The following is a 50,717-nucleotide window of genomic DNA, read 5'->3' as shown; positions in this document are numbered from 1 at the left end:
ACGGATCGTCATCATGTCGGAAACCTGCTCGACGAGCAGTCCGACCAGCTTTCCTGCGATGTCGGTGACGATGATGGCGGAGCGCTCGGAGGGCTCGGTCATCTTCATGCCGAGCCGGCAGGCCATGTCGATGACCGGGATCACCGCGCCGCGCAGGTTGATGAGGCCGAGCACATAGGAAGGCGTATGGGGCATCGGGGTTACGGGCGCCCAGCCGCGGATTTCGCGGATCGCCATGATGTCGATGCAGAATTCCTGATCGCCGAGATGGAAGGAGACGATCTCGAGGTGGGCTCCGGACTGTTTGATGGCGTTGCTCATGTCAAAACTCTTCCCGTTGTCTTTGTCTATACGCATGTCTTTGCCGGCAACCGCTGCGCGCCTTGCGCGACACCCGCCAGGGATTCCGCGTTTGCAGCCAGACACGAATGTTGGAGAAGGTTCATCCGGCCTTTTCATGAGGCCTGGTGGGGAGGGCACGGAAAGCGGCTTAACATGGGCCGCCCGACCGCAGCATCGCGGCCATGTCCGAAGAATATGCTGCCAACCCCGCGAACCACTTCGTGAAAACAGGCTCTCAGAGAGAGATTAATCTTGTGCTAATCGACGTTGCGTTTCCGGGCTTTTCTCACCCGTTGCGTAGGGTTAGAATGGTTTCATGGAACAGGAACTGACATCCCAATCGCGCCTGCCGCTCTTCCTTCTGGGGGCTGCTCTGTTCCTCGGTCTGTCCAGCGCTGTTTTCTACGGCTGGATTCAGCACGGTTCCTCCATTTTCCTGACGCTTGCCGAAAGCGGGCTTTCCTGGTGCATGTAGGCCGCTGGGACAAATTGGCGCGTTCCATATGAAGGCGTCTTATTGATTTGCGCCTTCGCCGGCCGGAGAGTATCGCTCTGCGAACTGTCTTTGATATCTCCTGTTGCAGGATTTCGAGAGAAACGGCATGAAAACCTTCCGCATGATCCTCTGGGCTGCTGTCGTCGTGCTTGCGGGCGTGCTCGCTTGGCTCACCCTGGAGGTGACGCGCTCGAAGGAGCAATTGACGGAGGCGCCGTTCGGCGTTCCGTTCCAGCTTGTGGCACAGAACGGACAGCCGATTTCGGAAGAGGCGTTTCGCGGCAAGCCGACAGCGCTCTTTTTCGGCTTCACGCATTGTCCGGAAGTTTGCCCGACGACGCTCTTCGAGCTTAACGGCTGGATGAGGCAGGTCGATCCGGATGGCACCCGTTTGCAGGGCTATTTCGTCAGCGTCGATCCGGAACGGGATACGCCGGAAATTCTCGGACAATACATTTCCAACGTCACCGATCGGGTCACCGGCATTTCCGGTCCGCCGGAAAAGGTCGCCGAGATGGTCAAAGGCTTCAAGGTCTATGCCAAGAAGGTGCCGGTGGACGAGAAAGAGCCCAATGGCGACTACACCATGGACCACACGGCTTCCGTTTTCTTGCTGGATGGAGGCGGGCGTTTCGCCGGCACTATCGCATACGGGGAAAATTCCGAGATTGCGGTCAAGAAGCTCGAGAACCTGATCAAGGGTTGATCTTGAAGGCGGGCGGGGTTCTGTGGCAATGCTCCGGCGTGCCCGAATAAAGAAAGACCACCTCCTTGAGCGAAATCCGCCTGTACGTCACCGCCACCGAAAAGGGCGCGGCCGAAATCCTCGATATTCTTTCCGGCGTGTTCGGCGAGGAAGACTATGCGATCGCCACCACCGAGGTGGATGAGAAGAAGGATATATGGGAAGCCTCCGTCTACCTGATGGCAGACGAGGAGGAAATCGTACGCGGGCGTATGGCCGAAGGCCTTCAGCCTGCCTTCCCGGATGTGGCGATCGAACGCGAGGTCATCCCCGATGTCGACTGGATCGCCAGGTCGCTGGAGGGGTTGAAGCCCGTAAGGGCAGGGCGCTTCCTCGTCCACGGGTCTCATGATCGGGACAAGGTCGCGCCGAACGATATTTCCATCGAGATCGATGCGGGCCAGGCTTTCGGCACCGGCCACCACGGCACGACGGCCGGATGCCTGGAAATGATCGAGGAGGTGGTGCGCGGGCGCAAGGTGCGCAACGCGCTCGACCTCGGCACCGGCAGTGGCGTTCTGGCGATCGCGCTGAGAAAGATCAGGGACATACCGATTCTCGCGACCGACATAGATCCCCTGGCGGTGCGCGTCGCGCGCGAGAATGTCCGGCGGAACGGTATCGCCAGCGGTCTTCGGCTCGAAACCGCGGCGGGCTTTCATTCCCCGGCCTTCCGCCGCGAAGGTCCGTTCGACCTCATTATCGCCAATATCCTGGCGCGCCCGCTGATGAAGATGGCGCCGCAGCTTGCCTCGCATCTGGCGCCCGGCGGTTCTGTAATTCTTTCCGGCATCCTGGCAGGGCAGCGCTGGAAGGTGCTCGCCGCCTATAACGGCGTCCGGCTTCGCCATGTGAGGACTATCTGGCGCAACGGCTGGGTGACTATCCATCTGCGTCACGGCTGATCGGATACCGTTTCGCAATGCAGCATTGCGAACGATGCATATCGATGGACTTCCGAGAAGAAAAAAGGCGGCACCCGAAGGTACCGCCTTGCGACCAGTTCTGGACTGATCGGTGCCCGCGAGCCAGGGAGGAGACGCTCAAGCGGGCTCTCGTATTCTGACGTCGGAAAGAGGTTGGGAGGAGAGCTTCTTTCCGGGGAGGAGATCAGAACACGTAGCTGGATACGCCCTTGCGGCGCAGTTCTTCACGGCTGGTGCCGAGGCCCTTCAACGTCTCGTCGTCGAGGCTGAGAAGAGCGCCGTTGACGTAGCGGCTGGCCTGACGTTCACGTGCCTCGACAACGCGCTGGAAGGCATTGCGGAAGAAAGAGTTGGCCATCGGGTTGTTCCTTTGATGACGGGCCTTGTTCGGCGCCCGTTCGATGATGTGAATATATGAGTTTCCGAGGCGCTCAGTGAGGGGGCTGATATCAAAGGTGTTATGCATTCAGCGCATAGGCTGCCGATCAACGCATCACCTGTTGTTAGCACTTGCACAAACCGGCGGCATTTCAGGCGGCTGGCCTCCGGGCCGGGAAATAGGCTAACGTGAGGATCATCCCTCCTGCGGAATCGTCATCTCTTTTCGGATAAAGCCATGTTCCAGTCTTTCGAAACGAAATCCTCCCCGCAATTCGGCCGCGAACGGGTCACGGCTTTGCGTGGGCGGTTTGCCGATCTCGGCATCGATGGTTTCCTCGTGCCGCGCGCCGACGAATATCAGGGCGAATACGTACCGGCCTCGGCCGAGCGGCTCTCGTGGCTCACCGGCTTTACAGGTTCGGCCGGCGTGGCGCTGATCACCCATAGCCAGGCGATCGTCTTCGTCGATGGACGTTACGTGACCCAGCTTGCCGAGCAGGTGGACGGAACGGTCTTCACCGGCGGCGACCTCGTCAACGAGCCACCGCATATCTGGCTGCCGAAGAACGCCGCGAAGGGTTTCCGGCTCGGTATCGATCCCTGGCTGCATTCGCCGGCCGAGGTGCGCAAGCTGGAAAAGGCGCTGGTCGGGATCGGCGGCTCGCTCGTCCTCCTTCCCGCCAATCCGGTCGACCAGCTCTGGAGCGATCGTCCGGCCGAACCGCTTGGCCCGGTCGCTATCCAGAAGGAAGAGCATGCGGGCAAGCTCGCCAAGGACAAGATCGCCGAAATCGTCTCGCTGGTGAGGGAGAAGGAGGCTTCGGCCGTTCTGATCACCGATCCCTCGTCTGTGGCTTGGATATTCAATATCCGTGGCGATGACGTGCCGCACACGCCTCACCCCTTGTCGCGCGCCATCATTCCGGCGGAAGGCAAGCCGGAAATCTTCCTCGACCAGCTGAAAACGGGCATCGAGAGCGCCGCCTATCTGGCTCAGCTCGCGGTGCAGCGCCAGCCGGAGGAGTTTGCCGCGCGGCTTTCTCGCGTCGCGGCGGATGGCGGTCGGATAATGGTCGATCCCGATCTCGCACCGTTTGCGCTGATCACGGCAATCAAATCGGCCGGCGGCGAAGTCATTGAGACGAGCGATCCCGCCAAGCTGGCGCGAGCCTGCAAGAACAAGACGGAGCTCGAGGGATCGAGCCAGGCGCATCTGCAGGATGGTGCCGCCATGGTCGAATTCCTCTGCTGGCTCGACCAGCAGCAGCCCGGAAAGGTGACGGAAATCCAGGCGGTGAAGGCGCTGGAGGCCACGCGCGTGCGCGTCGGTCAGAGCATGCAGAACCCGCTGCGCGACATTTCCTTCGATACGATTTCCGGCGCCGGCGAGCATGCCGCCATCATGCATTATCGGGTAACGACGGAGACGGACCGGCTGATCAATGCCGGCGAGCTTTTCCTCATCGATTCGGGCGCCCAATATATCAACGGCACCACCGACATCACGCGCACCGTGGCGATCGGCGCGGTGCCGCCCGAGCGCAAACGCTTCTTCACCCTGGTTCTGAAGGGCATGATCGCCATAAGCACGGCACGCTTCCCGAAGGGTACGCGAGGCTGCGATCTCGATCCGCTTGCCCGCATCGCGCTCTGGAAGGCGGGTGGCGATTTTGCACACGGAACCGGCCACGGGGTGGGCTCCTATCTTTCCGTCCACGAGGGGCCGCAGCGCATTTCGCGGCTTTCCACGCAGGAACTGCTGCCCGGCATGATTCTTTCCAACGAGCCGGGCTATTATCGTCCGGGCGCCTACGGCATCCGGATCGAAAACCTCGTCTATGTACGTGAAACGGAGGAGATCGAGGGCGGCGACCAGCCGATGCGCTCCTTCGAGACGCTGACCTGGTGCCCGATCGACCGGCGCCTCGTGCTGCCGGAACTGCTGACCGACGAGGAGCTTTCCTGGTTCGATGACTATCACGCCCAGACGCGCGAAAAGCTGTTGCCGCTGATCGAGAACGAGGCCGTTCGCGAATGGCTCATCCAGGCGACCGAGCCGCTTGGAGCATGACGCTAACACGCTGTGGGCAACTGTCTGCGGCGAGCTGTCCTGGGACTGCGTAAGGAAAACCCCGTCATCTGCTGGCGGGGTTTCTTTTTGCGCCAATATCCGAAGTGCAGGCGGAAAAAATTAAGGAGCTGGATCGGTGATCCAACTCCTGCAACAATATCAGCTATCTGGCTGGAAAAACTGGCTCCCCGGGTCGGATTCGAACCGACGACCTATCGATTAACAGTCGAGTGCTCTACCGCTGAGCTACCAGGGACCATCCGCGTCTGCCGCGGCGTGTGCGGGGGGTAATACTTATGCTTTTGGGTTTTGCCAAGCGGTTTTTGCAAAAAAAATGCCGTCGCTTGTTTTATCCACTTTTGAGCCCCATCTCCACGGCAGACATGATGACCAGACACCCGAAAGGATAACTGTTGGCCGCAAATGACCAGAATGCCCGCAGATTCGGCGTGGACCCGAAAACGCGCGAACTGGCTTTCGGAACCTGGCGGATTCCACTTCCCCGTTCACGCGCCGGCCGGATCGGTACCGGTCTCCTGCTGATTTTCGGAGGGGCGCTGGGTTTTCTGCCGGTGCTGGGATTCTGGATGCTGCCGCTCGGCTTCATCATACTCTCGCATGATCTGCCCATGGTTCGCCGGATGCGCCGCCGCGTCGGGCTCTGGTGGGCAAGGCGCCGTCAGAGAAAGAACTGACGGCGCACAGGTGGCCGGAGAGGGTGGCCGGCTCAGCCCATCAGGCCCATGAGCCCCTGGCCGGCGCTGTAGGCCATGTAGCCGAGCACCGCGAAATAGATCACCGTAATGGCGATGAAGACATAGCCGCCCAGCACGATCAGCCCATCGCGCTGGATCATGCCGGTCGATAGAAGCAGGATAGCTATTCCCGGAAGGGTATTGGAAAAAGGCACCAGTCCGAGCGGAAACATCAGGAGCACGCCGGCCGCGGCGATCGCCAATCCGTTGATGCGGTTCGTAACGCCACCGGCCGTCAATGCCGAAAGGCGCGGCTTCAGAAAACGGTCGAGCCGCGAAACGATGCCGAGGCCTTTTTCCAGCGCCGGCACGAGCTTGTTCGTGTCGAGCTTCCTGTCGAGAATCCGGGTCGGAAGCCAGGGCAGGCGGTTCAGGGTGATCGCCACGCTGATCAGGATGATAGCGGCGCCGAAAACCGTGCTGACGCCGGGGATCGAAACGGGGATGAGAAAGGGCAGGGAGGCGATGGCGCAGACGAGCAGCAGCCCCTGTTCGCCGACCGCCTCCATCAAATCTCTCAAGGTAACCGATTGTCCCCTGATCCCGTCGATCAGCCGCCGAAGCGTGCCGCTCAGCGAAGAAGAGGTGTCCTGGAAGTGAAAGGCATTATTCAAAGGCTCGCTCCGCATTATTTTGCCGTCGCGGGGCTGGTGAAACTCAGGATGGTTTCCATGCCCGCATGCTGATTCGAGACCGGCCACTCTTCTTGCCTCGCAAGGTGCGGCGCGGAAGGGATGCTTAACAGCATTCAGCGGATGAGCAAAGGAAAATGGCCCCACCGGAAGGTAGGCTGTCTTCTCAATCGATGCAGCTCGACCTTTCGGCTACTTGGGCTGCATCCAATGGTCATAGACGCCACAAGCCAGCACCACCAGCAATATGGCGAGCACGAACGGATTGAGCGCGGTCAGAAAATCCAAGTAATGCTGCATGACGGTCTCCTCTTGACCTCATGAAACGTTGAGTGGCGACTCCTCTCGCCTACAACGCAACCAAGGTAACACAGTTCCGCCACAATTTCAAAATGGGCACGGCCTTCCGGCCGTACAGCGCTGGCAGGGCCGGCCGAGAATCACTACATTTCCCCCGGTAATGAGGGCGGATATGAAGTTCACAGTGATTCAGGGTGGGTTGGCCGAGGATACGGCGCCTGCCGAAAGAGAGAACGGCTCCCTGCCGGGCCTGCAAGACGTGCTGAGGGAAGCCGAGCGTCGGATAGGCGCGACCGGATACCAGAAATGGCGCAATCGCGAGACCGCGACGGGCCTGCCGGTGCCGCGTGACGTGCAATATGTCGTCATGCAGATCCGCTATGTTGCCGAGGCGATTTCTAGGCTGTCGCGCATTCCCGCCGATTTCCGGTCCGACATCTACTGGCCCGCTGAGCCGCCTGCACTCACGCGGGTTGGTCGGGAGTAGCGGCGCAAGAGGGCCGCTTCTTGATCTTACCCCAGCATCCTGGCCTCTATGCTTGCCAGGACAAAGGTCCGCCGCACCCGTTCCAGGGGCATCCGCCTCTGCAGCGAGGCGGCGCATTCCTTCAATGCCTTGAGATAATAGGTGCCTTCGCGTACCGGCCATCGATGGGTCAGGTAGTCGAGCGCCTCCCTCGGCCCATGCACTTTTTCCGGAAATCCATAGCCGACCTGCACGCGAACCGGCCGGCTCCAGCGGATTTCATGATTGTCTTGGATGATGTTCATATCGCTACCCTGTCGGCGTCGAGAACATCCAGCAGAGCGTTTGGTTCCGATGGCGCGGGGATATTTTTCTGAGGCGGGCAGGAAAGGATCGCTGCGTCTCGTCAAAGGGAAATATTCCAGCGCTGCAGAATGCAACTAGCGCAGGGATATGGATGTGCTATCGGATAGGTTGTGATCCCGCCTGATTCCCGGAAGCCACATGAGAAAGCTGATTTTTCCGCTTGTTCTTGCTCTTCTGCAGCCCGCTCCTGTCTTTGCGAATTTCGATGATCCGCGCACACATGGCGCAGATTCCCGTCAAGTTGGTGAAAATCCGGCCTGCGAAGAGGTCAACCGCGCTTATATGCGAACGGCCAACTCCGGGAGATACATAAGAAGGTTCTACGAGCTGAGATCTAACGGCGTGGAAACATATATCGGCTTGGAAAAATTCGCGGATGAACGCATCTATTCTCGCTTCTTTGATAAGCCGTGGAGGGAGGCACCGCGTCCTTTCCTTACGACCATGACCGCTGCCGGCCCTGTCATTTGGGATTGCCGACAGTTGGAAGACGAGGTCGTCTACCGCATCCCGTCGAAACATTTCCGAGGACATTGGAGGCGCGGCAAAAAATCGGCATACACGGAGATATGGATAGGCAAGGAAGACGGCCGCTTTACCAGAACGCTTCGCCGATTTGATGCGAGTACCCCTGGTCCATGGGGCTTACAGAACGTTATTGAGGAATTCGACTACGGCAGGGATTTTCCCATTCCATTTCCGCCTTTCGAGCTCCCATAATTCGAGCGGCTGTTCACAAAAAAGATCGGGTTCCGGACGAAGGGTATTGCGCACATTGTAGATTCGTTCTAATGCCCGGCCACCACTCGCTTTTTACAGCATCGGACGGCCTCGTGGCGGAGTGGTGACGCAGAGGACTGCAAATCCAAACATCTTTGAATGTTTTCAATGGCCGTTCTGAATTTCGGCCTGCAAATTAGCCGTTTTTCTCTGTTTTTTGACCATTGTTTTTGCTGAACAATTCGGGCTGTTCAGAATGTCCAAATCGGCGCTTTGTGGCCTCCAGGACGCGCTTTTCGGTCTCCTTCGCATATCCGCGATAGGCGGTCGCGGTCTTGTGCTTCGACAGCACCCTGCCTTGACCTTCCGTCAGGCCTTGCTCTTCCAGCTCCGTCAATCCGCCGTGGCGCGCAGCGTCCAAGGTGAACCCTGGCTCAAGCGCCCCTTCTTCGGTCAGCTTGTCGGCAATATCTCGAACGTCCTGCGATAGCCGCGTTCCGTCCCCGAAAAGCTTTCCGCTCTTCTGGCATACGATCGAGAGACCGTATTTGGGCACTTGCTTCAAAATCGCCTCAGCTTGGGCGTAGAGCGCGATCAGCGCTCCATCCTCGTCCACGTACTCAAGAGGGTGCTCCGCGCGCTCTCCGGTCTTCCTGTGGGTGAATACGATCTTGTCGGGAGCGCTCTCACCTCTGTAACCGGTCCATGCCGCGTATCCCGCGCCTATGTTAGACGGGCGTAGGAAGAACTCGAAGGCCAGCACGGCGGCCGCTGCCAGTTCGGGGCGTTCGAGCCTGATCGCGCCTTCCGCAAACTTGTATGTCGTCTCGCGATCGACGTGGCCCTTTGTCTTCTTCGTTCTCTTCTTGAGCGTCACGCCTTCCCATGGGTTCGGCGTGTCCGTGCGGAAGAGTTCCGGATAATGCGGCTTCATCCGCTTCCACATGGCCTTGCAATAGGTGACCACCTTCTCCGATGTGCGGTTGGCGCCGTCGGTCTGAAAGCTCTTGTAGATCTTCTCGGCGGTCGTGACGGCTATGTTGTTGACCTTTGCGTCTCCGATGCGGCCCTTCATCCCGTTTGGCCGGTCAATCTCGGTTGCGCAGACGCGATCGAATACGCGGCGGTAATCCGGGCGGCTGAATTCGGATACATGCTCGAGGAAGCTGTCGTGGCGCAGATAGGTGTTCACCAGCCACTCCACCGTTCCGAAGCGCGATGTGTCGGGCGCGGCGGCGCTGTTGCGCTCTGCGCGCCAAGCGTCGAGCCGATCATTCCAAACCTTCGCGGCAGCATATAGCTCTGCCTGGGGGAGATTGGTGCCGAGCGCTGCAGCCCTGAAAGGGCAGCCGGCTTTCCGGTACCGCGCCGGGCAGGTCCAGTAATAACCGGTCGAGCCGTCGGCAAGTGTCTTGAAAGACGTGTATTTTGGCATGGCGACAGGGATCATCACCACGCCTCCGGGCTTCCTCCGACGCTTTCGGGATCGATCACCCTGTCCAGATCGCTCTTCCGCCAAGCTCGGAATTTCCCTTTGCCGGTGCCCGTTTCGATGAACGGCCGCGGCCATATCGTGCCAACTCGGCTCATGAAGGCGTCAACCGTCTTCTCGCCGGCATAGGCAGCCGCAAGCTCGTCTCGAAGGACAGCAGGCCAGCATCCGGTCGGGATTACAGCTTCCTTCGCCATCAATCCCCGCTTTCCCCGTAATTATCCACAGGCTGATTGTCCGAAGACCTCCGTTCGTTCCAGCTTTCTACCGCTTCCGTTTCCGTCTTGCCGTAGGTGTGCAGGAACCGCTTTCCTTCGCAGGTGCATCTCACTCCATATGCGCCGGTTCTGCGGATGATGGTCGGCTCGCCGCCGCAGAACGGGCAGGGCAAAGGCTTAGCGGTCATCGCTTCACCTCGACGGGCTTGAGCTTGAAAAAGTCGTCGGCTGCGACGGTGGCATTGCCGAGAGCACTGGCGAGCGTCATCAGGTTTTGCTCCGCCGGCTTGCGGGAATACGTCATCGTCAGATGAGCGGCGGCGGTCAGCAGCATCATGACGCCCTCCGCCGGGTCTTGGCCGGTTTGTTGGCATATGGCTTTCGTGACAGCCTCTATCGCGAGAACACGGTCGCGCGGATCGGCGGAGATTTTTCCTTTGATCTCAATCTGCACCGGCCGAGCCCTCCGTGGTGGCGAGGGCATCACGGGCAGATGCAAAGTTCTCCGGAGAGAAATGCTGCCGAATGCGATCCTCGTAGGTGCCGACTTGGCCTGGGCTACGGAACTTGGCGAAAGGCTCAAGAGCAGCCTTCATCTTCGCATTTGCTTCGCGCAGCTCGTCCAGGTCGTTGACCAAATCGAAAACGATCTCTGCCGGATCGTCGGCAGGAGACCATCGGTGGTAAGGGCCTGGCATGGAAACGAGGCTGTCGATCCGCTCCATGAGCGAGTTGCCGACGTTCGCCATGTCGATCAGGTTTTCCTCGTTTTGGCAGCCGGTCATTTCCAGCGCGATCTTGAGACTGCCGTCACCGCTCACATGTGCCTCGGGTGGTGGGGAGGTATAGAGCGGCTTGGCGCCGGCCGGCACGTCCGGCTTGCGATCGTCGCCAGTGATGAAAAGGCAGCCGGTGGCATCGTACCAGTACCAGGCGAAGGGTTTCGTTTCGGTGCTCATGGCTTTGCCTCGAAGAGCGGGCGCGGGGGAAGCTGTGGCTTCGCCTGCCGGCGTTCTGATTTTTCGGATTTGGGGAACCCGCCGGTTTTGATCTTGCCGGCCGGTCGGATCACGCCGCGGGCTTTGTCTCGCTGACGATCGGACTTCCTGATCTGGCGAACATCGTTGCGGGTCTTGAACTTGTGGCACTGTACGCAGACCGCCATGCAATTCTCGAGGCTATTATCGCCTCCGAGCTGGTCGGGAACGTTGTGGTCGAACTGGACGCCAAGCGAGAGGTCGCAATTGCAGCGCTGGCCTTCGTTGAAGCCGTACCGAGGGCCGGAGGCTTCGCAACGGTAACCGGAGCGCTGCAGGGCTTCCTGTTTCGTCTTCCGGGAGAATTCCGTGCGGCTCATCCTCGCCTCCCGAACAGGCGCCGGAACCAAGAGCCCTTCGCGCGCTTCGCGGCTTCGACTTCCTTCCGGAGGCGTTCCGTCGTCTCTTCCCGGCGGGCGAGATAGGCGAGGGTGGATGGTCGGGCGTTGGGATAGCGCTTGAGGTGATCGTTGATGGTGGTCATGCTGCCCTCCGATAAGCGAGTGTGAAGGGTAGGCGGCTCGACAGAACCCACATGTGATACATGTCGGCCTCATCGATCAGCTCGGATGCGGGCGGCATCACCTGGACGGCTGTGGCCTCTTCCCCGCAGATTTCGTTCTTGATGCGCTGCATGTCCCGCCACGGCGGCTCAAGCTGCGAGGCGGTACGGATGGCAAGGTGGATGACCTCATTGCCCTGCTCGTCGAGGAATGGTCGGATCAGGACGACATAGATGTTGTTGGCGCGGGCCTCGCGGACTTCCTTGCACCAGCCATTGCCGCCGGGAATGCCATCGGGCAGGCTGGTGATACGCCAGTGACCCCAGCCACCTTTCAGGCCTTTGCGCTCGAATGCGCGTGCAGCGAGACGTTGCAGACGATTGCTCATGCTGCGGCCCTCGCTTCGGCGAGGCACTTCTGCCAAATGTCGGTTGGGATAAGGTCGGGATCGAAGTCTTTCGACATCTGCTTGCGCACAGACTGTTCGTCGCAGTCGTGGCCAAGAAACCACTCCGTCAGGCGCTCCTCTGCCATCTCGACATCGTCTTCATCGCCGCCGAGTAAATCGGGAATGGTTGTGCAGTCTTCGCAGACGACTTCCGCGCCGAATACGCGGCCACCGTCGCCGCCGTAGCACTCACTGTCGCAACGCTGACAGAAAGCGCCCATTCCCGCGTCAATCCAGTGATGCGGCTTAATCTCTTCCGGCTGCAGGCCATCCATTGATGGCACTCGGTCAATTCCAAACCAAGCGGCATCAAGCTTCTTTTTTAGCTCAGCCTCGGGCAACGCAAGAAGTTCATCGACTTCCGACATGGTGCCGAAGTTGTGGTGGTAAAGCGCTTGGCGAAGGGCATCGATCCGGCTTTCGGCGTGAAACGGGTGCCAATCGAAATCCCCGGCGTGACCAGCTACCCAGATCGTGGTTGTGGGCTTCACGGCCTCGACCGCGGCGACGGAAGCCGGAAATGCCATTTTGAGCAAGGCCGGTACGATCGCGGCGGCAGATGCGCTCACAAGAAGGGTGCGGCGGCTAATCATCATGCTTGCGCTCCCTTTGCCTTGGCGATCATTCGCTCAAGCGGTGAGAGGTGGTTTTCGATAGACTTCGCCTTGAGCGGCGGCAGGCCGAATTTTTCGAGGTAGGTGCGGGAGTGCTTCGCCCAGACCTTCCGGCCCCAGCTCGTCGAGCCGAACTCCCAAGGGCGCGCAGCGCGGAGCGCCTTCTTTCGCGCGGCGAGGTCGGCATCGGCCGGCAGGTTTCGGTGAACTTCGCCGATGACGTGAGAGGCGGTTTTCTGCCAGTCAATCATCTGCAGTACCTCGCCTCAACATCCTTCACATCTTGGCCGGTAAGGGCGGCGTGCGCATCAGTCAGGAGGCGGAAAGCCTCGGTGCCAAAGCCGATCTGGTAATAGAGCTTGTCGTCGCGCTGAGACCGGTCGAGCAGATATTTGATTGCTGCGCCGGCTTTGTCGATCTTGGCTTGCAAGCCGGCGACGTGCCGATCAGGAGCGGTATCGTCCGGCACTTCGTCCTGATGGACGGCTTTCATGTGCCATGGCTCGATCGCGGCCTCGGCTTCAGCATCATCTTTGGTGTATCGGCCGGCGTCGAACTTGAAACTGGTGTAACCCTGCTTGTTCGGGCGATAGAAATACGAGCCCTTTTTGATGAGGTAGACGAGAGCTTCGCTCATGCCGCTTTTCCTTTGGGTTCGGACCATTCGACGCCCTGCTGGGCGCCGAAGGCGAAGATGATTTCGATGAGGTCGGTCATCTCGTCCTTGGACAGGTCGGATGACGAAGTTCCGAGCGGGACAAAGCCGCTTCCGTCGGTGTTCGGGACCATTCTGATCTGCTCGGACTTCTCCCGGCGCAGCGCGTCGAGCATCACGAGCTTCCAGTCTTCCGGCGTAAGCTGCTGGCCGTGCCAGGCGAGTTGGAGCGAAAGATCGGTCAGCATGGCCCACATGCGATCGTTCTGCGGTGTCGTGCGCTTCGGGCCCTTGAACTCGACGCGGGCATCCCTTGGCGCTCGACGTATCCAGTCGATCGCCTTCTGGCGGAATGCATCGTTTGCCAGGACGAGAAGCGCGCGACCCATGGTCAGCCACCATTCAGCGGGTGAAGCTGGGCGAGCCGGCGCGCCTTGATGGAAAAGGCCGCGTCGATCATGTCGGCATGGCCTTCCGTCTCAAGGAGAGCGGGTGCGTCGAAGTCGTTCCAGACTTCCTCGACGCTCGCTTCATCGTTGGCGCCCGCGAGCGCAGTCTCGATTTCCTCAAGGAAAGCCCCGAGGTCGAACTCGCTTTCGTTGGGCTGCTCCTCCTTGGCCGGCTCGGCGTCGATCGTCTTCGCGGTCGGCGGCGCCGGCGGCGCGGGAGGCTTAGGCGGAGTGGGCTTACTTTCAGACGTCGGCGGGGTGACGTCGCGCATGTCTTCGGCGTCCGCGATCTCGCGAGCCTCGAACTCGTCGCGGATACCGCCGAGAACGTCGCCGAACAGTTCGCGCAGGCAGTAACCCGCCGCGCGCCAAGCCAGCATGCGCTTCGGAAAACGGTACCAGGGCGCGTCGTTCGGAACGTTGTCCCGCCAGACCTTCTGCCCGTTCTCCCAAACTTGCTTTTTGACGGTGGCCCGTTCATCCCAGAGGCGCGCGCGGATCGCGTCATCCTGGCTGAACTCGACGCGCTTCTCTTCGCCGGTGTCGGAGCGCTTGGCCTCGCAGAAGCCGACCATCTTCCCGTTTTGCTCCTCGCAGCCGGTGCGCAGGTACGCGACCTTGCCGGACATGCGGACAACATTGATCAGGCCGTCGCCGTACAGCGCGGGCTTGCCGTTGATGACCGTGAAGCTCCGAAGGCTGACCATCGGCTTGAGCCCGAGCTCAGCGCCGGACATGATGGCGACGGCGACGGCCGCCGCCGCATCGTCGCCGGTGAGCTTCCCGACCAGCGCGGCAGGTGCGAGGCCCGAAGCGACGACGGCGCGCGCCACGCGCAAGGTTTCCTCGAAGGTCTGAGGGACTATGGCAATGACCTGACCGCCGCCAGTGAGTGCCGGAACGTGTGCGTTCATGGATTTCTCCTATCGATCGACGTCGTCGAAGATCGACCGATTGCCCCGTTCATTGAGCATCGTTCGGTCTTCCGAGAACATGCGCTGTCCATTGGGGTACTTGGCCTGCTTCTCTTCTTCCGTGCGCAGGTCTTCGACTGGACGGAGAGCGGCGACCGAAGCCATCTGGGATTCGGTCTTAGTCGCCATGATTTCGACCTTTGCCTCGCCGCGCTTGGTCGGCACGTAGATGCGCTGACCGACTTCAACGGGAAAGTCGGCGAAATAGTCGTATGTCTTCTCGCCTTTCTCCCAGGCAAACTTGACGGCGACGATCGTGCGGGGTGCTGCTTCGGTCATCATGCCGCCCTCTGCTCCTCGAAGCGCTCGACGCCTTCCACTTCGACGCCGGCCCGGACAGCGCGGTTCGCAAGCGTTTCGACAAGCGCTTTCATTTCAGGATGGTTGCCTAAGGCTCTAAGCGCCTTGTCGTAATCGACGATCCGGGCGGATACGAAGGTGCGCAGCGCGACCCGCGCGCCGGTCCGGCCGGCGGACATGTTCCGAGCCTGGGCGTCACGCTCGGCCTGCGCCGCCTGCTCGGCAAGGCGCTCGGCTTCCGCGATTCGGTTGTTGTGTTCTGCGATTGCCGCCGCGTCCGAAATTCCGTCAGCAATCTTTTTTGCAGCCACTTTTTCGGCGGCGAGGCGTGCCTCTTCGGCTTCGCGGGCGATACGGTCGGCTTCTTCTCGTGCCTTGCGCTGGCGCTCCATTTCGATCCGCTGCTGTTCGCGCAGGTAATCGTCCATGTGGCGCTTGAGCTTTTTGCTCAGGGCGTCCGGCTCTTCCTTGAGTTCGCGCCACTTGTTGTCGACACCGCGGCCGGCGTCGAGGTGCGGCTGCTTTTCAACCTTGTGCAGATCGGTCGCCTTCTTTGCGATGGTGGAGAGGCGCTTGGACCAGATCGCCGCGCGGTCGGCTTCGGCTTGCGTCTTGATCGGTTGTTTCAAGAACGCTTCGGCCTGCTCCTTCTCCGCCTCGAACTCGACCTGCAGGGCCTCGAAAGGATCATCGGGCAGATTGTGCCCGATAGCCGGAGCTTCCGGTTCGTCATCCCAGCCGGCACCTTCGACAGCCTTGGTATAGGCTTCATAGGTGATCGGGTTCCGGCAGCACCAAGTCCAGATATCGGACGCATCAACCTTGCGCTCGCCGCGCAGCGCGTGCCATTCGCCGTCCTCGAACCAGATTGCGACCGGTTCCCACGGCTTATCCTTGAAGCGGGTCCGGTAGTATCCCTGCTCCGGGTGTCCGTCGTGGATCGGCCCGATCCGGCCGGCAAGAGCCTCTTGCCACCAATGCCAAGCATTCTCGGTCATATGCGTGCCTCCAGTTGCTGCTGCCGTTCCATGTCCCGCAGCTCGTTGATGGTTAGAAGGATTGCCGCCGACACCGCGAACCAAGCCAGGAAGGCGAGGGCTATGCGGGAGCAGGGCGTGAAATGGGGAACGGTTCGCTTCTGGAACCTGCCAAGATCGACGGCGCGGGACCGGCACTCTCCGGGAGCGCAGGAGCAGCCGTCAAAGGCTCGGATAGGGCAGTCACGCACCGGCCTGCTCCTAGAGAGCGGCGCGGAAAGCTCGTGGCGATCTATCTTGCTCTGGCTCATGGATTAATCCCCGCTGTCGACGGTCATATCGAGACCGCAGTGTTTGCAGGAGCCGGGATGCCAGCCGCGCAAAGGGTTCGCTCCAATGCCGGCGATCTTCTCGTGCTTGCAGATGGCAAAGCGGACGACGATCGGCTGGTGGATCATCTTTTTCGCCTCTTGGTCATAGCGACCGGTGCGATAGACGACGGCATAGCCTCCACCGTCGAACCTTCCGCCCATTCCGGCGGGGGTGAGGAAGAACTGAGTCCAGTTCTTGCGTCCGTTGATCTTCCCCCATCCCCACTGCGGAACCCAGCTATGACCGCCGGATGCGAGATTGGTGAGGAAGAGCAGAGGATCCACGTCCTCTGTATTCGGAATATCGATCTCGCCCTTGAGGATTGGCGCATAATCTACTTCGATTGTGTAGGCCTTCTCGCTCATGCCGACACCTCCGAGAGGTTGGCGCCGCGTACCGGACGGCCTGCATCGACATAGGCGAGGGTGCGCGCCGGGTCAGCGGTGATCTTCTCGACGCGGTAGCCGAGTTGGTCAGCGAGGCTCATGAATGCCGCGTGGGCGATGTTCACTCGGTATTGAGCGTCAGCGTCGTGACCGTAGTCGGCCATCGCGACGGCTATATCCAAGCTCTTGGAAACGGTGCGGGCCAACGTCGAAGCCTCATAGATTTCAGTCGATTTCATTGCGGTTACTCCGCTGCGATCTTGAAATGGTGGGGGATAGGGAACGGGAAGCGGGCGAACACGCCGTTCCATTCCAGTGCCTTGCGCTCCTCGGCGGTGCGGCCGACAAGCTGGTCATTGAAGACGTCCGGCATCAGAGGCGCGACGAGCGGGCCGGTCGCACCGAGCGCCGAGGCTCGCGCCTGCAGCTCATAGACATCCCTGATCTGGCGCAGATAGTTCCAGCCGGTGATGATCTCGCCCTTGCGGTGCTTGCAGCGGGCGCGCTCGATGGCTTGCGACAAATCCTGCACGGCGAAGCGGAGCGCGTCGGTCGTGCGGTTCATTTGCTCGAAGTGCTGCATTGCCGGTCCTCATCTTGCCGCCGTCCCGTCGGAGCTTCTCTTGCGAGGTGTTCGGGGCGGCTGATGAGGTAAAGATTACCGTTTTGGTAAATTATGTCAATTATGAAATTGCCGAAATGGTAATTTTGTTTTCGGCCGAAATGCACTGGTTACGCATCCGAGTAGCCAGAAAGAGAGAACGGACGCAGTATTTGAGCAGAAGGAGGAGTGAATCCGTGCGCAATCTCAGCGCGGACTGAAGGTGAATGACCGGCGCGAGGCGTCCTTTAGCCGGCAACATTTAAAACGATTCGACACTCAGGCGGATTGCTGCCACTCTGGCCTTCAGCACCAAGCCGGATCAATTTCCATGCCGTCAGTTGAAGTGCTCCGCAACGGAGACAAATGGCTCGTTCGAGTAAACGACGGCCTGGTTGATGAGCGCGAATTTCTAATACGCGAAAACGCTCTTGCCTGGGCGAGTGGCCATCGCAAGCGCCTTGGCATAACGCTAGATCCCATCGAGTTTGATCAAGTGGAGCAACGGGCGGAGCCTCAAACTCATCTCGCTTCCTCCTGACGTCTCGTGTCGATCACCCTTCCTAAGCAGGGTCAGCGGACCCTAGGCAATGCTGTTGCCAAAAAAATACCCCACCGAAAGCCGGCGGGGTAGGTCAGGAGGGGATCTGCGCATGAAAGCAGATCACAAACTTCGCACGCATTCAATTTCGTGACGAGGTCATGTTCCTGGATTTCGGTACGGTGGGGAGCTTTTGCAGTTTAATCGGGGCCTGATGGGAGTAATCGGCATGACACTTAATGTGTCGCATCTCCGTCAATCACTTCATCCTTTGCATCCCGTATGATCTTCAGATCCCGGATCATGCCCGCGGCTTTGAGGAGGGCGGCGCGAACGACATCGGCGTCGGACCTGCCGTCCTTGATCTGGGCATACGCTTCCAGCAGCTCGATCGCGGCATCGTTGATGTAAGCGCTCTCGGGTATGCCGATCTCTACCCGCAAATCGCGAATGGTCCTCACAGCTCTTTGCAGGAGCCGGCATTTCTCATCGTCGCGGAGTTTATTAACCTCGTTGGCGGCGCGCACAAGCTCCACAATGAAGCCGGCGAGCAGGCTCACGCACTTCCCTCTGGCTCATCTCGGTTGAGCTGGTCCGCAAAGTCTAACATCACTGCGGCCATCGAAGTGGACTTCTCGCGAGCGGTCCGCGCAGCGAGCATCCGGACATTCGCCTCGAAGTGTTCCGCACGCATTACGCCAGCCTCTTCGAGCGTTTTGGTCAGCGCGAGCAGGATTGCCGTGGTCGCTGAGTGGATGATAGCCGCAGTTTCAAGCATCTCATCGGGAGTTGTCTCCTGCTTGCTCATTTCAGCGTTTCCTCGTCAAGCTTCCGATAACCCGAATTCAGCAAATCATAGGCGCTAATCTTCCCCTTCATGTGTCGTCCCTCCGTCGAACGCTATTTCCGTCCCTGTATCCACGACGATATACAGATCCCGGATCATGCCAGCGGCCTCGAGAAGGGCGGATTTCACGTCCTCGTCTGTCCGAATTCCTTTCTCGATCGCCCAGGCTGTTGTCTGCAGATCGATGACCACGTCCCTTGCGGTTTGGTTCTGCGGGATGCCGACGGTCTCCCGCATATCGCGGATCGTTGTCACAGCACGCTCTAGCAGCCGGCGCTTCCCAAAGTCGTCAAGCTTCTCCACCTCGTTAGCCGCTCTCACCAACTCTGCTATGAAATCGGGAACAGTGGGCAATTATTAATCCTCATGAATCAAACGCTTGCACACTTAAGCGTTGTGCGTGGGCTCCGTAGTCTTGAAATGTCTGCGCCCTTTGTTCACTATTAGTTCTGGTTTTTGGTTGGCCGGGCGTAGGGAAATTCAGTGGCAATCATTCATAGGATCAGACCCAAGTACAAGACCCGCAACGAGGAGATCGTCGCGGGCCTTTTTGAAGCTGCAGGAGCAGTTGCACCGGCGCCACCGGAAACAGTCATCAAGCGGAAGGCCGCTGAAATCTCGACGCTCATGGCGTTGATTCACGGCGGCGATTGGCGGGTTCAGATTGATCATGAGGACGGCTTGATTGTGATTGCTCGTCGCCGTCAGAGACGAACCCCTTAATTGCCTTGAAGACCTGTGGAAGTTCTTCCTGGTCAACCCCATAGGCCAGCAACGCCGATCTCAGCGCCGCCTCCGGAGATTTTGGATTTTCAGTCACTGGTGGTTGAAAGAGTTGCCAAAGGGGGACTTCGAGCGCCTTGGCAATGCGATGAAACCAGTCGAGGTCCAAGCCGCGCTCGCCCGTGAGGAGGCGAGAGACCGTAGCATCCGTGGTCTCCATGCGCTCTGCCAAGTCTTTCTTCTTCAGCCTCTTAATTTCCATCAACTCTTCAATGAAAATCCCAGTCGGCTTCTTGTCGGATTTCGATTTTGCCATGCCGGTAATCTACGTCCGACATCTTTTGCATCGAATGGCCAGATTGGTAATTTTCCATATTGACAGAAATTGCCATATTGGTAATTTACCAGTATGGAAAAGATCAAGCACTGGCGCACTGAGCGCTCCCTCTCCATCGAAGCGGCCGGCGCCCTTGTCGGGGTAAGCGGTGTCCAGTGGCATCGCTACGAGAACGGGACGCGTCGGATTCCTGCGGAGAAAGCGCCTTCGATCTCCAAACTCACCGGCGTGCCTCTTCATGAGATCCGCCCGGATGTGTTCGGTACTGCGGAGAACGCAGCATGAGCGCCGACAGCCAACTCAAGGCATTCATCGATCGTGTCCTCCGCTTGAAGGAAGAGCAGGACACGATCGGCCAGGACATCCGAGACATCTACGGAGAGGCCAAGGCTGCCGGTTACGACAAGACCGTCATGGGCAAGCTCGTGGCCTACCTGCGCAAGGTCGATAAGGCCGGCGCTTCCGAGGTCGAAGAAGCAGAAATGATCTTCGACACGTACCTTGACGCCTATCGACGCGCTTCCGGTTTTTCTGCGATTAAAGCTGGTCCCTCGCGTGCGCATGCGCATGAGGAAGAATTCGACCCGGTAACGGGCGAAATCCTCGACCCGAAGCTTGCACATACGGTCGTCACCGGCATGCAGACTGAAACCGGTCGCGCCGCGCTGATCGCTGCCGTCGATATCATGATCGCCCACGAAGAGGCGGAAGAACACCAAGCTTCGGACGATGCCCCCATCGTACCCCCTTCGCCTGCAGAGAGCGAAGCCAAGGAAATCTCTGCGTCCAGTTATAGCCGGCCCGCAACCTTGGCGGTTCCCGGTGGCGAACCGAGCATACCAAGCTCCGATGCCGGCGGCGAAAAAATGGAAGGGCGCCCTGCCGCTCGTCCAGGCCGGCCCGACGAACAGTCGGCTCATACAGACGCCAAATCGGGGCAAGCCACCAACACCAATTCGCCGGAAACGGCAAACGAAACCCAAGAGAGGCCCTCGACCAACGATGAGGCATCCCCAGAGGCAGGTCCGCAAGCCGAAGCCTCTCCTGCCGGGACTGGAGCCGGGACGCTTGCGGATCGTGAGGGCCGCCGCGAAGGGGAGGCGGTTTCGGCTGACCTCCCCACCAATTCTGAAATCGCTTCGACCGCTCAAGGTAAAGTCGAAGCCACCAGCGCCGAGCGCGAGACCGAGCTTGATGAGCCGGCAGAACGAGATTGCGCCGCCGCCAATACAGGAGGCGACCATGTAACCGCTCAGACCTCCACCGCTGCAACGGCCGGTGCACTCGTCAGGTCTGCACCGGCCAAATCTCCACTCCGTCCTCATTGCCTGAACCCAGGCGAGCAGTGCGGCGGATACGGCACCAAACATTGCCGGTCCTGCACCGCCGCCATGCAGGAGAGGGAGGTGGCATGAGCACTCTCATCACCCAGGACGGCACCGCCATCGTCATCGATCCCGAACTCGGCGCAGTCTCCGCCCGAACTCGGGAAGAGGCAGAAGCCGAAATCCGCCGGCGCAAGGCTTTGCGACAGCGGTCTGACGGCGGTCTCAACATCATTCACCGACATACGGAAATCCAAACGGGGGAAGCAGCATGACACAGTTTCTTTCTGGTGCCTTCGCAGGCGTGTTGGTCGGCGGCTTCGTCGGGTTCGTATCTGCGGCTCTGGTCGCTGCCTCGAAGGTGGCTCCGAGCGCTTGGCGTCAGGACGACGAAGAGCAGGTGGAAGCCCTCATCGCCAGTCGTATCGAAAACGAGATCGTGCAGGGCGCACGTCTTCTGAATTGACGTGGTCGGGGTTGATCACACCCCACGTCAGGGCTGCCGGTCCTTCTCCTCCTCCCGCGGACCGGCAGCCAGCACTTTCACCTTCGGGAAGCCACCACGCAGTCTCAACACGACGGCAGCGACGGCATCACCGACAGGCACGAACGAGGCTGGCGGCGACGGCGGATCGCCACCAGCAGCAGAGCCAGACGAAGCGGCGGAATTGGCTCTGCGGGAAGGGAAGGGAATTACGGCATCCAGGCGGCGGTCTGAGCCGACGGCAGAGGGCGAAGGCCCTGCAAGGCTTTCTCCTCTGCCGTCTTCGATATCTGTCCTGCGCATCTGAAGTCTCCGTGGAACGAGTTCAGGTTTAGCGCAGGAGGCCGACAAGGTGTTGGGTTTCAACGACAAGGATTTGGGTTCTCGCCCCAAGGAAGTAGCTGACAGGAAGAAGGTAATGAGTCCGACTTTGACGGCTAAAAACTTGATGAGGGATGCGTGGCCGCTCCAGCGGTACACGAAGCTCGACAACATTTTCTATGAAGCGGTGCGGTTCATTTCGCCGCGCGTCACCAAGGAATTTACCGCCCGCCGCGCCCGATCGATTTGGGAGGGCACCGCGCGCCGGATCGATAGCGATGAAATGGACGCCTTACGGGCGGCTCTGATCGAGGAGAGCAAAATTGAAGCACGAGAACTCCGCGCCCGTCTGGCTTCGCTGGATCAGAAGATTGCCTCTTTTGAGGCGGTTGCGCATCGCCAAGCGGTGGCGCGCCAAGGCTCAGAGATGGGCCGATAGAGCTGACTGGATTTGCCCGGAACTGAAGGACGGGGGCGAGTGATGCAGCAACTTGGCCTCTTCGACGTTCTTCGCGGCCCGCCCGTGCGCTTGCCAGTCGAGCCTCATGGTTCAGTGCTCAGTGCTTCAATTGATCCTGATTTCACCTTCCGCCTGCCTCACCCGCGCATGGTGTGGGACCGCGCGGAGATTGAAATCCATCGGCATGAGAACGGGCTCTGGATGTGGTCGACGAGCTTCATGGCCGAAAGCGAGGGAAGTTCATACCGCGTCGGGCCCAAGTGGGGGAAGTTCGCAGGGACACGCGAGGACGCACTCTTCTTCGCCGTCGAGGAACTCGAAGCGCGCCTTGGCAGGAAAGGGGGATCTGACGCCGCCCTCATCATCAAATGGCTTCAGGCCCTGAAAGACAACCCGGAGGCGTTCAAATGAAGAACAAGCTCATTGACCTGAATAACCATCTTTTCGCGCAGCTCGAGCGGCTGAGCGAGGAAGATTTAACGCCCGATCAGATCGACAACGAGGTGAAGCGAACCGAGGCAATCGTCTCAGTCAGCCAGCAGATCGTACAGAACGCTGATCTAGCGCTGAAAGGCGCCAAGCTTGTGGCCGAGCACGGCGCTTATGTCGGCAAGTACCTCCCGATGTTGGAGGCCAAAGCAGAATGAAAGGGCATTGGATTAAATACTCCGATGAGGAGATGGCGTGGCTTAAAGCCAACCGGACGCTGCCTATCGGCGACTATCATGCGGCCTTTTGCCGGCAGTTCTCGCGGGATGATGTTTCAGCCGGCAATCTGCATGCGTTGCGCAAGAGGAAGGGTTGGAAGACCGGCCGCACAGGCCACTTCGGCAAGGGCAGCACGCCTTTTAATAAGGGCGTACCTTGCGAACCTGGCAAAGGCGGTCGGCATCCGAACGCCCGCAAGACCCATTTCAAGAAGGGTGGGCTACCCCACAACACAAAGTATCTCGGGCACGAGCGTGTCTCGAAAGACGGTTACGTCGAGGTCAGCATCGACGAGGAAAACCCGCATACAGGCTACGAACGTCGATACGTTCTGAAGCATATCCACCTTTGGGAACAGGCAAACGGCCCCGTGCCGAAAGGCATGTGCCTAAAGTGCATCGACGGCGATCGGCTGAACACCGATCCATCGAATTGGGTGCTGATCCCTCGGGGCATCCTACCAAGGCTGAACGGCGGTCGAGCGACCCGGGTCATGGCCTACGACACTGCTCCTGATGAGTTGAAGCCTATTCTGCTGACGATCGCCCGCGTTGATCACAAAGCAAGTGAGCTTCGCCGTAAGGGTCGGAGGGCCGAATGACCGACCCAGCCGAAATGATCGCTTGGCTCGAAAGTCGGATTGCCAGCGCAAAGACCTGGCTCGAAGACCACGGCCACGGCTCCAAGCGGCCGCGTCCTGAAACCGAGATCGCCACCAAGGAATACGACATCGCCCGGTTCGAGGAGATCAAGGGCGCGTACCTGAAGGCCTTGAGGAAGCGCGGGGTGGCAGCATGACGCTACTCTTTGATCTCAATCCCTGCTTCGTGCGCTGCGGCAATGAATGCCAGACGAGCGGCTTCCGCCGACTTCTTGCCCTTCATCGCTTGCTCAAGGGTCAGAAGAGCCTTGTCGAGAGCGTCGCCTTCATCAAGAGGCCAGTCCTCGATCAGCGCCCACGATGCTTCCTGGATCGTGCTTATGGTGGTGAACTTGCCGGGCCCTTCCAGCGCGAGCGTGACGCCCTTGTTCCAGTCTTTGCTCAACGCGTGGCCTCCAGATTCCAATTCGGTTGTCTCTTAGCTCCGATCTCCTCCCTTGGCGAGGTGGCGGTATGAACGGCAGTCGCTTCAACTCTGGAAAACAGAGAGGCCGCTTTCGCAGCCTCTCCAACTCGCTTGATCGCTTAGAAGATAACGTGGCCACCGCCGGACTGGCGGTTGATCATCCACGGCCGGACTGCCGGGGCCTTCATGAGGATACCCTTCTTGGCTCCGAAGGCGCGGATCGCGTCACGAGCAACGGGCAGCGGCTTCAGGCCGTCTTGGGCCATGTAGCAGGTTCGAAGCGCGGCCTCGTGGTCGAGGTCTTTATCCGGCTCCGGCCAATCCTCCAGAAAGTCGATGGCATCTTCGACGCAGTTTATCTCTCGAACCAGATCTCGTCGTTCTTTCAAGTAGACGGGTCTGTCGAACATCTTCGCGATCATTTCTACCTCACTGAAAACGTTGGTGATCAACAAGGAAAGCGCTGTGGTTCAGCGCCGATTATCGATTTGTGGTGCCGCTTTTTCCGGTTCAAGAGCCGAGTGGTGGTGGCTGCGATTTCTTTCGAAGGGAAGGCGATCGCATGACCTTTTCCGAAGCGTACGCCCTCCATGGACCCGACACGATCGCCATCAGCGAAGCTCTCGGCATACCTGAGCATGAGGCCGACCGGCTCGTGAACGAGCGGATGGAGCAGAAGGCTCGCCGCCGAGCTGATAATGCCCGTCTCCGTGCCGAGCTGCGCGAGATCCGCGCCAAGAGGCCGGCATGAAGGAATCCCAGATCCACAAAGCCGTCGTCCAGCACTGGCGCGCTCTCGGCAATCCGGGAACGCTGGTGGCTACGATCCCCAACATGGGGAGCATGGGACAGTACGGACTCACCAAGGGCCTGCCAGACCTGATCATCATTGGTCCGGGCATTCACGGCTATCTCGAGCTCAAGACCGAGGTGGGTAAGCTCACCCAGCCGCAGCGCGAGTTTCAGGCGCTCTGTACCGACCGCGGCATACCGTTCTTCGTTACGCATGGCCGGGACGAGCCGATCAGGCTGCTGGAAGACCTCGGCATCGTCAGGAGGGCAGCATGAGCGAGCGGCCCTTCATGCAGCTCTACGTCTCCGATTTCATCGGTGACACCCTGCATCTGAGCACCGAGCAGATCGGGGCTTACATGCTGCTGCTGATGGCAATGTGGAATGCCGGCGGGAAACTGCCTGCCGACGAGGCCAAGCTTGCCCGTGTGGCCCGTATGTCGGTGAAAAAATGGAAGGCCATAGCGGATGATCTTATGCCGTTCTTCGAGGTCGACGGTGAGACCATCTGGCATAATCGCCTGACGAAAGAGCTTCAGAAAAGCGAGAGTAAATCTCAATCGAGAAGTGCCGCAGGGGCAGAGGGCGGAAGAGCTAAGGCACTGAAAGATAAAGAGGCGAGGTTGGCAAGTGCTATGCCTACGCCACAGCATCTTCCAGATACCATAACCAGACTTCCTTCGGAAGACGCGCGCGCGCCTGACCCCTCTTCCGGGTTTGATCAATTTTGGGAAGCATACCCGAACAAGATCGGAGAGCCCACGGCTCGATCGGCATTCCTCAAAGCGCTGAAACGCGCCAGCCTCGACGAGATACTCGCCGGTGCCCGAGCGTATGCAGCCAAGCCCGACGATCGCCAGTGGTGCAACCCGGTCAAATGGCTGTCCGAAGATCGCTGGAAGGACCGGCCCGCCAAACCTCCCGAGAAGCCACCGCCGAAGGCAAACGGCTTAGCTCACCTGCAGAAACCCCAATCTCGAGAAGAATACATCGCCGCCGAACTGGCGCGTTCCGAAAGGAGCTTCACATGATTGCTTTACCGCCCGAGACCGAAATCATCGGATTGACGAGACGACAGCTCCAGGTGATCGATGGCCTTTCAACCGGCAAGCCTGCCAAGGCCGTCGCCGGCGAACTTAAGCTCACGATCAACCAGGTCACCAACGACGTCCAGCGGGCCATTCACGTGCTCGACGCCGGCAACACCGTTGGCCTCGTTGCGACGGCATTTCGGAAGGGTTGGATCGAATGACCCGGCTCGCTCGCATAGACCTGTACTCGGTCGCTCCGCTTCTCCCAGGTGATAAGGTTGCCGGCCGCGTAGCGGCGAGGGGAGAGCATTTCGAGTGGTCGCCGCCGAACAAGGACAAGATCCACACGAATGACCCGATCGCGGTCAGACGACCGACGGTTCAGGAGCTGGGCCAGTCCACGTTCCTTGACCTGAAGGGAACCAAATTCGGCCGCTTCACCGTCCTGGGCATCGCTGCGGACATCGTAACCACGAACGGCGCCAATTGGGTCGTTCGTTGCGTCTGCGGCGCCTACGAGACGCGGAAGGCGAAAACCATCAAGGCTTGGCTGTCGGGCGATTGGAAGGGCGATCATGAGCCCATGTGCGATTGCTGCGGCTATACCCGGCGTCTCCAGATGGGGCGGTACGATCCCAAGAAAGCCGCTGCGGCTGCGAAAGCGATCATGGAGGCGGCGAGATGACCCAGCAAGGTTACGTCGGCTTCGACGATATCCAGGCGATCGGGGAAAAGATCGTAGAGATGGCTGACCGCGTGAAGGTTGTCCATGCAGCAATGCCGGGCGCACAGGCAGCTTGGGCTTTCGAGATGGACGGCACCCGGTATCGAGTGGTCGTGACTGTCGAGGGGCCATCTCCTGAAACGAAATAGGCTTCAGCATAACCGAGCGGCGGCTCGAATACGAGGGAATGAAAATGGCGGAAACTAATTGGTATGCTGTCCGGACTGTCCCAGGTTCTCAGCGGATGGCGCGTGTCCTGGAGCCGGCGAACGACGAGACGGAAGAGCAGAAGGCCACCCGCGAGCGCCGCAAAGGCGAGAGCATCGTCGAGCGCAATCTCCGCAACGAGGGGATTGACGTCTATATGCCGTCCTTCTGGGCCATCACCCAGCACCAGCGCACGAACAAGATGCGGGAGAAGCGTTTTCCGCTCCTGGTCGGCTATGCCTTCGTGAACATCCACCAGCGCGACTTTGAAAGGGTGAGGGGTGTCGAAGGCGTGATGTGCTTCATGCGCCCGTCACCGGACCGCGGCCCGATCGTCTTCCGGGATACCGACATCGGCGGCCTCATGCTGGCAGACTTCGAAAAGCAGAAGATTTGGGAGCAGGAGCGCGAGGAGCGGCTTGCGAAAGCTCAGTCGTACCGACGCAACGCGCTCAACAAGAAGCTCGGACTGATATTCCCAAAAGGAAAGCGGAAGAAGATGCCGCTTCGTATTCTGGCGGAAACGGCTATCGACAGTCTGTCACCCGGCAGCCGTCAACATGTTTTAACGATTCTCAATGAATTGAAAGAGATGGACAAGGAGATGGAGGCTTGCCGCCTGAGCGCAAATCACCTATATTCCGCAGCGTGATTTGGGTGTTCAGTCGGACCTTGCCATGAGCAAAGGGAATACTCGACGGCCCAGCGGGGAGAGTTCCGCCTCCCGCCCATTAGCAGAAATGTGCCCTTAATCCAGTTCATGCTCAGCCGCGTCGGGTCACGCCGGAGGGGCAGTCACGCTGCTCTTCGTGTCTACATCTCCGCCGCTGTCCGTCATCCAGGCTGAAGTTGCATAGACCAGCGCGCAGACGATTGCGGCGAACGCGAACAAGATAACAAAGGCTCGTCGGTCTGAGTGTTTCATTGGGCAATAATAGGTGAATGCCCCGAAAAGGAACATGTGGGCGAAGGTCGCATTAGTTTGCCAAGTACGCGGAGCCAGCCAAATGCACCACCGTATCGGCTCCGTTCTCGTGGTGCATCGTCCCAAGCCCGTCGCCTAGTGCGGCGGGTTTTCCTTTCAGAGTTAATGCGGCTAAGAGCGCCGGTGCGCTCACCTGTCTCATAAGCAGGACTAGGCGGTTCAACTCCGCAGCCGCAACCAAATACCAGGGGAAGCCGACGCGCCCCGACCTTATGGAGCGCTGGATACGCAACCAGCGCCGTCGGCCAAGCCGGGAGGGTAGCCCGGCAACAATTCAGAGCGTTCGGGAGCGCGTTACACGTGAGGCATCTCGGCAGCTTAGGAAAGCAGCGCCGGACTACGCGTCGGATGTTCCACTGAGAATTTAAGCTTGAACAGGATGGCGCCGTTCTCGTCCGTAACCGCCATCAGCCACTCATTGCCGAGCCAAATGGTCATCTCGCCATCGGCAAGCATTTCTCCTGCGCCACGAAGTGCTTCAATTTGAGCTTCGCTTTCGTCGGCGAGAATTAATCCCGTGTCATCAATCGCGGCTTTCCCGTCCAAAACGTGAAAGAAATACCTAGGCATAGCCTTACTCCATCGGGCGGGAGTTCGATATGACTCTCTGTCTCAGCGTGCCGGGAGATGGCTGATGATTTTTAAGTTTACGCTTATTTCATCGTGCGAGGAAATGAATTCGGATCGATGGCCTCTGTTCCGATGTCGCCGAAGATCGCTTTGAAAGCTTCTCTCAGATTTTCGTATCGGTGAAGCATCTGCGCCTTTTCACTCTTCAGGCGCTGGAGAAGCGCGAGCTCGGCGTCGGTGGCATCGTTGGACATAGCGCGCAAGCGAAGGTCTCCTTCGATCTCGCTGATTGCAGCTTGATATCCGAGGACTGCAGCGTCAATGCGCTGTTGGTGCTTCCGTAAAACCAAGCTCATTTCAAGCTCTGTCCCTTTGACCTAGCCCCGTCAGCAATGACGGGGAGAAGCCCAAATATCAGCGCGACGAATGATCATGCCCGCAGTGTGAGCATTTCCTATTCGGCCATGGATGGGTGGCCCTGAAGAAGGCCCCTTCGCTTCTGAAGAGCGAGAAGCCGCAATCAGGGCAGGTAAAGATGTATAGCGCGGCGATGCCATGGCTTATCCAGAACAGGAGGCTGATTGGCGCCCCGCTTGAACCGAAGATGGTGTGGAACAACGGCGTCCATACAATAAAGGCGGCAAGGACCAGCGCGGTCCATGCCACAAACAGCCAAGCCTTCAGGTGGAGTGACGTACGGCCTCTCACAGACCGGCAGCTTTCCGAAGCGCATCGTTCATTCTGGCTTGCCAGCCTTCGCCGGTTGCCTTGAAGTGATCGATAACTTCCTGATCGATGCGGAGCGAAAGAAGCTTCCTCGGGCGACCATTCGGTGAGCGCGTCCGCTTCTTGCCGGCCTGATGATCCATGACCTGCTGAACCCGATCGGTCGGCTTCGGCTCCGGTGCTGGTACAATTCTGATCGCCATGACGTCTCCACTTATGTAGCTACATAACTTGTAGCACTGGCGGAGATGTGTAGCTACATAATTCAAGGCCGTGATTTGACATGCCTAAAAGGCCAATGCCGCCAGAAGACATGATCGAGGATACCTCCATCAGGTTCGAGCCCGCTCCCGATGTGGTAGAGTGGGCCCGATCAACCTTCATCGATGATGGCGCCGACCTTCTGAACGAGGATCACGCGCATCTCCGCTTTGCTTCGATCGGCGCCTTGTGGACGAATATCCCCAATGGGAGACATGGCCGTCGGATCGTCGGTCAGTGTGAGATGGGATTGCCGCCGGCCGGAAAGTGGTCTCGCGCCAGGATCGAGCTTCAGCTACAGCAATGGTTCGGCGACGTGCCGGACTTCCTGCTGACCTTCGATGCTCATTATGCTTCGACCTGCTCGGATGCAGAGTTCTGTGCGCTGGTCGAGCACGAGCTTTATCATGCAGGCCAGGAGCGTGATGCATTCGGCGCACCGAAGTTCCGGAGAGATGGCAGGCCTGCGCTCACCATCCGCGGGCACGACGTGGAAGAGTTCGTCGGCGTCGTCCGTCGCTATGGGGCAGATGCCGCAAATGTCCGTGCACTGGTCGTAGCGGCAAACCGGCCGCCGGAGATATCCCGAGCAAGCGTTGGCCATGTGTGCGGGACGTGTCAGCTAAAGGTTGTTTAAGGGAGCCCGACCAAACAAAAGCCAGCCGAAGAGCAATACTAGACAGTAGATCAGCGCAAACACTCCCGCGAACATGATGACTGCCACAAGGGCCCGAATGGGAAGCGAGAACCAAATCTGTTCTCGGAATTGTACGGGTTTCCCCTTGGCTCCATTCGCCCGCACGTAAATGATTGCCGGCAAATCTCCGGGTAAATCGCTCGCGAGAGAGAAATCGACGCTCTCGCCGCCGTTCAGCCGCTCAATCCTGAGGATATACCTTCCGTCTGCCGATATCTGCTCTGTCGTAACGAGGTGCGGATATTGCTCGATATGCGGAGGTTTCCAGTTGAATATTATCTCGAGTTGCTCAGCCGATTTCTTGCCTGAGTTGAAAACGCGCACCCTCTGTACTCGCAGCGACCCGGGAGTCCCATCTGGTCTAGTTGGCAGCATGACCATGTTAGTCACTGTGCCGTAGCGAAGTCTGGAACGGGGGGCTAGCCAATTCCTCACTAGCGCGATCAGCACAGGAATCGCTACCGTGATTACAGCCGCAATCAACGTGTCACTTGAGGTGAACCGGCTCCATACATGCGCGAGGCTGAACGCCTGATCCATAAAAAAATACCCCCCACATTTGCTATCGTGTGTCTGCCCCAAGGTACCGAAGCTCCTCTGATTCCCGCCCCCGGTCAAACGGGATTAACTTGATGGCTCCTTGATAAATCGATGGCAAATCAGAAACTCAGCCGCGAGCAGCAAACCTATGTGGTTCAGGCGCTCGCCTGCTTCGATAGCCCGGCCGTTGTCGTCGCCGCACTCAAGAAGGATTTCGGGGTGGCGATCAGCCCGCAGGCGGTTGAATGCTATGACCCCACGAAAAAGGCAGGCCGGAATCTGTCGGTGCGCTGGAAAGCTCTGTTCGAGGAAACTCGCAAGACATTCCTCGAAGACACTGCTTCCATTGCCATAAGTCACCGGGCGGTGAGATTGCGCGCTCTCCAGCGCATGGCCGAGAAGGCCGAGACCCAGGGCAACATGGTGCTGGCATCTTCGCTGCTGAAGCAGGCGGCCGAGGAAGTCGGCAACGCATATACCAACAAGCGGGAACTCACCGGCCCAGGCGGCGGACCGATCCAGACAGAGAACCGGACATGGCGCGAGGTACTGCGGCAAGAGACGAAGGGCTGATTGCCGCCGCAACCCTAACCAACCCGGCGCTGTTCGACTTCTGGGAAAAGGTCTTCTTCGGAGAGAATGACATTGCCGTCCTGCACGGCGGCCGGTCGAGTTCCAAGACGAGGGACACAGCATGCCAGTTGGTCCGGCTCGTGGACCATGTCCGGGTCAAGATGCGCGTGCTCTGCATCCGGCGATTTCAGAACCGCATTCAGGAATCGGTCTACACCGAACTGAAATGGGCGATCGGGCATCTCGGCCTCAAAGCCGCGTTCGACGTCCAGAAGACGACGATCATCCACATCGCCACCGGGGCAGAGTTCATATTTTACGGGATCGAGCGCAACCTCGAGGAAATCAAGGGAACGTCCGATATCGACATCCTCTGGGTGGAGGAGGCGGAGAAGCTCACCGAAGAGCAGTGGTCAGTCATCGCGCCGACGATCCGCAAGGAAGACAGCCTTGCGATCCTGCTGTTCAACCCGAAGATGACCACCGACTACGTGTGGAAGAACTTCGTCATCAACACGCCGCCACACTGCGTCGTGCACCAGATAAACTACACGGAAAACCCGTTCCTTTCGGAGAAGGCAAAGCGCGACATCGCCGCGATGCAGGAGCGCGACCCCGAGATGTTCGAACATATCTATGGGGGCGTACCGCTGGGCGACAGCGAGCTTTCTATCTTCAAGCGCCGCTGGCTGGATGCGTGTGTCGATGCTCATAAGGTGCTTAAGGTCGAACTGACCGGCCGGAACATCATCGGCTTCGACCCTGCAGACGACGGCGAGGACAAGAGCGCCACGGCCGATAAGATCGATGGCGTCTTCACCGACGCTGAGGATTGGGCATCCGGCAAGGATCAGCTTGTTCAGAACGCAAAGCGTGTCTGGGCCAAGGCGAAGAATGCGGGAGCTACCGTCTCATACGACACGATCGGTGTAGGCGCCTTCGTCGGCGGGTACATCGATGAGCAGAACCAGGAGCACGGCGCGGAAGTAGATCACTTCGCCTTTCATGCTGGCGGCGCGGTCATGGATGCCGACAAGCCGAGCGACCCGCACAACAGCAATAGCCCGCTCAACAAGGACGAGTATCTGAACCTGAAGGCCCAGGCATGGGCGAACACGGCCCGCCGCGCGATGCTCACCTTCAACGCGGTGACCAGAGGCCAGCCGATCAGGCCGGAGGATGTCCTGTCGTTCTCGTCATCCATGGGCAAGGAAAAGCTCGACGCTCTCTTCACCGAGCTTTGCGTGCCGTGGTGGGTCGAGACCGAAGGCAAGAAGCGCGTCGTGCCAAAGCTGAAGCTCAAGAAGGACTTGGGCGTGAAGTCTCACAACCTGGCTGATGCTGTGATCGCCGCCGACAACGTGAATATCGGTTTCAACTACGGAATGCTGGATGTCGTTTGATGCTGCTGTTTGACCGTCTACAGAACCTCGTCAGTGGCCTGGGCACGGCGAAGGATAAGAAGGTTGCAACCGTCTTCGCCTTTGCGCCGGTTGATCCGCAGCAGCTCAATGCGATGCACCGGTCTGACTGGATGGCCCGCAAGGTCGTGGACATCATCCCCGATGACATGACCCGCGAGTGGCGCGAGTGGAAGGCAGACGAGGCGGTCGTCGAGGCGATCGAGAAGATCGAGCGAGCGCCGCAGATCAACATTCAGGCCAAAGTCAATGAAGCTATGCAGCTTGCTCGCCTTCGCGGCGGTTCGGTCCTCGTCCTTGGTGTTGATGTCGGAAGCCCTGATCAGGAGCTTGTCCTTGAGCGCGTCGGCAAGGATGCGCTGAAGTATGTGCATGTGCTCGGCCGCGACCAGGTGAGCTACACCGATATCAACCGGGATGTGACGTCGCCCTACTATGGCGAGCCGGCCATGTGGCGTGTCAACGGTTCGAACGGGCAGCAGGTGGATATCCATCCATCCCGCGTGATCCGGTTCGTCGGCGCGCCGATCCTCGACAGGAACCTGGCTGAAACCGAAGTGTGGGGCGATAGCGTCTTGCAGATCGTCTATGACGCCTTGCAGAACGCGGCATCCTCGCAGGAGCACACTGCATCGCTTATCCCGGAAGCGAAGACGGATGTGATCTACATTCCCGGCCTGTCGAAGTACCTTCAGAACGAGACCACGACGAAGAAGCTCACGGATCGCTTCACATATGCCAACACCCTCAAGAGCATGTTCAATATGCTCCTACTGGAAGGGGACGGCACGGACGGCGAGAAGTGGGAGCAGAAGACCATCAATTTCAGTCAGTTCCCGGAGCTGCTGAGGCAATACCTTCAGGTCGCCGCCGGCGCCGCTGATATCCCGCTGGTCCGCTTCCTGCAGGATGCGCCGTCGGGTCTCGGCTCGAACGGCGAGGTCACGCTCAAGAACTACTACGACAAGATCAGCGCCGATCAGCGGAACATGCTTTCCCCGGCGCTCTGGCGGTTCGATGAGATCTGCATCCGCTCGGCCACCGGCAAGCGAGACTCGGCCGTCTACTACGAGTGGGCGCCGCTCTATACCCAGACGGAAAAGGAGCGGGCGGAAGTCTTCAAGATCAATGCCGAGGCTGCCCGCGCGATTGTCGGTACGGCTGCTGGTCAGGAGCTTATCACCCGCGAGGCGGTATCGAAGGCCCTGATTTCCCGGATTGAGGAGGACGGCAACCTGCCGGGCCTCGCTGCCGCCGTGGAAGAGTATGGCCTCATAGAAGAGCAGGAGCCCTCCGAAGAAGAGATAGCCGCCGCGGCAGCCCAGGAAACGAATGCGACCCGTCGCCAACAGGTAGCCGCCGACGCTGCGCCGAGGTCACTCTACGTGTCCCGGAAGGTGCTGAACGCAGGCGACATCATTGCGTGGGCAAAGGGGCAGGGCTTCTCTACCACACTGCCGGCCGATGACCTGCATGTGACGGTGATCTATTCCCGCACGCCGGTCGATTGGATGAAGGCCGGTCAGGATTATTGGAACGAGGATGGCACGCTGCTCATCCCGCCCGGTGGCCCGCGAGTGGTGTCTCGTTTCGACGGCGGCGCCGTCGTGCTCGAGTTCTCGTCTGCCTCACTGTCGTGGCGCCATCAGGAACTGAAGCGCACCGGCGCCGAGACCAGCTATCCCGAGTACGCTCCGCACATCACGATCACCTATAGGTCGGGCGAGGTCGATATCGACAAGGTCGAGCCGTACCGCGGCAAGATCGACCTTGGGCCGGAGGTTTTTGAGGAAGTCAACGACGACTGGAAATCAAGAGTGGTGTAAGGGGTCCGTAACAACAACAACCGGCCCTCCTACCAAGATCTCCGAAATCTCTGTCGGCTCAGTGGTCCAGTAATCCCGCGCCCAATCAGATAGATAGTCGACATACGGATTCGGTCCGGCAGGCGTGGAGATGGCAGTAAGGTTCCCTCTGAACTGAGGAGTGCCCGCCAGTTGTGGTTCCACGCCGAAGATTGAGCCCTGGCCCTGCCGATACCTCTCCCGGAAAATACTGGCGTGCTCGAAGGTCTCGCAAGTGAAGATGCTGTCGAGGCGTGATGGAGCCTGCGGGGCGACCGATTTCCGAGCCGCTTCTAGAGCGATCTCGATGAGCAGACTCGTGAAATCCGGCTCACGGGGGTAAGGGCCACCCGGTCTGAAGACGCGGTACTGCGCTCCAAACTGACCTGGCGAAATCACCTCGCCGACCGCGTGTCGATGCAGGGAAACGCGAAATAGCATCTGTTGGCCTCTTGGTCCCTCAAACGGTTGGGGTTTCTAGCATGCAACTCTTCGACACTGTAGCCCTGGACGGCCTCCGCCGTACCCAGGATGGATACCTCGTTGCCGACGCTCGCGTGGCCCGTACCGGCATCCAGCTTTACACCGGTCCGGAGGTTGACCCCGAGAACAAGCACGGCCTGCGCGACAAGGCGGTGGTGCGTGTCTATCGGCCGGAGGAAGAGGTCTTCGCCAAGGATGCGATGCACTCCTACGCCTACCGACCGGTGACCGACGACCATCCGTCCGAATCCGTCTCCGCCGACAATTGGAAACAGCACTCTGTCGGCCAGACCGGCGGAGAGGTGGTGCGTGACGGTGAATTCGTCCGCGTGCCTCTCGTCCTCATGGACAAGAACGCCATTGCCAAGGTCGAGGGCGGCAAGCGCGAGCTCTCCATGGGTTACTCGACCGAGCTCAAGTTTCAGGACGGCGTCACGCCTACGGGCGAGCAGTACGACGCGATCCAGACATCCCTTCGCATGAACCACCTGGCGGTCGTCTCCGCTGCCAGGGGCGGTTCCCACCTGAAAATCGGAGACGATGGGAAAGGAAAACGGTCAATGACGACCCGAACCCTCATGGTTGATGGCCTCTCGGTCGAGTTGGCCGACAAGGACGCCCAGATCGTGCAGCGCGCGATCGACGGCTTCAACAAGCAGATCGCCGACCTCCAGACGGCGGCCGGCGAGCACAAGGCAACCCTCGCCGCGAAGGACGAGGAAATCGGCACCCTCAAGGCCGACCTCAAAAAGGCCCAGGACGCAGCCCTGAAGCCGGAGGACGTGGACCGCATGGTGGCTGACCGTGCCTCGCTGATCGAGACCGTCAAGGCGATCGACAGCAAGATCGAGATCAAGGGCACCGACGCTGATCTTCGCCGGGCCGCCGTCCGGGCCAAGCTCGGCGACGAGATGGTGAAGGACGCTTCCGACGCCGAAGTCTCCGGCATGTTCAAGGCGATTGCCAAGGATGCGAAGTCGGCGGACCCGTTCGCCCGTGTCGTATCCGACGGCCTGAAGCCGATGGGCGATGCCCACACGCAAACCAACGACGCTTGGAACAAGAGCGTCGAAGACCTCAACGCCTGGCGCAAGGAGGCTTAAGCCATGCCCATTTCCTATCGCGACAATATCGCCGCCTATGCGGTGGGCCGCCGCGCCAACATGGAAGAGTGGAATACCATCACTCGCACCCTGGAAGGCGCAACGGCTCTCGGTTTCGGCGTGCCGGCCATCGCCGGTACCGGTGCACACACCTGCGCACCTCTCACCGCTGCGGCACAGAACGTCCTCGGCATCACCGAGGCTACCGTGACCCTGCCGCGCCCCGGCGATACCTATCAGCAGTACGACAACGTGGCGATCTGCGAGAGCGGTGTCATCGGCGTGCTGCTCGGTGCCAACGTCACCAAGGGCGCTCAGGCGCGCTTCAACGTCACGAACGGCACGTGGACCGGTGCGGCTGCATCGGCGACCGTTCTCACCATCCCCGGCGCTCAGTTCGATGAAGCCGGCTCGTCCGGCGCTGTCGGCATTGTCCGCTACCGTCGCCCCGTTCCCTCTGTCTCGGCAGGAGCATAACCTATGAACCAGATCGTCCGTGACGCTCAGGCCCTGGCATTTGTCACCGGTCAGGCGTACCGCATCAACCAGACCGTCTATGAGACCCGCTTTCCCGATTGGGATTTCGGCCGTCTCATCTACGTCGACACCACCGGTCCGGCATGGTCGCCGGGCATCCTCACCTACACCTCGGACCTGACCGGCGCTGCGAAGTTCCAGTCTGGCTATGCCAAGGATATCCCGGTCGCGGATGTCTCCCAGGACATGCAGACCAAGACCTTCCATCTGGCGGCGATCGGCTACCAGTACAACATCGAGGAGATCAACACCGCCATCCAGATCGGTGCATCCCTCCCGAACCGTCGCGCTCGTGCAGCCCGCTTGGCCTACACCAAGTTCATGTACGACCTGACGCTGCTCGGTAGTACCGAGAAGGGCCTCGGCGGCCTGATCAACTATCCGGGCGTCGTCACCGCGGTTGTCCCTGCGGATGGCACGGGCTCTGCGACCTTCTGGGTCAATGAAGATGGTGTCGGCGTAAAGACCCCGGCGCAGATCGTCCGGGACATCAACTTGGGCCTGCAGGGCGTCAACCTCGCCACGTTCGAGGTGGAGATGGCAGACACCATCCTCCTGCCGGTCGAAGCATACAACTACATCGCCGCCACGCCCTATAGCGCGACGACGATGGAAACCATCCTGTCCTTCGTCATGCGGACCAACATCTACACCATGACGACCGGCCGCCCGCTCACGATCCGTACTGTGCGCGAGCTCGGTACCGCTGGTGTCGCACCGGCAGCCGGTACGGGCCGTATGGTCGTCTACAAGAACGACCAGGACTATGTGAAGCTTCACCTTCCGATGCCTCACCAGTTCCTTCCGGTCTATCAGGATGGCCCGCTCAACTGGCAGATCCCCGGCATCTTCCGCACCGGCGGTGTGGAGCTGCTGACCACGGTTGCTTTCCGCTACCTGGACGGTATCAGCCAGCCGCCGGCGGCCTAACCACTGCTCCCAAGGCAGAAGCGGGCGGCATCCGTGCCGCTCGCCACCTCTGACGCGAAGGAACCGCTTCCATGGCCCAATCCGTAAAGAACCTCACCGCAACGCCGCTTGGGCTGCATGACGTCGATGGATCGTATCATGTTGCCGGCGCATTGGGCGGAACCGCGACCCTGGAGCCGGATACCGCTAGTGTCGAGATCATCGGCATTTACACGGAAAGCGGCTCGGCATCGGTTGAGACACTGTCCGCTCCTGCGAACACAGCGATCCCGACCATTTCGGGCACAGCCCGCGTTGGACAGGTTCTTACGGCTTCGCCGGGAACATGGTCCGGCAACCCATCTCCGACGTTCACCCGTCAGTGGCAGCGTGGCACAACGAATATCAGTGGCGCGACATCCGCGACCTATACACTCGTAGCCGCAGACGCAGGCCAGACCGTCCGCGTTGTCGTCACCGCGACGAACAGCGAGGGCAGCGCCTCCGCCAATTCGGCAAATACGGCATCTGTAACCCAGACACCCGCCAACACGGCCCTTCCGACGGTCAGCGGCACGGCTCAGGTAGGCCAGACGCTCACAGCCACGAATGGCACTTGGACGGGTACGCCGACGCCGACCTATACCCGCCAGTGGAAAGCAGACGGAGTGAACATCTCCGGCGCCACGGCAACGACCTATGTCCCGGTCGAGGGCGATGTCGGCAAGGTTATCACCGTGACGGTTACCGGAACCAACTCTGCCGGCAATGCCAGCGCGACCAGCGCCGGGACTGCCGCAGTCATCGCGGCTGCATGACATGCACACGATCCGCAACCGTTCGAATGGTCCGTTTGATCTCATCAGCACCGGTGGACCGCTACGGCTTCCGGCTAGTGGTGAGGTCTCGGGCGAATTCGGTGCTGAATACCTGATGCTGCTCAAGGCAAGCCCAGTGGTCGAAGTGATTGAGGGTGCTTCGCTTGTCTCTGAGATCGAGCGATTGCGGGCTGAGTATGCCGACCTGACGGGAAAGAAGCCGCATCACCTGTGGAAGGTAGAGCGGCTCCAATCCGAAATCGACAAGGCCTTGGAGGCGTAGATGGCTGGATACGGCACCAATGAGGGGGCGCAGGCTTACTGGACGGATGCGGGCTATGTCCTCCCGGAAGGTACTGACGATGCAGCCATTGCCGCTGCTCGGCAGCGTGGCGCCCTGGCTATCGATCGTTACGAGCCACGGTTCACCGGTAGGCGGACGGGCGGTTATGCTCAGGAGCGGGCATGGCCTCGCACAGACGCCACGACCTATTATGGGGAAGCGATCCCTTCGGATGAAATCCCTGCGGCGATCGTCATCGCCTCGTATGAAGCGGCGTTCCTCGAACTCACCAATCCCGGCAGCTTGTCACCAGTGGTGACAGGTACGTCCACGGTGAAACGCGAGAAAGTCGGACAGCTTGAGGTCGAATATTCAACCTCCACTTCAACAGACATCGACGACGTTGTGGCTCTGGCAACGCCGGTAGTCACAGCGATCGAGGGCATGCTGTGGCCGTTCCTCGTGCCGTGCCTGCCGGGCGTGCTGGTGGTTTAGAAGACTGCCAAGTATCTGAGCAGGGAAATGATGCCGATGATGACGACGATGACCTGGACGATCTGACGAATGCGGGCATCGAGCGGCAGGCGGTTGACGAGATACAGAACCAGCACGATTACCAGGAAGGTGATCAAGATGCTGACGAGAACGGACACACCCATAGGCGATTAGCTCCTTGTGATGCGCGGGAATGCGCATGCCTGGATTACCTATGCGCGAAGTTGAAGAAGGAAAGGGGCGCTGATGCCTAACGCCCTCTATGCGCGCCTGCAGGCCACGGCGCATCGTCTGATCGGGAAGTACGGTCAGCAGGGCACGGTGACGCGTTTTGAAGGCCCTGACCCTGTAGAGGGAGGCGAGCCGGTACCAACCGACTATCCGGCCACGCTCGTGCCGATGGCCTACCAAGCGCACGAGATAAACGGCACGGTCATCCTCGCCGGGGATGTGCAGATTTACATCAGCAGTGTCGGCCTCGCGATCGTGCCCAGCCCCGGCGACACCGTCACCGCCAACGGCAAGACGTTCCGCATCATCAATGGTGATCCGAACCGATATGACGGAGTCACGGATGTGGTTCACATCGTGCAGGGGCGCCTCGCATGACCTTCGATGAACTGCTCGACAGATACGAGCCGAGGCTTGCCGCGGCATTCCGCGAAGGTGTGGAAGCGATCAAGTCGACGATCGTTCTCAAGACGGTGGTCGAGCGATTGGAGCGTGGCGACATAGCCGGAGCCATTCGGGCGATCCAGTTCGAACCGGAAGCTTTCTCTGCACTGGAGATCGCCTTACAGGAGGCATTCAATGCCGGCGGCGTGAACATGGTTCAGAGCCTACCGCAACTGGTGGCGCCCGATGGTACGCGAGTGCTGTTTCAATTCGGCGTTCGCAATCTTGAAGCAGAGCGGCTGATCCGGGAGCAGTCATCGACACTGGTGACGAACATCGTGGAGGACCAGCGGGAAGCGCTTCGGATCGCCTTCGAGGCAGGGTTGGCGCAGGGGCGCAATCCTACGGCAACCGCTCTTGAGGTGGTCGGTCGGGTCAATCGCGTGACCGGCCGAAGGGAAGGGGGTGTGATAGGCCTCACTTCTCGTCAGGCGGAGTTCATCACTCGGGCTCGGGAAAGCCTCCTGTCGGGCAACCTCGACGGAATGCGCTCCTACCTTGCTCTGAAGACGAGAGATCGGAGGTTTGACCGCACGGTGCTCAAAGCCATCCGCGAAGATCGGCCAGTGGATCGCGAGTTAGTCGCAAAGATTATTGGCCGGCTGTCAGATCGCAACTTGCTCCTTCGGGCAGAGACGATCGCGCTCGAAGAGACACGCACCGCGCTCTTCTCTGTCCGCGATAACGCTATCCGCCAGCAGATCGAAGGCGGGAAGATCGCCGCCCAGGAAGTGACGAAGAAGTGGAGGCATTCCGGCTCGGAGCATCCTCGGCTTCAGCATATCGCCATGTCGGGCCAGTCAGTCGGCATCGATCAGCCGTTCGTCGCGCCAGACGGCACGCACCTGATGTATCCGCACGACCCCAAGGCGCCGGTCCGTCATCGGATAGGCTGCAAGTGCCGGGTCGAGTACGACATCGACTATATTGCGGCTGGTCTCCGCCGGTATCGGGCGAGGGCGGCCTGATGGCGAAGCTTTCGTTTTCGGCTGCTGTCTCAGGATGGGCAGAAAAGGTTCCGGAGGCCATCGAGGCGGTTAGGAACGAGAGTGCGAAGGACGTCGTGCGAGAGATGAACACGCCGGACTTCGAGGGGGGCCGACTGCCTTGGGAAACTGGTTTTCTCTGGGCGTCTTTGATGGCTTCGACATCCGCCATGCCGAGGATCAATCCGAATGCCAAACCGGTCGATGGGCGAACCTATACCTTCGACTTCGCAACAATCGAAGCCGTGATCACCGGATCCTCGTTAGAGGATGACCTGTTCTTCGGCTACACGGCTGCATACGCCGGGCATCAGGAGTATGGCGCCAACGGAAGGCCCGGAACGGGGTTCGTTCGCCTGGCGGCCCAAAATTGGCCCGTTCACGTCAATCGGAATGCTGCGAAGGTTCGGAAGGCATTCGGACTGTAGCGCCTTCGGTTTTCATCACCATTGCGGCTTGCAGCGTAAACAGCGCCAATCGAGCGGCCTTCAAGGTGTTTTCGCCATATTCGGTTTCTCCCCGCGCGGTCGCAGCGTGCAGCCACAGTGTGTGGAGCAGGTCGTAAACCTCGCTGTCCGATAGAGGCGGCTTTTCAGACATTCCCATGGAGTATCATATGCGGGTTTCTTCGGACAAGGCCGATCCCGGCTATGCGGCTTGGTGCAAGCTGAATGGCGATCGCAAGATAGTCACCGTCTACCTCGACGGGGAGAAGGTGCGCGATGCCGTCATGGCTGATGAGGAGGCTGGAGAAGTCCGCCGCTGCGTCCGCACCGAGGCCGACAACCTGGCATTCGACAAAAAGACCGGCGACATCCTGATGGAAACCCTCAAGGGCAAAGTGAAAGTCCTCGTCGAGGACCGTTTCTAATGGCGACGGGCACGGACGCAATCATCTTCAGTGCGCTGGCTACGCATTTGCGCACCATGCCGGACGTCCTGCCGATTGCCGGCCCGAACGTTACGTTCCCCTCATCAGGCCAGACGAAGCCGGGCAAGTTCATCGAACTCAGCTTCCTGCCCAATCAAACTCGGCAGATCACCATAGGCGACGACCCGCAGCAGAAGCGGGGAATCCTGCAGGCATCGGTGATGTGGCCGCTCGGTATCGGGTTGACCGAGGCACTCGAGGTCGCCGGCGAGATCATCGACCGCTTCAAGAACCAAACCCTATTCGCCTCTGGCGTGAAGATCACGATCAGTGGCGAGCCCTGGGCAGCAAGCCCACTCAAGGACGTGGACCGGATGAAGGTTCCCGTCAGCATTCCGTACTTTGCTTTCACCCCGGAGAACTAACATGGCTGGTATCAAGACCACACTGCAGGGGGCGTTGGTGTCGATCAGCACCACTCCCGTCACGCTTCCGCTCAATGCCGCGGGTTTCGGTGCGCTGACCTTCACGCCCATCGGCTCGGTCGGCAACCTGGGCGACTATGGCGCCGCGCCGAACATCGTCTCCTACAACACCCTCGACACGGAAGTGACCTCCAAGGCCAAGGGCGTCGAGGATGCCGGCGAATTGTCGATCGAGGTTGCTCGCATCTTCGATGATCCCGGCCAGATCGCCATGCGGGCGGCTGCGGGCACCAAGTTCAACTATGCGATCAAGATCGAGTATGCGGACGCACCCGGCCCGGAATGGTCGAACACGATCATGTACGCTGCCGGCCCCATATCCGGGCCTCAGCTTCTCGGCGGAAGCACCGACGATTTCATTCGGGAGAGCTACACTGTGGCGTTCACCGATCAGCGCCCGCTCTTCATTGCCCCTGTCGAAACTCCCTGAGGTGAGCCGTGGACCTTCTTACCCTCCAGCCGAATACCATCACGCTTGACCTCAAGCATCCGGCGACCGGCGAAAACCTGGGCGTCTCTGTTGAGCTTCGCAGCCTCGAAAGCGACGAGGTCAAAGCCGTTGAGCGCCAGTTGAAGAACAAGGCGCTCAAGGGCGGCCGGAACACGGTCACCGCCGAGAAGATCGACGACAACACGATCGCTCTCCTCTCGGCGGCTATCGTGTCGTGGGCGTTCTCCGGCGATGCCAACCTCGGCGGTGACAAGAAGCCGGCCTGCACCGAAGCAAACAAGCGCAAGCTGCTCGCGGTGCCGGCGCTTGCCAAGCAGATCGATGTTGCCCTCGGAGATGAAGCGGCTTTTTTCGTTCCCTCGGAGACCGCCTAACTCAGGCGATCTCCATCACTGTCGAGTTCAATACGCCTGGATATGAACTCGATCGGGGCCGGGACGGAAAGGACATCGTCTCGAAGCGCGAAATGTACGAGCGCTTTGGGCGCGATGAACTGATCCAGGAGCCGGAGATACCCGAAGAGGGCGAAAGCCTGTGGGCGGCCTTCTGGCTGCTCAACCGGCGCCGCCCGCAGGGAATGAACGGACCCCAGCCGCTCACCTATGCCGAGATCGCCTCTTGGTCCCACCTTACCGGTGAAATCCTCCTCCGAGAGGAAATCACCATCATCACCGACATGGACGACGCATACCTCGATGCTCTTGCGAAGGAGCGAGAGGCACAACGCGTAGCGAATGAGAAGCCGAAGGCGTGAGTTATTTCTGCGTTCGGAACTTCGCTAGCAGTACGTCCAAGTCGTGAGATGCTTCATTCATCTGCTCGAGGCACTTGCCCGCGTCCGCGGCAGGGTTCTTTGCCCTAGGGTCCGCCTTGAACTTTTTGTCCAACTCATCGACGGCCAAAGTCGCTTCGTCGGCACTCGAACCGACCGTTTGGAGTACTCCTTCGGCTGCTATCCTTGCGGCTTGATAGTGAGAAATGCCGATTGCATCGCGGCACATGTAGGCGAGGGCCATCCTCTTGAATGAGGATTGGACTACTTGGCTCATCAAGTCTTGTGCCTGTGCTTGTGCTGTCGAGTGCAGCACTCCTGCCAGAAAAACCGCTGTCAATTTCCGCATCGTAGATCTCCGTGTCGATGGAGGGACGATAGGCGGCTCCGCCTGAAAGGTAAATCAACATGGACGTTGCGCAGCTCGGTATTCAGGTTAACACCAAGGGGACTTCTCAGGCGAAGAATGAACTGCATGACCTGACCAATGCTGCGAAGATGGCCGACGTTGCCGCCGATGGCCTGTCCGTATCCACCAAAAACGCAGGTGCGGCAGCTGCTGCATCAGCTGGAGGATTTCAGAAAGCTGCGACCGCGACGAAGGCCTATACCGTTGCTGCCAATCAGAACGTCGTGGGGATGGCCAAAACCCACAATGCTGCAAATCTTGCCGCTCAAGGGTTCGACGTCTTCACCACAGCGGCGGGCGGAATGAATGCCGGGCTGATCGGCATGCAGCAGGGGTTGCAGATCGCCCAGGTAGCTATGACCTCCACAGGCGGCTTCGCGAAGGAACTTGGAGCCGCGTTCCTAGCGATACTCTCTCCAGTCACGCTGCTTGCCGTTGGCCTCACCGCCTTGGCTGCTGTCGGCATTCAGCAGGTCGAATGGATGAGCCTCGTAGCCTCTGGCATGAATGCCGTTGCCGACGTTCTCCAGACGATTGCGCCATATGCTGCCGCCGCGGCTGCCGGGCTGGCGCTTCTCTATGCTCCGGCCATCATCGGGGGCACTGTGCAACTCATAGCGCTCCTTGGCCGCCTATCGGTCGCCGCACTCGGTCTCGCGGCATCCTTTGCCGCAGCTAACCCCGCGATTGCCTTCGTAGCCGGGATCACGGCCGCCGTAGCCGCCGCCGGCATATTCCGGGACGAACTGACGAAGATCTTCGGCGTAGACATCGTCGGCGCGGCCAAGACCGGGGTGAACCTTGTCATTGGCTCGTTTGTCGCTGCCTTCGAAGACATCAAGTTCGTGTGGAACCAGTTCCCGAACATCGTTGGCGCCGCTGCCGTCGGGGCGGCAAATGCGGCCATCTCCGCCATGGAGAAGATGATCAATGCTGCCTCGGGCATGCTCAACCAGCTTATTCAGAGCGTAAATGGGGCGTTGTCTAACCTCCCGGGCGGCTTTCAGATCGGCGAAATCGGCTCCGTTGATTTCGGACAGATCGAAAACACGTATGCCGCCGGCCTTTCCGAAGGTGTCGCGGCGCGGAATGCAGCAGTCCAAGCCGCCCTCAGCCAAGACTACCTCGGGCAAATCGGCACGGCCATTCAGACTGGCGCGTCGATAGCTTCCTCGAAGTTGAAGGAGCTTGCATCAAGTCTCACGGACGTGGAGCAGAAGTCGAAGGCGGCCGGCGGTGCCGGCAAAAAGGCTGGTGAAGACACGGCGAAGGGATTCGACACCGCGAGTGCGGCGACCAAGGCGGCAGAAGAGAACCTGAGTTTCGTAAAAAGCACCTTCGGTGGTTTCGTCAACGATCTTCGGAACGGGCTCAAGAACGGTGAGGGCTTCTTGTCCAGCTTCGGTAAAGCTGCGCTGAATGTCCTCGATCGCATCACGGACAAGCTGCTGAACGAGGTAATGGATGCCCTCTTCAAGGTGAACTCGGCATCGTCCGGGCTCGGCGGTGGCGGAGGGTTTCTCAGCTCAATTTTTGGCGGTCTGTTTGGCGGTGGGCGCGGCACTAGCTACTTCCCGCCTGCGCCTTCGGTTGGGCTTTACGCCTCGGGCACCGCGTCTGCTCGTGCCGGCATGGCAATCGTGGGAGAGGAAGGCCCGGAGCTCGTCCGGTTCAAGGGCGGGGAGCAAGTCGTTCCCAACCATCACCTTCGTGGTGCGAACGACAACGGCAATCGTGGCGGAGACAACATCAACGTCAATTTTGCTCCGGTCATCAACGCGCCGAATGCTGACAAAGCTGAGATCGCTCTTCTTCGTCAGGATCTTCGGAAAATGAAGGCTGATCTTCCCGGCACGATCCTCTCTGCCGTTCAAGACGGACAGAAGCGGAGAAAAATCTAATGGCGGTGATCGATCTGCCATCGACGAAGGTAGTCGAATGCACGTTCACTCTGCTTGAGGGTACGGTTGCCACTCCCTTCAATCGCGGCATGGCATTCAACCTGAGTGAAGTTCGAGACAAGGCTTGGCAGGTCCATATAGAAACCAAGCCTCTCGATCGTGAAGGTCGTCAACTCTGGCACGCTTGGAAGCTGTCGCTTCGGGGCGGCTTCAACCGTTTCCGTTGTTTCGACATCGGCCAGATGGCGCCGCTTGCCTACGGAGCGGCGCAGACGCCTCAGGAAATAGCGCCAGGATGGTCAGGAAACGCGACGGTGACCTCTCTCGGGGCATCGGGTGCCCTGACGCTCGGCGGAGTTCCTGCGGGCTATGTGGCGTCGGTCGGTGACCGCGTCGAACTTAGCCAGGGCGTCTATACAGCGCTGTACGAGATCATTGCGCCTGCAACCGCGACAGCGGGCGGTGTGCTGGCCCTCACGGTCGCGCCGCTGCTCCATACCTCGACCTTCACAACCGCCGCCACCGCGCGTCTGTGGCGGCCTCGGGCGCTCTTCATCATGGATCACAATACCTGGGCTCATCAGGTGATTGCGGACCCCACGCCGGCGACGTTTGACGGCTATCAGGTGCTGCGATGAGCGAGAACACCGCGCCTCAGGAGGAAAATCCAATGAACGACTATCCGATGATTGAGATCGGCTGCGAACGCAATGAGGCGGGCGAGCCGCTTGTGCGTGTGGGTGGAGCTCTTTGTGGAACGGTCGAGGGCCTCAAGGGCATGATCGATGAATTCTGGGAGCGCGAAACTCTCCGGAAGTTGCGCGAGATGGGTGTGTCCTTGACATTGCGGGGCGGCGAGCCTCGGATCAACGTCCCTGCTGCCGTTGCTGGGGTAGTCGTATTTGGCAATGAACGCGCCAAGAGTGTCCCGCCCTATGATCCGAGGGTTGGTCGGGATGGCGTAATCGTCCTGAGCGACGAGCCCGCCGAGGATGTCTCGCACGACGATCCGAGGAAGGATCCGAAAATTCAATCCGCAATTCGGGACGCCAGCCGGAGGGGTTGGCGCTAATGCTCTCTCCGGAAGTCAGAACCCTCTACGACGAGGGCCGCATCAGCACGCGTCAGATGGTGCGGTTCCAGTTCGGTTCCGGCATCTATGGATTCATCGCGCGGTCGGAGCCGCTGACCTATCAGGGCGTCGAATACAAACCGTTTGGCCTGATCGAAGTTTCGGACCTCGGGAACGGCTCTGGCACGACGGCCGATGGCAGTTTCACGCTGACGCTAGCCGAGAGCCCGGACGATGGCCTTACGCCGGCCGTGCTCGTCCAGATCGAGAACGAGGATTACCGAGATCGGCCGGTCCGGGTGCTGGACGCGCATTTCCATCCGGACACCGGCGCTCTGTTGCAGGTGGAGACGGTGGCGCGCGGCTACCTCGACGTCATCGAGCACGCGATCGATCCGGACCGGGGCTACGTGCTGACCGCTCGATGCGAAGGGCGCCAGCTCGACTACAGCCGCAAGAACGGTCGGGTTCGCTCCACGGCCGATCAGCAGCGCCGCGCACCGGGTGACAAGTTCTTTGAGCATGCCGGCAAGGCGGGTCGCATCGATATCTACTGGGGCCGCAAGGACAGCAGCGCCAGCACTTCGCGGCGCGGCCTTCTCGGCGAGCCGTTCAAATCTTTGGTGCGGTAGAGCCAATCTTCAGTAACTGAAAATCGGAGGCTATTATGCTGCCATCCAATGAAATTTCGACGGTGAAGATCGACTGGCTCGCAATTCAGCGCCAAGTCGCGGCAAATCTCATCGTATCGCAGAAAGATATGTTTCCCGAAGGTACTCGCTAGCACCGGAGGTTTCCGGCCGACGTCCGCAGTTATCTGCGGCTCTCTGCACGACTTCTTTTATCTCGCTCCCCGACAAAGCCCCGGACTGATGAAGCGACTGAAGCAGGCTCGCTACGAGCGAAGTCATGGCGTTGAGTTGGTCTTCTACAGTGTAGTTCGACATCGCAATCCCCCTTTAGAGCGGGTTCGATATCAGCACGCTTTGGCCGGATGAGTCGAGTCACTTCAAGACAGGCCAAACGACAACCATGTCCAGACATCCAGATTGGGAAATTCGCCTCAACGCGGTTGTGGCGAAGCATCAGGCTATGCCCGGTGAGTGGGGAAAATCCGACTGCTACATGATCCCCGACGATGCAGTCGAGGCGGTCATAGGCGAGCGGATGTACCCGGCTGCACTCGGCTACAAGACCGAGGCCGGAGCGGGCAAGAAGTTGCGCAGGCACGGCTTTGAGAACGTAGCCCAGGCATTCGCCGCGAGGTTCCCGGAAATCGGCGTCCTGATGGCCCAGCGCGGCGATATCGGCGTGATCGAGCGGGAAGACCAGTTTTCCGGCGGCGTGTTCACGGCGATCGGCTTCATGACACGCGCCCACGGCGGCCCTGTCCAGTTCCTCCCGGCCTCCGCTGTCACTCGTGCATTCAAGGTAGACTGATGGGCTTTCTGGCACCTGTGATTGGCGCGATCGGTTCCGCGATCGGCAGCCTTGGGATTATTGGCAAGGCCGTCATTGGGCTTGGTCTTAACTTCGTCGTCGGCAAAATCCAGGCCGATCGTGCGAAGAAGGCTGCCAAGAAGTCATCCGGCACGCAGTTCGACCGTGAGTATGGTGAGAGCGTCAGCCGCAAGGTCGCCTGTGGCTATGTCGGGATTGCCGGCCATGACTGTTATGTCAACACCTATGGCAGCTCGAACAAGTTCCTGCAGCAGGTCTATGTGTTTTCCGACTTCCCCTGTGACGGGCTGTCGAAGATCTGGGCCGGCGGGAAGCAGTTGAGCCTCGAAACGACCGATGGCGGCAAAACATTCACGGTCGCAAGCGGTGACTATGCCGGCCGGATGAGCTTTGTTTTCTATGAGGGAACGCAGGTTTCGGCGGATGACGATCTGGTCGACAAGGCGAACCCGACCGGACGCTGGACGGAAGAGCATGTGGGTCATGGCCAATGCTATCTGATCGCGAAGCTCACCTATGACCAGGAGAAGCTCAACAGCTTCCCGGACTTCTTCTTCGAGCTGCGCGGCGCTCGCCTATATGACTTCCGAAAGGATAGCTCGGTCGGTGGTTCCGGCCCGCATCGCTGGGGGAATTACGCCACCTATGAGTTCACCGAAAACCCGGTGGTCATGGATTACAATTACCGGCGCGGCTTCTCGTGGAACAATGACATGTTCTGCGGCATGGGCATGGACCCGGAAGACCTGCCGCTCGACAAGTATGCGGTGGCTGCGAATATCTGCGATGAGATCGTGCAAGGAGAAAAGCGCTATCGCTGCTCGGTGCTGCTCGATTGCGATGTCGATCACGGCGACAATATCGACGCCCTGATGCAGTCCTGCGGCGGCATGGTCATCGACAGCGTCGAGGGCTCCTGGCCGCTCATCGGAACCGCTCAGCCGATCGTGGCCACCTTCACCGATGACGACCTGATCACCGGGGAGAACGTTCGGTTCCAGCGCCGGCGATCGATGGCCGACCTCGTCAACTCGGTTGGCGGCACCTATCCGGAGCCGTCCAACATGTGGAGCCCGGCCGGATACGATACCCAGACGAATCCGACACAGGTAGCGCTCGATCGTCGCACGCGTGACATGCCGATCGATTTCGGCACGGTTCCGTCCAAGCGGCAGGCCAATCAGCTCGCCTCGATCTACTACAACGAGAACCGGTTCGAGGCGACCGCGGATATCGTGCTGCGTCCTTACTTTCAGGATATCCAGGTCGGTGACTGGGTGGAATGGAACTCCGAGCGGTATGGCAGCCGGGTCTATATCGTCCAGAGCCGGTCGATCCGTGCCCTGACCAGTGATGGGCCGCGCAATGTGGCGCTGTCGCTTCAGGAACGCAGCGGTGACATCTATGCCGGGGCAGGGGTCTTGCCGCCGGTGATCCCGATCCCGAGCGGTGAGCCGGTCTATTTGAACGAGTTGCCGGACTGGACGCCTATTCCGGTTCTCGCCATGAGCGACGACGGCCGGACGATTGCGGCCTTCCGCATGTCGTGGTCACCGTTCGATGACGTGTCCGTCACCGGCATTCAATTTCGCTGGTGGCCGACAGCCCAGCCGGACAACGTCTTCACCAAGAACGTTCAGGCCGACATCACCATGACGCTGTTGCAGGAAGGCGTGGTCAGCGAGACCAATTACAGCTTCCAGCACAGGCTGATTGCGCCGGGTCGCCCGACAGTATGGTCAAGCATCAAGACGGCGACGTCACTGGCTAGCGGAAACGAGGACATTGAGGTCTATCTGGCGAACCTCAACAAGGAGGTGCTCGATCGCTTCGCGGAGATCCAGGCCGATAACCGGCAGGCGCTCAACATGATCATGGAGACGCTCACCAACTTCTCGCTCGATGGAGCGGTTGGGGAGGTGCAGCGCTCCAAGATGCGGGCGGAAGTCGGACGCGCCTTTGCCCAGATCATCGAGGAGCGGCGGGTTCGCGTCACGGCTGACGAGGCCTTGGCGGAGATCATCACGCTTCTCGAGACCGAGTTTGACGACAGCATGGCCGCCGTCGGCCAGCGGATCACCGCGCTTTCGAACGAGACCGAGGCTCTCGCCGAAACCGTAGATACGCTGAATGTCGCGGTTGGGGATGTCTCCGCTCAGGGACTGGTGAAGTTCACCCTGTCGGCCAATCAATCCGGCGTCGATGCCCGGTATTCTGTCGCCATCCGTGGCACCGTGGCGCAAGCCTACAAGGAAACCGGCTTCTTCCTCGAGCTCTATACCGTCAATGGCGTCCAGCGCACGCGCTTCGCCATCCTGGCGGATCAGTTCGTGGTCACCGATGGGAACCAGTACACGCTTCCCATGGTGTACGAGAATGGAGTGCTGAAGCTCTCCGGCGTGCAGATATCTTGGGCGGATATCAGCAGCGCAGTCATCAACAACGCCGTCTTCGGGACAACGAACTTGGACTATAACGCTGTATCCGCACGCGGGGATTTCTCAGGATCGGGAAGCCTCGCACTCACCGACCCGAACAATGTCTGGCATACGATCGGCACCTTGGGGATCGATAACCCGAACCCCTCCGCTGTCAT

81 protein-coding genes and 2 tRNA genes (1 of these 83 running past the window's edge) are annotated in these 50,717 nt (G+C 59.7%); 48 read left to right on the top strand and 35 right to left on the bottom strand.

The window, feature by feature from the left end:
* Positions 1–321, bottom strand: partial view of a chemotaxis protein CheW gene (locus YH62_RS15730; RefSeq protein ID WP_046795202.1) — the 5' portion only. It extends 147 nt beyond the left edge of the window; 321 of the gene's 468 nt are visible here — the first part of the coding sequence; its start codon is at positions 319–321; its stop codon lies off the left edge, out of view.
* A 337-nt stretch (positions 322–658) separates the two neighbouring features.
* On the opposite strand from YH62_RS15730, the gene YH62_RS30130 reads away from it, so the two are divergent.
* The 3 genes from YH62_RS30130 to YH62_RS15720 all read left to right on the top strand — a co-directional run bounded on the left by YH62_RS30130 (position 659) and on the right by YH62_RS15720 (position 2,488).
* On the top strand, positions 659–817 hold the full coding sequence (locus YH62_RS30130) for a hypothetical protein (protein ID WP_156176958.1): 159 nt from the start codon (positions 659–661) through the stop codon (positions 815–817).
* A 127-nt stretch (positions 818–944) separates the two neighbouring features.
* The gene (locus YH62_RS15725; RefSeq protein WP_046795538.1) at positions 945–1,544 is read left to right on the top strand and encodes an SCO family protein; all 600 of its coding nucleotides are present in this window, start codon (positions 945–947) and stop codon (positions 1,542–1,544) included.
* 65 nt (positions 1,545–1,609) lie between these two features.
* A complete protein-coding gene (locus YH62_RS15720) occupies positions 1,610–2,488 on the top strand; it encodes a 50S ribosomal protein L11 methyltransferase (RefSeq protein ID WP_046795201.1) in 879 nt (292 codons plus the stop codon).
* 205 nt (positions 2,489–2,693) lie between these two features.
* Here the strand turns inward: YH62_RS15720 and YH62_RS30515 are convergent, their stop codons facing one another.
* Positions 2,694–2,867, bottom strand: coding sequence for a hypothetical protein (locus YH62_RS30515; RefSeq protein WP_046795200.1), 174 nt, complete (start codon positions 2,865–2,867; stop codon positions 2,694–2,696).
* 258 nt (positions 2,868–3,125) lie between these two features.
* On the opposite strand from YH62_RS30515, the gene YH62_RS15710 reads away from it, so the two are divergent.
* Entirely contained in the window at positions 3,126–4,961 is a 1,836-nt protein-coding gene (locus YH62_RS15710; protein WP_046795199.1) for an aminopeptidase P family protein, read from the top strand.
* Positions 4,962–5,142: 181 nt separating this feature from the next.
* Here the strand turns inward: YH62_RS15710 and YH62_RS15705 are convergent.
* Positions 5,143–5,217, bottom strand: a tRNA-Asn gene (locus YH62_RS15705).
* Positions 5,218–5,374: 157 nt separating this feature from the next.
* On the opposite strand from YH62_RS15705, the gene YH62_RS15700 reads away from it, so the two are divergent.
* The gene (locus YH62_RS15700) at positions 5,375–5,656 is read left to right on the top strand and encodes a hypothetical protein (protein ID WP_137326500.1); all 282 of its coding nucleotides are present in this window, start codon (positions 5,375–5,377) and stop codon (positions 5,654–5,656) included.
* Positions 5,657–5,688: 32 nt separating this feature from the next.
* Here YH62_RS15700 and YH62_RS15695 read toward each other — a convergent pair whose 3' ends face one another.
* Positions 5,689–6,330, bottom strand: a complete 642-nt coding sequence (locus YH62_RS15695) for an exopolysaccharide biosynthesis protein (RefSeq protein WP_046795537.1) — start codon at positions 6,328–6,330, stop codon at positions 5,689–5,691.
* Between the two features lie 490 nt (positions 6,331–6,820).
* On the opposite strand from YH62_RS15695, the gene YH62_RS15690 reads away from it, so the two are divergent.
* Positions 6,821–7,135 (top strand): hypothetical protein, encoded by a 315-nt coding sequence (locus YH62_RS15690; RefSeq protein WP_046795536.1) that lies wholly within the window; start codon positions 6,821–6,823, stop codon positions 7,133–7,135.
* A gap of 26 nt (positions 7,136–7,161) precedes the next feature.
* Here the strand turns inward: YH62_RS15690 and YH62_RS15685 are convergent, their stop codons facing one another.
* Positions 7,162–7,419, bottom strand: a complete 258-nt coding sequence (locus tag YH62_RS15685) for a DUF982 domain-containing protein (RefSeq protein WP_046795197.1) — start codon at positions 7,417–7,419, stop codon at positions 7,162–7,164.
* Positions 7,420–7,618: 199 nt separating this feature from the next.
* Here YH62_RS15685 and YH62_RS15680 point away from each other — a divergent pair, with 199 nt between their 5' ends.
* Positions 7,619–8,200 (top strand): hypothetical protein, encoded by a 582-nt coding sequence (locus YH62_RS15680; protein WP_046795196.1) that lies wholly within the window; start codon positions 7,619–7,621, stop codon positions 8,198–8,200.
* 196 nt (positions 8,201–8,396) lie between these two features.
* Here the strand turns inward: YH62_RS15680 and YH62_RS15675 are convergent, their stop codons facing one another.
* The 22 genes from YH62_RS15675 to YH62_RS15565 form a co-directional block, all read right to left on the bottom strand.
* Positions 8,397–9,650 carry a hypothetical protein gene (locus YH62_RS15675; protein WP_046795195.1) on the bottom strand — a complete coding sequence of 418 codons (1,254 nt, stop codon included), beginning with the start codon at positions 9,648–9,650 and terminating at the stop codon, positions 8,397–8,399.
* On the bottom strand, positions 9,650–9,889 hold the full coding sequence (locus tag YH62_RS15670) for a hypothetical protein (RefSeq protein ID WP_046795194.1): 240 nt from the start codon (positions 9,887–9,889) through the stop codon (positions 9,650–9,652). Before YH62_RS15670 ends, YH62_RS15675 begins: the two co-directional genes overlap by 1 nt.
* A 205-nt stretch (positions 9,890–10,094) precedes the next feature.
* Complete coding sequence (locus tag YH62_RS30505; protein ID WP_170986265.1) at positions 10,095–10,247, bottom strand: hypothetical protein; 153 nt, start codon at positions 10,245–10,247, stop codon at positions 10,095–10,097.
* A gap of 106 nt (positions 10,248–10,353) precedes the next feature.
* Positions 10,354–10,869, bottom strand: coding sequence for a hypothetical protein (locus YH62_RS15655; protein ID WP_046795191.1), 516 nt, complete (start codon positions 10,867–10,869; stop codon positions 10,354–10,356).
* Positions 10,866–11,267 carry an HNH endonuclease gene (locus YH62_RS15650; RefSeq protein WP_046795190.1) on the bottom strand — a complete coding sequence of 134 codons (402 nt, stop codon included), beginning with the start codon at positions 11,265–11,267 and terminating at the stop codon, positions 10,866–10,868. Before YH62_RS15650 ends, YH62_RS15655 begins: the two co-directional genes overlap by 4 nt.
* Entirely contained in the window at positions 11,264–11,431 is a 168-nt protein-coding gene (locus tag YH62_RS30125; protein ID WP_156176956.1) for a hypothetical protein, read from the bottom strand. Before YH62_RS30125 ends, YH62_RS15650 begins: the two co-directional genes overlap by 4 nt.
* Entirely contained in the window at positions 11,428–11,838 is a 411-nt protein-coding gene (locus YH62_RS15645) for a hypothetical protein (protein WP_046795189.1), read from the bottom strand. The genes YH62_RS30125 and YH62_RS15645 overlap by 4 nt, the downstream gene beginning before the upstream one ends.
* Positions 11,835–12,494: a hypothetical protein gene (locus YH62_RS15640; RefSeq protein WP_046795188.1), complete on the bottom strand. Its 660-nt coding sequence runs from the start codon at positions 12,492–12,494 to the stop codon at positions 11,835–11,837. Before YH62_RS15640 ends, YH62_RS15645 begins: the two co-directional genes overlap by 4 nt.
* Positions 12,491–12,763 carry a hypothetical protein gene (locus YH62_RS15635; RefSeq protein WP_046795187.1) on the bottom strand — a complete coding sequence of 91 codons (273 nt, stop codon included), beginning with the start codon at positions 12,761–12,763 and terminating at the stop codon, positions 12,491–12,493. The genes YH62_RS15640 and YH62_RS15635 overlap by 4 nt, the downstream gene beginning before the upstream one ends.
* The gene (locus tag YH62_RS15630) at positions 12,760–13,149 is read right to left on the bottom strand and encodes a hypothetical protein (protein ID WP_046795186.1); all 390 of its coding nucleotides are present in this window, start codon (positions 13,147–13,149) and stop codon (positions 12,760–12,762) included. The genes YH62_RS15635 and YH62_RS15630 overlap by 4 nt, the downstream gene beginning before the upstream one ends.
* Positions 13,146–13,556, bottom strand: coding sequence for a recombination protein NinB (locus tag YH62_RS15625; protein WP_046795185.1), 411 nt, complete (start codon positions 13,554–13,556; stop codon positions 13,146–13,148). Before YH62_RS15625 ends, YH62_RS15630 begins: the two co-directional genes overlap by 4 nt.
* Positions 13,557–13,558: 2 nt before the next feature.
* Positions 13,559–14,530 carry a hypothetical protein gene (locus YH62_RS15620; protein WP_046795184.1) on the bottom strand — a complete coding sequence of 324 codons (972 nt, stop codon included), beginning with the start codon at positions 14,528–14,530 and terminating at the stop codon, positions 13,559–13,561.
* A 9-nt stretch (positions 14,531–14,539) separates the two neighbouring features.
* Complete coding sequence (locus YH62_RS15615) at positions 14,540–14,872, bottom strand: hypothetical protein (protein ID WP_245282108.1); 333 nt, start codon at positions 14,870–14,872, stop codon at positions 14,540–14,542.
* Complete coding sequence (locus tag YH62_RS15610; protein ID WP_046795183.1) at positions 14,869–15,888, bottom strand: hypothetical protein; 1,020 nt, start codon at positions 15,886–15,888, stop codon at positions 14,869–14,871. Before YH62_RS15610 ends, YH62_RS15615 begins: the two co-directional genes overlap by 4 nt.
* Positions 15,885–16,178 carry a hypothetical protein gene (locus tag YH62_RS15605; RefSeq protein ID WP_046795182.1) on the bottom strand — a complete coding sequence of 98 codons (294 nt, stop codon included), beginning with the start codon at positions 16,176–16,178 and terminating at the stop codon, positions 15,885–15,887. Before YH62_RS15605 ends, YH62_RS15610 begins: the two co-directional genes overlap by 4 nt.
* 3 nt (positions 16,179–16,181) lie before the next feature.
* Positions 16,182–16,604: a hypothetical protein gene (locus tag YH62_RS15600; RefSeq protein ID WP_046795181.1), complete on the bottom strand. Its 423-nt coding sequence runs from the start codon at positions 16,602–16,604 to the stop codon at positions 16,182–16,184.
* Positions 16,601–16,864: a hypothetical protein gene (locus YH62_RS15595; RefSeq protein ID WP_046795180.1), complete on the bottom strand. Its 264-nt coding sequence runs from the start codon at positions 16,862–16,864 to the stop codon at positions 16,601–16,603. Before YH62_RS15595 ends, YH62_RS15600 begins: the two co-directional genes overlap by 4 nt.
* 5 nt (positions 16,865–16,869) lie before the next feature.
* Complete coding sequence (locus YH62_RS15590; protein WP_046795179.1) at positions 16,870–17,208, bottom strand: hypothetical protein; 339 nt, start codon at positions 17,206–17,208, stop codon at positions 16,870–16,872.
* A gap of 795 nt (positions 17,209–18,003) precedes the next feature.
* Complete coding sequence (locus tag YH62_RS15580) at positions 18,004–18,327, bottom strand: hypothetical protein (protein ID WP_046795177.1); 324 nt, start codon at positions 18,325–18,327, stop codon at positions 18,004–18,006.
* Entirely contained in the window at positions 18,324–18,575 is a 252-nt protein-coding gene (locus tag YH62_RS15575) for a hypothetical protein (RefSeq protein ID WP_046795176.1), read from the bottom strand. Before YH62_RS15575 ends, YH62_RS15580 begins: the two co-directional genes overlap by 4 nt.
* A 54-nt stretch (positions 18,576–18,629) precedes the next feature.
* Positions 18,630–18,968, bottom strand: coding sequence for a hypothetical protein (locus YH62_RS15570; RefSeq protein WP_046795175.1), 339 nt, complete (start codon positions 18,966–18,968; stop codon positions 18,630–18,632).
* Positions 18,969–19,239: 271 nt separating this feature from the next.
* Complete coding sequence (locus tag YH62_RS15565) at positions 19,240–19,653, bottom strand: helix-turn-helix transcriptional regulator (protein WP_046795174.1); 414 nt, start codon at positions 19,651–19,653, stop codon at positions 19,240–19,242.
* A gap of 93 nt (positions 19,654–19,746) precedes the next feature.
* On the opposite strand from YH62_RS15565, the gene YH62_RS15560 reads away from it, so the two are divergent.
* The 4 genes from YH62_RS15560 to YH62_RS15545 are packed head-to-tail and all read left to right on the top strand — an operon-like array spanning position 19,747 to position 21,465.
* Positions 19,747–19,959: a helix-turn-helix transcriptional regulator gene (locus YH62_RS15560; protein ID WP_046795173.1), complete on the top strand. Its 213-nt coding sequence runs from the start codon at positions 19,747–19,749 to the stop codon at positions 19,957–19,959.
* On the top strand, positions 19,956–21,089 hold the full coding sequence (locus tag YH62_RS15555) for a GapR family DNA-binding domain-containing protein (RefSeq protein ID WP_046795172.1): 1,134 nt from the start codon (positions 19,956–19,958) through the stop codon (positions 21,087–21,089). Before YH62_RS15560 ends, YH62_RS15555 begins: the two co-directional genes overlap by 4 nt.
* Positions 21,086–21,274, top strand: a complete 189-nt coding sequence (locus YH62_RS15550; protein WP_046795171.1) for a hypothetical protein — start codon at positions 21,086–21,088, stop codon at positions 21,272–21,274. The genes YH62_RS15555 and YH62_RS15550 overlap by 4 nt, the downstream gene beginning before the upstream one ends.
* Positions 21,271–21,465: a hypothetical protein gene (locus YH62_RS15545; RefSeq protein WP_046795170.1), complete on the top strand. Its 195-nt coding sequence runs from the start codon at positions 21,271–21,273 to the stop codon at positions 21,463–21,465. Before YH62_RS15550 ends, YH62_RS15545 begins: the two co-directional genes overlap by 4 nt.
* 27 nt (positions 21,466–21,492) lie before the next feature.
* Here YH62_RS15545 and YH62_RS15540 read toward each other — a convergent pair whose 3' ends face one another.
* Positions 21,493–21,786, bottom strand: coding sequence for a hypothetical protein (locus YH62_RS15540; RefSeq protein WP_052760432.1), 294 nt, complete (start codon positions 21,784–21,786; stop codon positions 21,493–21,495).
* A gap of 49 nt (positions 21,787–21,835) precedes the next feature.
* Between YH62_RS15540 and YH62_RS15535 the strand changes: the two genes are divergently transcribed.
* Genes YH62_RS15535 through YH62_RS15515 form a run of 5 tightly spaced genes read left to right on the top strand, consistent with a single transcriptional unit; the run spans position 21,836 to position 23,770 of the window.
* A complete protein-coding gene (locus YH62_RS15535) occupies positions 21,836–22,243 on the top strand; it encodes a hypothetical protein (protein ID WP_245282107.1) in 408 nt (135 codons plus the stop codon).
* Positions 22,244–22,285: 42 nt separating this feature from the next.
* Positions 22,286–22,675, top strand: a complete 390-nt coding sequence (locus YH62_RS15530; RefSeq protein ID WP_046795169.1) for a hypothetical protein — start codon at positions 22,286–22,288, stop codon at positions 22,673–22,675.
* The gene (locus YH62_RS15525; protein ID WP_046795168.1) at positions 22,672–22,911 is read left to right on the top strand and encodes a hypothetical protein; all 240 of its coding nucleotides are present in this window, start codon (positions 22,672–22,674) and stop codon (positions 22,909–22,911) included. Before YH62_RS15530 ends, YH62_RS15525 begins: the two co-directional genes overlap by 4 nt.
* The gene (locus YH62_RS15520; RefSeq protein ID WP_046795167.1) at positions 22,908–23,573 is read left to right on the top strand and encodes an HNH endonuclease signature motif containing protein; all 666 of its coding nucleotides are present in this window, start codon (positions 22,908–22,910) and stop codon (positions 23,571–23,573) included. The genes YH62_RS15525 and YH62_RS15520 overlap by 4 nt, the downstream gene beginning before the upstream one ends.
* A complete protein-coding gene (locus tag YH62_RS15515; RefSeq protein WP_046795166.1) occupies positions 23,570–23,770 on the top strand; it encodes a hypothetical protein in 201 nt (66 codons plus the stop codon). Before YH62_RS15520 ends, YH62_RS15515 begins: the two co-directional genes overlap by 4 nt.
* Positions 23,771–23,772: 2 nt before the next feature.
* Here YH62_RS15515 and YH62_RS15510 read toward each other — a convergent pair whose 3' ends face one another.
* Both YH62_RS15510 and YH62_RS15505 read right to left on the bottom strand, forming a co-directional pair.
* On the bottom strand, positions 23,773–24,018 hold the full coding sequence (locus tag YH62_RS15510; protein ID WP_046795165.1) for a DUF982 domain-containing protein: 246 nt from the start codon (positions 24,016–24,018) through the stop codon (positions 23,773–23,775).
* 140 nt (positions 24,019–24,158) lie between these two features.
* Positions 24,159–24,461, bottom strand: a complete 303-nt coding sequence (locus YH62_RS15505) for a DUF982 domain-containing protein (RefSeq protein WP_046795164.1) — start codon at positions 24,459–24,461, stop codon at positions 24,159–24,161.
* A 140-nt stretch (positions 24,462–24,601) separates the two neighbouring features.
* Here YH62_RS15505 and YH62_RS15500 point away from each other — a divergent pair, with 140 nt between their 5' ends.
* From YH62_RS15500 to YH62_RS30120, 8 genes are all read left to right on the top strand, one after another.
* The gene (locus tag YH62_RS15500; RefSeq protein WP_046795163.1) at positions 24,602–24,790 is read left to right on the top strand and encodes a hypothetical protein; all 189 of its coding nucleotides are present in this window, start codon (positions 24,602–24,604) and stop codon (positions 24,788–24,790) included.
* Positions 24,787–25,107, top strand: a complete 321-nt coding sequence (locus tag YH62_RS15495; protein WP_046795162.1) for a VRR-NUC domain-containing protein — start codon at positions 24,787–24,789, stop codon at positions 25,105–25,107. Before YH62_RS15500 ends, YH62_RS15495 begins: the two co-directional genes overlap by 4 nt.
* A complete protein-coding gene (locus tag YH62_RS15490) occupies positions 25,104–25,862 on the top strand; it encodes a DUF1376 domain-containing protein (protein WP_046795161.1) in 759 nt (252 codons plus the stop codon). Before YH62_RS15495 ends, YH62_RS15490 begins: the two co-directional genes overlap by 4 nt.
* Positions 25,859–26,083, top strand: a complete 225-nt coding sequence (locus YH62_RS15485; protein WP_046795160.1) for a LuxR C-terminal-related transcriptional regulator — start codon at positions 25,859–25,861, stop codon at positions 26,081–26,083. The genes YH62_RS15490 and YH62_RS15485 overlap by 4 nt, the downstream gene beginning before the upstream one ends.
* Complete coding sequence (locus YH62_RS15480; RefSeq protein ID WP_046795159.1) at positions 26,080–26,547, top strand: hypothetical protein; 468 nt, start codon at positions 26,080–26,082, stop codon at positions 26,545–26,547. The genes YH62_RS15485 and YH62_RS15480 overlap by 4 nt, the downstream gene beginning before the upstream one ends.
* Positions 26,544–26,735: a hypothetical protein gene (locus YH62_RS15475; RefSeq protein ID WP_046795158.1), complete on the top strand. Its 192-nt coding sequence runs from the start codon at positions 26,544–26,546 to the stop codon at positions 26,733–26,735. The genes YH62_RS15480 and YH62_RS15475 overlap by 4 nt, the downstream gene beginning before the upstream one ends.
* Before the next feature lie 95 nt (positions 26,736–26,830).
* Positions 26,831–27,445: a transcription termination/antitermination NusG family protein gene (locus YH62_RS15470; RefSeq protein ID WP_245282106.1), complete on the top strand. Its 615-nt coding sequence runs from the start codon at positions 26,831–26,833 to the stop codon at positions 27,443–27,445.
* 439 nt (positions 27,446–27,884) lie between these two features.
* Positions 27,885–27,958 (top strand) — tRNA-Met (locus YH62_RS30120).
* A gap of 138 nt (positions 27,959–28,096) precedes the next feature.
* Here YH62_RS30120 and YH62_RS15460 read toward each other — a convergent pair.
* From YH62_RS15460 to YH62_RS31015, 3 genes are all read right to left on the bottom strand, one after another.
* Positions 28,097–28,348 (bottom strand): hypothetical protein, encoded by a 252-nt coding sequence (locus YH62_RS15460; protein WP_046795156.1) that lies wholly within the window; start codon positions 28,346–28,348, stop codon positions 28,097–28,099.
* 83 nt (positions 28,349–28,431) lie between these two features.
* Positions 28,432–28,704, bottom strand: coding sequence for a hypothetical protein (locus tag YH62_RS29490; RefSeq protein WP_082118370.1), 273 nt, complete (start codon positions 28,702–28,704; stop codon positions 28,432–28,434).
* A 348-nt stretch (positions 28,705–29,052) separates the two neighbouring features.
* Positions 29,053–29,217, bottom strand: coding sequence for a BrnA antitoxin family protein (locus YH62_RS31015; RefSeq protein ID WP_348625766.1), 165 nt, complete (start codon positions 29,215–29,217; stop codon positions 29,053–29,055).
* 170 nt (positions 29,218–29,387) lie between these two features.
* On the opposite strand from YH62_RS31015, the gene YH62_RS15450 reads away from it, so the two are divergent.
* The 10 genes from YH62_RS15450 to YH62_RS15395 all read left to right on the top strand — a co-directional run bounded on the left by YH62_RS15450 (position 29,388) and on the right by YH62_RS15395 (position 39,038).
* Complete coding sequence (locus YH62_RS15450) at positions 29,388–29,972, top strand: putative metallopeptidase (protein WP_137326901.1); 585 nt, start codon at positions 29,388–29,390, stop codon at positions 29,970–29,972.
* Between the two features lie 711 nt (positions 29,973–30,683).
* Positions 30,684–31,145: a DUF2280 domain-containing protein gene (locus YH62_RS15440; protein WP_046795153.1), complete on the top strand. Its 462-nt coding sequence runs from the start codon at positions 30,684–30,686 to the stop codon at positions 31,143–31,145.
* Positions 31,109–32,548 (top strand): PBSX family phage terminase large subunit, encoded by a 1,440-nt coding sequence (locus tag YH62_RS15435; protein WP_082118369.1) that lies wholly within the window; start codon positions 31,109–31,111, stop codon positions 32,546–32,548. The genes YH62_RS15440 and YH62_RS15435 overlap by 37 nt, the downstream gene beginning before the upstream one ends.
* Positions 32,548–34,392, top strand: coding sequence for a phage portal protein (locus YH62_RS15430; RefSeq protein WP_046795152.1), 1,845 nt, complete (start codon positions 32,548–32,550; stop codon positions 34,390–34,392). The genes YH62_RS15435 and YH62_RS15430 overlap by 1 nt, the downstream gene beginning before the upstream one ends.
* 500 nt (positions 34,393–34,892) lie before the next feature.
* Complete coding sequence (locus YH62_RS15420) at positions 34,893–35,996, top strand: DUF2213 domain-containing protein (protein ID WP_046795150.1); 1,104 nt, start codon at positions 34,893–34,895, stop codon at positions 35,994–35,996.
* Positions 35,997–35,999: 3 nt separating this feature from the next.
* Positions 36,000–36,473: a hypothetical protein gene (locus YH62_RS15415; protein WP_046795149.1), complete on the top strand. Its 474-nt coding sequence runs from the start codon at positions 36,000–36,002 to the stop codon at positions 36,471–36,473.
* Between the two features lie 3 nt (positions 36,474–36,476).
* Entirely contained in the window at positions 36,477–37,463 is a 987-nt protein-coding gene (locus tag YH62_RS15410) for a DUF2184 domain-containing protein (protein ID WP_046795148.1), read from the top strand.
* Between the two features lie 71 nt (positions 37,464–37,534).
* Positions 37,535–38,260, top strand: coding sequence for a hypothetical protein (locus tag YH62_RS29115; RefSeq protein WP_052760428.1), 726 nt, complete (start codon positions 37,535–37,537; stop codon positions 38,258–38,260).
* A gap of 1 nt (position 38,261) precedes the next feature.
* Positions 38,262–38,543 (top strand): hypothetical protein, encoded by a 282-nt coding sequence (locus YH62_RS15400; protein WP_046795147.1) that lies wholly within the window; start codon positions 38,262–38,264, stop codon positions 38,541–38,543.
* Positions 38,544–39,038 (top strand): DnaT-like ssDNA-binding protein, encoded by a 495-nt coding sequence (locus YH62_RS15395; RefSeq protein WP_046795146.1) that lies wholly within the window; start codon positions 38,544–38,546, stop codon positions 39,036–39,038.
* Here the strand turns inward: YH62_RS15395 and YH62_RS30115 are convergent.
* Positions 39,035–39,196: a Thivi_2564 family membrane protein gene (locus YH62_RS30115; protein ID WP_137326902.1), complete on the bottom strand. Its 162-nt coding sequence runs from the start codon at positions 39,194–39,196 to the stop codon at positions 39,035–39,037. The genes YH62_RS15395 and YH62_RS30115 overlap by 4 nt on opposite strands.
* 88 nt (positions 39,197–39,284) lie before the next feature.
* On the opposite strand from YH62_RS30115, the gene YH62_RS15390 reads away from it, so the two are divergent.
* From YH62_RS15390 to YH62_RS15355, 8 genes are all read left to right on the top strand, one after another.
* The gene (locus YH62_RS15390; RefSeq protein WP_046795145.1) at positions 39,285–39,647 is read left to right on the top strand and encodes a hypothetical protein; all 363 of its coding nucleotides are present in this window, start codon (positions 39,285–39,287) and stop codon (positions 39,645–39,647) included.
* Positions 39,644–40,681 carry a head morphogenesis protein SPP1 gene (locus YH62_RS15385; protein WP_046795144.1) on the top strand — a complete coding sequence of 346 codons (1,038 nt, stop codon included), beginning with the start codon at positions 39,644–39,646 and terminating at the stop codon, positions 40,679–40,681. Before YH62_RS15390 ends, YH62_RS15385 begins: the two co-directional genes overlap by 4 nt.
* Positions 40,681–41,127, top strand: coding sequence for a hypothetical protein (locus YH62_RS15380; protein ID WP_046795143.1), 447 nt, complete (start codon positions 40,681–40,683; stop codon positions 41,125–41,127). Before YH62_RS15385 ends, YH62_RS15380 begins: the two co-directional genes overlap by 1 nt.
* A 188-nt stretch (positions 41,128–41,315) precedes the next feature.
* Positions 41,316–41,570, top strand: coding sequence for a hypothetical protein (locus YH62_RS15375; RefSeq protein ID WP_046795142.1), 255 nt, complete (start codon positions 41,316–41,318; stop codon positions 41,568–41,570).
* On the top strand, positions 41,570–41,995 hold the full coding sequence (locus YH62_RS15370) for a phage tail terminator-like protein (RefSeq protein ID WP_046795141.1): 426 nt from the start codon (positions 41,570–41,572) through the stop codon (positions 41,993–41,995). Before YH62_RS15375 ends, YH62_RS15370 begins: the two co-directional genes overlap by 1 nt.
* Before the next feature lies 1 nt (position 41,996).
* Entirely contained in the window at positions 41,997–42,485 is a 489-nt protein-coding gene (locus YH62_RS15365) for a hypothetical protein (RefSeq protein WP_046795140.1), read from the top strand.
* Between the two features lie 8 nt (positions 42,486–42,493).
* Positions 42,494–42,880, top strand: a complete 387-nt coding sequence (locus YH62_RS15360) for a hypothetical protein (RefSeq protein ID WP_046795139.1) — start codon at positions 42,494–42,496, stop codon at positions 42,878–42,880.
* Positions 42,881–42,972: 92 nt separating this feature from the next.
* A complete protein-coding gene (locus YH62_RS15355; RefSeq protein WP_046795138.1) occupies positions 42,973–43,260 on the top strand; it encodes a hypothetical protein in 288 nt (95 codons plus the stop codon).
* Between the two features lies 1 nt (position 43,261).
* Here YH62_RS15355 and YH62_RS15350 read toward each other — a convergent pair whose 3' ends face one another.
* Positions 43,262–43,627, bottom strand: a complete 366-nt coding sequence (locus YH62_RS15350; RefSeq protein ID WP_046795137.1) for a hypothetical protein — start codon at positions 43,625–43,627, stop codon at positions 43,262–43,264.
* Positions 43,628–43,686: 59 nt separating this feature from the next.
* Here YH62_RS15350 and YH62_RS15345 point away from each other — a divergent pair, with 59 nt between their 5' ends.
* The 6 genes from YH62_RS15345 to YH62_RS15320 form a co-directional block, all read left to right on the top strand.
* Positions 43,687–45,588 (top strand): hypothetical protein, encoded by a 1,902-nt coding sequence (locus YH62_RS15345; protein WP_052760427.1) that lies wholly within the window; start codon positions 43,687–43,689, stop codon positions 45,586–45,588.
* Positions 45,588–46,226 carry a hypothetical protein gene (locus tag YH62_RS15340; RefSeq protein ID WP_046795136.1) on the top strand — a complete coding sequence of 213 codons (639 nt, stop codon included), beginning with the start codon at positions 45,588–45,590 and terminating at the stop codon, positions 46,224–46,226. The genes YH62_RS15345 and YH62_RS15340 overlap by 1 nt, the downstream gene beginning before the upstream one ends.
* A gap of 32 nt (positions 46,227–46,258) precedes the next feature.
* On the top strand, positions 46,259–46,660 hold the full coding sequence (locus YH62_RS15335; RefSeq protein ID WP_046795135.1) for a hypothetical protein: 402 nt from the start codon (positions 46,259–46,261) through the stop codon (positions 46,658–46,660).
* Positions 46,660–47,292: a hypothetical protein gene (locus YH62_RS15330; RefSeq protein ID WP_046795134.1), complete on the top strand. Its 633-nt coding sequence runs from the start codon at positions 46,660–46,662 to the stop codon at positions 47,290–47,292. Before YH62_RS15335 ends, YH62_RS15330 begins: the two co-directional genes overlap by 1 nt.
* A 400-nt stretch (positions 47,293–47,692) precedes the next feature.
* Entirely contained in the window at positions 47,693–48,100 is a 408-nt protein-coding gene (locus YH62_RS15325) for a hypothetical protein (RefSeq protein ID WP_046795133.1), read from the top strand.
* On the top strand, positions 48,100–50,717 hold a 2,618-nt coding region (locus YH62_RS15320; protein WP_156176954.1), incomplete at its 3' end, for a phage tail protein. The genes YH62_RS15325 and YH62_RS15320, both read left to right, overlap by 1 nt.

The organism is Rhizobium sp. LC145 (genome assembly GCF_001005825.1).
Lineage (GTDB): Bacteria > Pseudomonadota > Alphaproteobacteria > Rhizobiales > Rhizobiaceae > Neorhizobium.
Note: the sequence above shows the minus strand (reverse complement) of the source record. Positions and strands in the feature narration are given on the sequence as shown.

Coding starts and splice junctions, on each gene's coding strand:
- YH62_RS15335 (WP_046795135.1), top strand. CDS start 46,259: ATGAACGACTATCCGATGATTGAGATCGGCTGCGAACGCAATGAGGCG.
- YH62_RS30515 (WP_046795200.1), bottom strand. CDS start 2,867: ATGGCCAACTCTTTCTTCCGCAATGCCTTCCAGCGCGTTGTCGAGGCA.
- YH62_RS15690 (WP_046795536.1), top strand. CDS start 6,821: ATGAAGTTCACAGTGATTCAGGGTGGGTTGGCCGAGGATACGGCGCCT.
- YH62_RS15355 (WP_046795138.1), top strand. CDS start 42,973: ATGTACGAGCGCTTTGGGCGCGATGAACTGATCCAGGAGCCGGAGATA.
- YH62_RS15675 (WP_046795195.1), bottom strand. CDS start 9,650: ATGATCCCTGTCGCCATGCCAAAATACACGTCTTTCAAGACACTTGCC.
- YH62_RS15485 (WP_046795160.1), top strand. CDS start 25,859: ATGATTGCTTTACCGCCCGAGACCGAAATCATCGGATTGACGAGACGA.
- YH62_RS15650 (WP_046795190.1), bottom strand. CDS start 11,267: ATGAGCCGCACGGAATTCTCCCGGAAGACGAAACAGGAAGCCCTGCAG.
- YH62_RS15635 (WP_046795187.1), bottom strand. CDS start 12,763: ATGATTGACTGGCAGAAAACCGCCTCTCACGTCATCGGCGAAGTTCAC.
- YH62_RS29115 (WP_052760428.1), top strand. CDS start 37,535: ATGGCCCAATCCGTAAAGAACCTCACCGCAACGCCGCTTGGGCTGCAT.
- YH62_RS15395 (WP_046795146.1), top strand. CDS start 38,544: ATGGCTGGATACGGCACCAATGAGGGGGCGCAGGCTTACTGGACGGAT.
- YH62_RS30125 (WP_156176956.1), bottom strand. CDS start 11,431: ATGACCACCATCAACGATCACCTCAAGCGCTATCCCAACGCCCGACCA.
- YH62_RS15475 (WP_046795158.1), top strand. CDS start 26,544: ATGACCCAGCAAGGTTACGTCGGCTTCGACGATATCCAGGCGATCGGG.
- YH62_RS15370 (WP_046795141.1), top strand. CDS start 41,570: ATGGCGACGGGCACGGACGCAATCATCTTCAGTGCGCTGGCTACGCAT.
- YH62_RS15620 (WP_046795184.1), bottom strand. CDS start 14,530: ATGAACGCACACGTTCCGGCACTCACTGGCGGCGGTCAGGTCATTGCC.
- YH62_RS15390 (WP_046795145.1), top strand. CDS start 39,285: ATGCCTAACGCCCTCTATGCGCGCCTGCAGGCCACGGCGCATCGTCTG.
- YH62_RS15640 (WP_046795188.1), bottom strand. CDS start 12,494: ATGATGATTAGCCGCCGCACCCTTCTTGTGAGCGCATCTGCCGCCGCG.
- YH62_RS15460 (WP_046795156.1), bottom strand. CDS start 28,348: ATGCCTAGGTATTTCTTTCACGTTTTGGACGGGAAAGCCGCGATTGAT.
- YH62_RS15685 (WP_046795197.1), bottom strand. CDS start 7,419: ATGAACATCATCCAAGACAATCATGAAATCCGCTGGAGCCGGCCGGTT.
- YH62_RS30505 (WP_170986265.1), bottom strand. CDS start 10,247: ATGATGCTGCTGACCGCCGCCGCTCATCTGACGATGACGTATTCCCGC.
- YH62_RS15375 (WP_046795142.1), top strand. CDS start 41,316: ATGCGGGTTTCTTCGGACAAGGCCGATCCCGGCTATGCGGCTTGGTGC.
- YH62_RS15440 (WP_046795153.1), top strand. CDS start 30,684: ATGGCAAATCAGAAACTCAGCCGCGAGCAGCAAACCTATGTGGTTCAG.
- YH62_RS15415 (WP_046795149.1), top strand. CDS start 36,000: ATGCCCATTTCCTATCGCGACAATATCGCCGCCTATGCGGTGGGCCGC.
- YH62_RS15480 (WP_046795159.1), top strand. CDS start 26,080: ATGACCCGGCTCGCTCGCATAGACCTGTACTCGGTCGCTCCGCTTCTC.
- YH62_RS15470 (WP_245282106.1), top strand. CDS start 26,831: ATGGCGCGTGTCCTGGAGCCGGCGAACGACGAGACGGAAGAGCAGAAG.
- YH62_RS29490 (WP_082118370.1), bottom strand. CDS start 28,704: ATGAGCTTGGTTTTACGGAAGCACCAACAGCGCATTGACGCTGCAGTC.
- YH62_RS15605 (WP_046795182.1), bottom strand. CDS start 16,178: ATGAGCCAGAGCAAGATAGATCGCCACGAGCTTTCCGCGCCGCTCTCT.
- YH62_RS15410 (WP_046795148.1), top strand. CDS start 36,477: ATGAACCAGATCGTCCGTGACGCTCAGGCCCTGGCATTTGTCACCGGT.
- YH62_RS15630 (WP_046795186.1), bottom strand. CDS start 13,149: ATGAGCGAAGCTCTCGTCTACCTCATCAAAAAGGGCTCGTATTTCTAT.
- YH62_RS15725 (WP_046795538.1), top strand. CDS start 945: ATGAAAACCTTCCGCATGATCCTCTGGGCTGCTGTCGTCGTGCTTGCG.
- YH62_RS15590 (WP_046795179.1), bottom strand. CDS start 17,208: ATGCAGCACTTCGAGCAAATGAACCGCACGACCGACGCGCTCCGCTTC.
- YH62_RS31015 (WP_348625766.1), bottom strand. CDS start 29,217: ATGGATCATCAGGCCGGCAAGAAGCGGACGCGCTCACCGAATGGTCGC.
- YH62_RS15420 (WP_046795150.1), top strand. CDS start 34,893: ATGCAACTCTTCGACACTGTAGCCCTGGACGGCCTCCGCCGTACCCAG.
- YH62_RS15385 (WP_046795144.1), top strand. CDS start 39,644: ATGACCTTCGATGAACTGCTCGACAGATACGAGCCGAGGCTTGCCGCG.
- YH62_RS15525 (WP_046795168.1), top strand. CDS start 22,672: ATGAAGAACAAGCTCATTGACCTGAATAACCATCTTTTCGCGCAGCTC.
- YH62_RS15540 (WP_052760432.1), bottom strand. CDS start 21,786: ATGCGCAGGACAGATATCGAAGACGGCAGAGGAGAAAGCCTTGCAGGG.
- YH62_RS15345 (WP_052760427.1), top strand. CDS start 43,687: ATGGACGTTGCGCAGCTCGGTATTCAGGTTAACACCAAGGGGACTTCT.
- YH62_RS15710 (WP_046795199.1), top strand. CDS start 3,126: ATGTTCCAGTCTTTCGAAACGAAATCCTCCCCGCAATTCGGCCGCGAA.
- YH62_RS15530 (WP_046795169.1), top strand. CDS start 22,286: ATGCAGCAACTTGGCCTCTTCGACGTTCTTCGCGGCCCGCCCGTGCGC.
- YH62_RS15340 (WP_046795136.1), top strand. CDS start 45,588: ATGGCGGTGATCGATCTGCCATCGACGAAGGTAGTCGAATGCACGTTC.
- YH62_RS15600 (WP_046795181.1), bottom strand. CDS start 16,604: ATGAGCGAGAAGGCCTACACAATCGAAGTAGATTATGCGCCAATCCTC.
- YH62_RS15625 (WP_046795185.1), bottom strand. CDS start 13,556: ATGGGTCGCGCGCTTCTCGTCCTGGCAAACGATGCATTCCGCCAGAAG.
- YH62_RS15365 (WP_046795140.1), top strand. CDS start 41,997: ATGGCTGGTATCAAGACCACACTGCAGGGGGCGTTGGTGTCGATCAGC.
- YH62_RS15330 (WP_046795134.1), top strand. CDS start 46,660: ATGCTCTCTCCGGAAGTCAGAACCCTCTACGACGAGGGCCGCATCAGC.
- YH62_RS15595 (WP_046795180.1), bottom strand. CDS start 16,864: ATGAAATCGACTGAAATCTATGAGGCTTCGACGTTGGCCCGCACCGTT.
- YH62_RS15515 (WP_046795166.1), top strand. CDS start 23,570: ATGACCGACCCAGCCGAAATGATCGCTTGGCTCGAAAGTCGGATTGCC.
- YH62_RS15670 (WP_046795194.1), bottom strand. CDS start 9,889: ATGGCGAAGGAAGCTGTAATCCCGACCGGATGCTGGCCTGCTGTCCTT.
- YH62_RS15680 (WP_046795196.1), top strand. CDS start 7,619: ATGAGAAAGCTGATTTTTCCGCTTGTTCTTGCTCTTCTGCAGCCCGCT.
- YH62_RS30130 (WP_156176958.1), top strand. CDS start 659: ATGGAACAGGAACTGACATCCCAATCGCGCCTGCCGCTCTTCCTTCTG.
- YH62_RS15610 (WP_046795183.1), bottom strand. CDS start 15,888: ATGACCGAGAATGCTTGGCATTGGTGGCAAGAGGCTCTTGCCGGCCGG.
- YH62_RS15490 (WP_046795161.1), top strand. CDS start 25,104: ATGAGCGAGCGGCCCTTCATGCAGCTCTACGTCTCCGATTTCATCGGT.
- YH62_RS15565 (WP_046795174.1), bottom strand. CDS start 19,653: ATGGCAAAATCGAAATCCGACAAGAAGCCGACTGGGATTTTCATTGAA.
- YH62_RS15560 (WP_046795173.1), top strand. CDS start 19,747: ATGGAAAAGATCAAGCACTGGCGCACTGAGCGCTCCCTCTCCATCGAA.
- YH62_RS15500 (WP_046795163.1), top strand. CDS start 24,602: ATGACCTTTTCCGAAGCGTACGCCCTCCATGGACCCGACACGATCGCC.
- YH62_RS15325 (WP_046795133.1), top strand. CDS start 47,693: ATGTCCAGACATCCAGATTGGGAAATTCGCCTCAACGCGGTTGTGGCG.
- YH62_RS15655 (WP_046795191.1), bottom strand. CDS start 10,869: ATGAGCACCGAAACGAAACCCTTCGCCTGGTACTGGTACGATGCCACC.
- YH62_RS15575 (WP_046795176.1), bottom strand. CDS start 18,575: ATGAGCAAGCAGGAGACAACTCCCGATGAGATGCTTGAAACTGCGGCT.
- YH62_RS15645 (WP_046795189.1), bottom strand. CDS start 11,838: ATGAGCAATCGTCTGCAACGTCTCGCTGCACGCGCATTCGAGCGCAAA.
- YH62_RS15495 (WP_046795162.1), top strand. CDS start 24,787: ATGAAGGAATCCCAGATCCACAAAGCCGTCGTCCAGCACTGGCGCGCT.
- YH62_RS15350 (WP_046795137.1), bottom strand. CDS start 43,627: ATGCGGAAATTGACAGCGGTTTTTCTGGCAGGAGTGCTGCACTCGACA.
- YH62_RS15435 (WP_082118369.1), top strand. CDS start 31,109: ATGGCGCGAGGTACTGCGGCAAGAGACGAAGGGCTGATTGCCGCCGCA.
- YH62_RS15450 (WP_137326901.1), top strand. CDS start 29,388: ATGATCGAGGATACCTCCATCAGGTTCGAGCCCGCTCCCGATGTGGTA.
- YH62_RS15505 (WP_046795164.1), bottom strand. CDS start 24,461: ATGATCGCGAAGATGTTCGACAGACCCGTCTACTTGAAAGAACGACGA.
- YH62_RS15430 (WP_046795152.1), top strand. CDS start 32,548: ATGCTGCTGTTTGACCGTCTACAGAACCTCGTCAGTGGCCTGGGCACG.
- YH62_RS15400 (WP_046795147.1), top strand. CDS start 38,262: ATGCACACGATCCGCAACCGTTCGAATGGTCCGTTTGATCTCATCAGC.
- YH62_RS15520 (WP_046795167.1), top strand. CDS start 22,908: ATGAAAGGGCATTGGATTAAATACTCCGATGAGGAGATGGCGTGGCTT.
- YH62_RS15615 (WP_245282108.1), bottom strand. CDS start 14,872: ATGATGACCGAAGCAGCACCCCGCACGATCGTCGCCGTCAAGTTTGCC.
- YH62_RS15545 (WP_046795170.1), top strand. CDS start 21,271: ATGACACAGTTTCTTTCTGGTGCCTTCGCAGGCGTGTTGGTCGGCGGC.
- YH62_RS15550 (WP_046795171.1), top strand. CDS start 21,086: ATGAGCACTCTCATCACCCAGGACGGCACCGCCATCGTCATCGATCCC.
- YH62_RS15380 (WP_046795143.1), top strand. CDS start 40,681: ATGGCGAAGCTTTCGTTTTCGGCTGCTGTCTCAGGATGGGCAGAAAAG.
- YH62_RS15555 (WP_046795172.1), top strand. CDS start 19,956: ATGAGCGCCGACAGCCAACTCAAGGCATTCATCGATCGTGTCCTCCGC.